Annotated in this window: 65 protein-coding genes, 1 tRNA gene and 1 pseudogene (1 of these 67 running past the window's edge); 16 read left to right on the forward strand and 51 right to left on the reverse strand. The window is 35.2% G+C overall.

Going from position 1 to position 57,135, the window contains the following annotated elements:
- Window positions 1-116: 116 nt before the first annotated feature.
- Together DD829_RS21360 and DD829_RS21370 are read left to right on the forward strand one after the other, a co-directional pair.
- A complete protein-coding gene (locus DD829_RS21360; protein WP_123906955.1) occupies window positions 117-701 on the forward strand; it encodes a T6SS effector amidase Tae4 family protein in 585 nt (194 codons plus the stop codon).
- Window positions 702-1,209: 508 nt separating this feature from the next.
- Window positions 1,210-1,650: a DUF6705 family protein gene (locus DD829_RS21370; protein WP_108411027.1), complete on the forward strand. Its 441-nt coding sequence runs from the start codon at window positions 1,210-1,212 to the stop codon at window positions 1,648-1,650.
- A gap of 66 nt (window positions 1,651-1,716) precedes the next feature.
- Here DD829_RS21370 and DD829_RS21375 read toward each other — a convergent pair.
- The 16 genes and pseudogenes from DD829_RS21375 to DD829_RS21445 all read right to left on the reverse strand — a co-directional run.
- A pseudogene (locus tag DD829_RS21375) lies at window positions 1,717-2,310 on the reverse strand (IS630 family transposase); the annotation flags it as partial.
- Window positions 2,311-2,326: 16 nt separating this feature from the next.
- A complete protein-coding gene (locus DD829_RS21380; protein ID WP_123906956.1) occupies window positions 2,327-2,722 on the reverse strand; it encodes a hypothetical protein in 396 nt (131 codons plus the stop codon).
- Window positions 2,723-2,790: 68 nt separating this feature from the next.
- Window positions 2,791-3,945 (reverse strand): amidase domain-containing protein, encoded by a 1,155-nt coding sequence (locus DD829_RS21385; protein WP_108410415.1) that lies wholly within the window; start codon window positions 3,943-3,945, stop codon window positions 2,791-2,793.
- Between the two features lie 99 nt (window positions 3,946-4,044).
- On the reverse strand, window positions 4,045-4,491 hold the full coding sequence (locus DD829_RS21390) for an NUDIX hydrolase (protein WP_116548130.1): 447 nt from the start codon (window positions 4,489-4,491) through the stop codon (window positions 4,045-4,047).
- A gap of 4 nt (window positions 4,492-4,495) precedes the next feature.
- Window positions 4,496-5,746, reverse strand: a complete 1,251-nt coding sequence (locus DD829_RS21395; protein ID WP_108409863.1) for a DegT/DnrJ/EryC1/StrS family aminotransferase — start codon at window positions 5,744-5,746, stop codon at window positions 4,496-4,498.
- A complete protein-coding gene (locus DD829_RS21400) occupies window positions 5,734-6,783 on the reverse strand; it encodes a Gfo/Idh/MocA family protein (RefSeq protein WP_108409864.1) in 1,050 nt (349 codons plus the stop codon). The genes DD829_RS21395 and DD829_RS21400 overlap by 13 nt, the downstream gene beginning before the upstream one ends.
- Before the next feature lie 14 nt (window positions 6,784-6,797).
- On the reverse strand, window positions 6,798-8,117 hold the full coding sequence (locus DD829_RS21405; RefSeq protein WP_108409865.1) for a response regulator: 1,320 nt from the start codon (window positions 8,115-8,117) through the stop codon (window positions 6,798-6,800).
- A 124-nt stretch (window positions 8,118-8,241) separates the two neighbouring features.
- Window positions 8,242-9,783: a hypothetical protein gene (locus DD829_RS21410; RefSeq protein WP_108409866.1), complete on the reverse strand. Its 1,542-nt coding sequence runs from the start codon at window positions 9,781-9,783 to the stop codon at window positions 8,242-8,244.
- Between the two features lie 258 nt (window positions 9,784-10,041).
- The gene (locus DD829_RS21415; protein WP_108409867.1) at window positions 10,042-10,755 is read right to left on the reverse strand and encodes a LytR/AlgR family response regulator transcription factor; all 714 of its coding nucleotides are present in this window, start codon (window positions 10,753-10,755) and stop codon (window positions 10,042-10,044) included.
- Window positions 10,756-10,757: 2 nt separating this feature from the next.
- Window positions 10,758-12,737 carry an ATP-binding protein gene (locus tag DD829_RS21420; protein WP_108409868.1) on the reverse strand — a complete coding sequence of 660 codons (1,980 nt, stop codon included), beginning with the start codon at window positions 12,735-12,737 and terminating at the stop codon, window positions 10,758-10,760.
- 138 nt (window positions 12,738-12,875) lie between these two features.
- Window positions 12,876-13,091, reverse strand: a complete 216-nt coding sequence (locus tag DD829_RS21425; RefSeq protein ID WP_123906957.1) for a hotdog fold domain-containing protein — start codon at window positions 13,089-13,091, stop codon at window positions 12,876-12,878.
- Between the two features lie 21 nt (window positions 13,092-13,112).
- On the reverse strand, window positions 13,113-13,427 hold the full coding sequence (locus DD829_RS21430) for a hypothetical protein (RefSeq protein WP_108409870.1): 315 nt from the start codon (window positions 13,425-13,427) through the stop codon (window positions 13,113-13,115).
- 225 nt (window positions 13,428-13,652) lie between these two features.
- Window positions 13,653-13,865, reverse strand: coding sequence for a hypothetical protein (locus tag DD829_RS21435; protein WP_108409871.1), 213 nt, complete (start codon window positions 13,863-13,865; stop codon window positions 13,653-13,655).
- 329 nt (window positions 13,866-14,194) lie between these two features.
- On the reverse strand, window positions 14,195-14,332 hold the full coding sequence (locus DD829_RS23875) for a hypothetical protein (protein ID WP_165796622.1): 138 nt from the start codon (window positions 14,330-14,332) through the stop codon (window positions 14,195-14,197).
- Window positions 14,333-14,587: 255 nt separating this feature from the next.
- Window positions 14,588-14,995 carry an acyl-CoA thioesterase gene (locus DD829_RS21440; RefSeq protein ID WP_108409872.1) on the reverse strand — a complete coding sequence of 136 codons (408 nt, stop codon included), beginning with the start codon at window positions 14,993-14,995 and terminating at the stop codon, window positions 14,588-14,590.
- Between the two features lie 99 nt (window positions 14,996-15,094).
- Complete coding sequence (locus DD829_RS21445) at window positions 15,095-16,336, reverse strand: MFS transporter (protein WP_108409873.1); 1,242 nt, start codon at window positions 16,334-16,336, stop codon at window positions 15,095-15,097.
- A 262-nt stretch (window positions 16,337-16,598) separates the two neighbouring features.
- Between DD829_RS21445 and DD829_RS21450 the strand changes: the two genes are divergently transcribed.
- The 6 genes from DD829_RS21450 to DD829_RS21475 all read left to right on the forward strand — a co-directional run bounded on the left by DD829_RS21450 (window position 16,599) and on the right by DD829_RS21475 (window position 22,315).
- The gene (locus tag DD829_RS21450) at window positions 16,599-16,994 is read left to right on the forward strand and encodes a hypothetical protein (RefSeq protein ID WP_108409874.1); all 396 of its coding nucleotides are present in this window, start codon (window positions 16,599-16,601) and stop codon (window positions 16,992-16,994) included.
- Window positions 16,995-17,240: 246 nt separating this feature from the next.
- Window positions 17,241-18,017, forward strand: a complete 777-nt coding sequence (locus DD829_RS21455) for a hypothetical protein (protein WP_108409875.1) — start codon at window positions 17,241-17,243, stop codon at window positions 18,015-18,017.
- 105 nt (window positions 18,018-18,122) lie between these two features.
- Window positions 18,123-20,099: a hypothetical protein gene (locus DD829_RS21460; protein ID WP_123906958.1), complete on the forward strand. Its 1,977-nt coding sequence runs from the start codon at window positions 18,123-18,125 to the stop codon at window positions 20,097-20,099.
- 140 nt (window positions 20,100-20,239) lie between these two features.
- Complete coding sequence (locus DD829_RS21465) at window positions 20,240-21,106, forward strand: hypothetical protein (RefSeq protein WP_108409877.1); 867 nt, start codon at window positions 20,240-20,242, stop codon at window positions 21,104-21,106.
- A gap of 111 nt (window positions 21,107-21,217) precedes the next feature.
- Window positions 21,218-21,523 carry a helix-turn-helix domain-containing protein gene (locus tag DD829_RS21470; protein ID WP_108409878.1) on the forward strand — a complete coding sequence of 102 codons (306 nt, stop codon included), beginning with the start codon at window positions 21,218-21,220 and terminating at the stop codon, window positions 21,521-21,523.
- A 147-nt stretch (window positions 21,524-21,670) separates the two neighbouring features.
- A complete protein-coding gene (locus DD829_RS21475; protein ID WP_108409879.1) occupies window positions 21,671-22,315 on the forward strand; it encodes a hypothetical protein in 645 nt (214 codons plus the stop codon).
- An 813-nt stretch (window positions 22,316-23,128) separates the two neighbouring features.
- On the opposite strand, the gene DD829_RS21480 is transcribed toward DD829_RS21475, so the two are convergent.
- The 8 genes from DD829_RS21480 to DD829_RS21515 form a co-directional block, all read right to left on the reverse strand.
- A complete protein-coding gene (locus tag DD829_RS21480) occupies window positions 23,129-23,365 on the reverse strand; it encodes a hypothetical protein (RefSeq protein WP_108410589.1) in 237 nt (78 codons plus the stop codon).
- A gap of 210 nt (window positions 23,366-23,575) precedes the next feature.
- Window positions 23,576-23,809, reverse strand: a complete 234-nt coding sequence (locus tag DD829_RS21485; protein ID WP_108410588.1) for a hypothetical protein — start codon at window positions 23,807-23,809, stop codon at window positions 23,576-23,578.
- 224 nt (window positions 23,810-24,033) lie between these two features.
- Window positions 24,034-24,321, reverse strand: coding sequence for a hypothetical protein (locus DD829_RS21490; protein ID WP_123906959.1), 288 nt, complete (start codon window positions 24,319-24,321; stop codon window positions 24,034-24,036).
- Window positions 24,322-25,739: 1,418 nt separating this feature from the next.
- Complete coding sequence (locus DD829_RS21495; RefSeq protein ID WP_108410368.1) at window positions 25,740-26,333, reverse strand: DUF6037 family protein; 594 nt, start codon at window positions 26,331-26,333, stop codon at window positions 25,740-25,742.
- 16 nt (window positions 26,334-26,349) lie between these two features.
- On the reverse strand, window positions 26,350-26,931 hold the full coding sequence (locus tag DD829_RS21500; protein ID WP_108410369.1) for a toll/interleukin-1 receptor domain-containing protein: 582 nt from the start codon (window positions 26,929-26,931) through the stop codon (window positions 26,350-26,352).
- Entirely contained in the window at window positions 26,931-27,602 is a 672-nt protein-coding gene (locus DD829_RS21505) for a TIR domain-containing protein (RefSeq protein WP_108410370.1), read from the reverse strand. The genes DD829_RS21500 and DD829_RS21505 overlap by 1 nt, the downstream gene beginning before the upstream one ends.
- Before the next feature lies 1 nt (window position 27,603).
- On the reverse strand, window positions 27,604-28,200 hold the full coding sequence (locus DD829_RS21510; RefSeq protein ID WP_108410371.1) for a hypothetical protein: 597 nt from the start codon (window positions 28,198-28,200) through the stop codon (window positions 27,604-27,606).
- On the reverse strand, window positions 28,182-29,363 hold the full coding sequence (locus tag DD829_RS21515; RefSeq protein ID WP_116548131.1) for a toll/interleukin-1 receptor domain-containing protein: 1,182 nt from the start codon (window positions 29,361-29,363) through the stop codon (window positions 28,182-28,184). Before DD829_RS21515 ends, DD829_RS21510 begins: the two co-directional genes overlap by 19 nt.
- A gap of 182 nt (window positions 29,364-29,545) precedes the next feature.
- Here DD829_RS21515 and DD829_RS21520 point away from each other — a divergent pair, with 182 nt between their 5' ends.
- The gene (locus DD829_RS21520; protein ID WP_116548132.1) at window positions 29,546-30,349 is read left to right on the forward strand and encodes a hypothetical protein; all 804 of its coding nucleotides are present in this window, start codon (window positions 29,546-29,548) and stop codon (window positions 30,347-30,349) included.
- A gap of 34 nt (window positions 30,350-30,383) precedes the next feature.
- Here the strand turns inward: DD829_RS21520 and DD829_RS21525 are convergent, their stop codons facing one another.
- From DD829_RS21525 to greA, 9 genes are all read right to left on the reverse strand, one after another.
- Window positions 30,384-31,226, reverse strand: coding sequence for an HNH endonuclease (locus DD829_RS21525; RefSeq protein WP_116548133.1), 843 nt, complete (start codon window positions 31,224-31,226; stop codon window positions 30,384-30,386).
- Window positions 31,213-32,661 (reverse strand): AAA family ATPase, encoded by a 1,449-nt coding sequence (locus DD829_RS21530; RefSeq protein WP_108409780.1) that lies wholly within the window; start codon window positions 32,659-32,661, stop codon window positions 31,213-31,215. Before DD829_RS21530 ends, DD829_RS21525 begins: the two co-directional genes overlap by 14 nt.
- 1,157 nt (window positions 32,662-33,818) lie before the next feature.
- A tRNA-Met gene (locus DD829_RS21535) sits at window positions 33,819-33,892 on the reverse strand.
- Window positions 33,893-33,936: 44 nt separating this feature from the next.
- Window positions 33,937-35,223 carry a peroxiredoxin family protein gene (locus tag DD829_RS21540; protein WP_108409781.1) on the reverse strand — a complete coding sequence of 429 codons (1,287 nt, stop codon included), beginning with the start codon at window positions 35,221-35,223 and terminating at the stop codon, window positions 33,937-33,939.
- A 61-nt stretch (window positions 35,224-35,284) separates the two neighbouring features.
- Entirely contained in the window at window positions 35,285-35,506 is a 222-nt protein-coding gene (locus DD829_RS21545; protein WP_108409782.1) for a signal peptidase, read from the reverse strand.
- Window positions 35,507-35,512: 6 nt separating this feature from the next.
- Complete coding sequence (locus DD829_RS21550; protein WP_108409783.1) at window positions 35,513-37,540, reverse strand: T9SS type A sorting domain-containing protein; 2,028 nt, start codon at window positions 37,538-37,540, stop codon at window positions 35,513-35,515.
- A gap of 77 nt (window positions 37,541-37,617) precedes the next feature.
- Entirely contained in the window at window positions 37,618-38,805 is a 1,188-nt protein-coding gene (gene clpX, locus DD829_RS21555; protein ID WP_076395211.1) for an ATP-dependent Clp protease ATP-binding subunit ClpX, read from the reverse strand.
- A 76-nt stretch (window positions 38,806-38,881) separates the two neighbouring features.
- Window positions 38,882-39,271: an HIT family protein gene (locus DD829_RS21560; protein ID WP_108409784.1), complete on the reverse strand. Its 390-nt coding sequence runs from the start codon at window positions 39,269-39,271 to the stop codon at window positions 38,882-38,884.
- 54 nt (window positions 39,272-39,325) lie between these two features.
- Entirely contained in the window at window positions 39,326-39,796 is a 471-nt protein-coding gene (gene greA / locus DD829_RS21565) for a transcription elongation factor GreA (protein ID WP_076395207.1), read from the reverse strand.
- 109 nt (window positions 39,797-39,905) lie between these two features.
- Here greA and DD829_RS21570 point away from each other — a divergent pair, with 109 nt between their 5' ends.
- Window positions 39,906-40,358 carry a hypothetical protein gene (locus DD829_RS21570; protein WP_076395205.1) on the forward strand — a complete coding sequence of 151 codons (453 nt, stop codon included), beginning with the start codon at window positions 39,906-39,908 and terminating at the stop codon, window positions 40,356-40,358.
- A 36-nt stretch (window positions 40,359-40,394) separates the two neighbouring features.
- On the opposite strand, the gene DD829_RS21575 is transcribed toward DD829_RS21570, so the two are convergent.
- The 3 genes from DD829_RS21575 to DD829_RS21585 all read right to left on the reverse strand — a co-directional run bounded on the left by DD829_RS21575 (window position 40,395) and on the right by DD829_RS21585 (window position 43,720).
- Window positions 40,395-41,018, reverse strand: coding sequence for a hypothetical protein (locus DD829_RS21575; RefSeq protein WP_116548134.1), 624 nt, complete (start codon window positions 41,016-41,018; stop codon window positions 40,395-40,397).
- 201 nt (window positions 41,019-41,219) lie between these two features.
- Window positions 41,220-41,933 (reverse strand): hypothetical protein, encoded by a 714-nt coding sequence (locus tag DD829_RS21580; RefSeq protein ID WP_116548135.1) that lies wholly within the window; start codon window positions 41,931-41,933, stop codon window positions 41,220-41,222.
- 2 nt (window positions 41,934-41,935) lie between these two features.
- Entirely contained in the window at window positions 41,936-43,720 is a 1,785-nt protein-coding gene (locus DD829_RS21585; protein ID WP_108410161.1) for a hypothetical protein, read from the reverse strand.
- A gap of 161 nt (window positions 43,721-43,881) precedes the next feature.
- On the opposite strand from DD829_RS21585, the gene DD829_RS21590 reads away from it, so the two are divergent.
- Genes DD829_RS21590 through DD829_RS21600 form a run of 3 tightly spaced genes read left to right on the forward strand, consistent with a single transcriptional unit; the run spans window position 43,882 to window position 45,425 of the window.
- The gene (locus tag DD829_RS21590; protein ID WP_108410162.1) at window positions 43,882-44,253 is read left to right on the forward strand and encodes a helix-turn-helix domain-containing protein; all 372 of its coding nucleotides are present in this window, start codon (window positions 43,882-43,884) and stop codon (window positions 44,251-44,253) included.
- 9 nt (window positions 44,254-44,262) lie between these two features.
- A complete protein-coding gene (dtd, locus tag DD829_RS21595) occupies window positions 44,263-44,712 on the forward strand; it encodes a D-aminoacyl-tRNA deacylase (RefSeq protein WP_108410163.1) in 450 nt (149 codons plus the stop codon).
- A 29-nt stretch (window positions 44,713-44,741) separates the two neighbouring features.
- A complete protein-coding gene (locus DD829_RS21600; protein WP_108410164.1) occupies window positions 44,742-45,425 on the forward strand; it encodes an FKBP-type peptidyl-prolyl cis-trans isomerase in 684 nt (227 codons plus the stop codon).
- Window positions 45,426-45,504: 79 nt separating this feature from the next.
- Here DD829_RS21600 and DD829_RS21605 read toward each other — a convergent pair whose 3' ends face one another.
- From DD829_RS21605 to DD829_RS21665, 13 genes are all read right to left on the reverse strand, one after another.
- Window positions 45,505-46,017, reverse strand: a complete 513-nt coding sequence (locus tag DD829_RS21605) for a hypothetical protein (protein WP_076395272.1) — start codon at window positions 46,015-46,017, stop codon at window positions 45,505-45,507.
- A 52-nt stretch (window positions 46,018-46,069) separates the two neighbouring features.
- Window positions 46,070-46,609, reverse strand: a complete 540-nt coding sequence (locus DD829_RS21610; protein WP_108410165.1) for a hypothetical protein — start codon at window positions 46,607-46,609, stop codon at window positions 46,070-46,072.
- A gap of 169 nt (window positions 46,610-46,778) precedes the next feature.
- Window positions 46,779-48,155: a DUF4153 domain-containing protein gene (locus DD829_RS21615; protein WP_108410166.1), complete on the reverse strand. Its 1,377-nt coding sequence runs from the start codon at window positions 48,153-48,155 to the stop codon at window positions 46,779-46,781.
- Window positions 48,156-48,163: 8 nt separating this feature from the next.
- The gene (locus DD829_RS21620; RefSeq protein ID WP_108410167.1) at window positions 48,164-48,454 is read right to left on the reverse strand and encodes a hypothetical protein; all 291 of its coding nucleotides are present in this window, start codon (window positions 48,452-48,454) and stop codon (window positions 48,164-48,166) included.
- Window positions 48,455-48,456: 2 nt separating this feature from the next.
- Entirely contained in the window at window positions 48,457-48,942 is a 486-nt protein-coding gene (locus DD829_RS21625) for a Coq4 family protein (RefSeq protein ID WP_108410168.1), read from the reverse strand.
- Between the two features lie 10 nt (window positions 48,943-48,952).
- Window positions 48,953-49,252, reverse strand: a complete 300-nt coding sequence (locus tag DD829_RS21630) for a hypothetical protein (RefSeq protein ID WP_108410169.1) — start codon at window positions 49,250-49,252, stop codon at window positions 48,953-48,955.
- Window positions 49,253-49,263: 11 nt separating this feature from the next.
- Window positions 49,264-49,554: a hypothetical protein gene (locus tag DD829_RS21635; RefSeq protein WP_123906960.1), complete on the reverse strand. Its 291-nt coding sequence runs from the start codon at window positions 49,552-49,554 to the stop codon at window positions 49,264-49,266.
- Window positions 49,541-50,386, reverse strand: coding sequence for a metallophosphoesterase (locus tag DD829_RS21640; protein WP_108411176.1), 846 nt, complete (start codon window positions 50,384-50,386; stop codon window positions 49,541-49,543). Before DD829_RS21640 ends, DD829_RS21635 begins: the two co-directional genes overlap by 14 nt.
- 24 nt (window positions 50,387-50,410) lie before the next feature.
- Entirely contained in the window at window positions 50,411-50,701 is a 291-nt protein-coding gene (locus tag DD829_RS21645; RefSeq protein ID WP_116548144.1) for a hypothetical protein, read from the reverse strand.
- A gap of 66 nt (window positions 50,702-50,767) precedes the next feature.
- Window positions 50,768-51,058, reverse strand: a complete 291-nt coding sequence (locus tag DD829_RS21650; RefSeq protein ID WP_076395182.1) for a winged helix-turn-helix domain-containing protein — start codon at window positions 51,056-51,058, stop codon at window positions 50,768-50,770.
- Window positions 51,055-51,552 (reverse strand): hypothetical protein, encoded by a 498-nt coding sequence (locus DD829_RS21655; RefSeq protein ID WP_108411090.1) that lies wholly within the window; start codon window positions 51,550-51,552, stop codon window positions 51,055-51,057. Before DD829_RS21655 ends, DD829_RS21650 begins: the two co-directional genes overlap by 4 nt.
- A gap of 43 nt (window positions 51,553-51,595) precedes the next feature.
- A complete protein-coding gene (locus tag DD829_RS21660; RefSeq protein ID WP_108411091.1) occupies window positions 51,596-52,213 on the reverse strand; it encodes a hypothetical protein in 618 nt (205 codons plus the stop codon).
- Window positions 52,214-52,332: 119 nt separating this feature from the next.
- A complete protein-coding gene (locus tag DD829_RS21665) occupies window positions 52,333-53,097 on the reverse strand; it encodes an enoyl-CoA hydratase/isomerase family protein (RefSeq protein ID WP_108411092.1) in 765 nt (254 codons plus the stop codon).
- A 413-nt stretch (window positions 53,098-53,510) separates the two neighbouring features.
- On the opposite strand from DD829_RS21665, the gene DD829_RS21670 reads away from it, so the two are divergent.
- From DD829_RS21670 to DD829_RS21680, 3 genes are read left to right on the forward strand one after another with little or no spacing between them, the layout of a single operon-like run.
- Window positions 53,511-54,056, forward strand: coding sequence for a phage tail protein (locus tag DD829_RS21670; protein WP_108411093.1), 546 nt, complete (start codon window positions 53,511-53,513; stop codon window positions 54,054-54,056).
- Window positions 54,057-54,089: 33 nt separating this feature from the next.
- Window positions 54,090-54,635 carry a phage tail protein gene (locus DD829_RS21675; RefSeq protein ID WP_108411094.1) on the forward strand — a complete coding sequence of 182 codons (546 nt, stop codon included), beginning with the start codon at window positions 54,090-54,092 and terminating at the stop codon, window positions 54,633-54,635.
- Between the two features lie 24 nt (window positions 54,636-54,659).
- Window positions 54,660-55,487 carry a T9SS type A sorting domain-containing protein gene (locus DD829_RS21680; protein ID WP_108411095.1) on the forward strand — a complete coding sequence of 276 codons (828 nt, stop codon included), beginning with the start codon at window positions 54,660-54,662 and terminating at the stop codon, window positions 55,485-55,487.
- Between the two features lie 197 nt (window positions 55,488-55,684).
- Here the strand turns inward: DD829_RS21680 and DD829_RS21685 are convergent, their stop codons facing one another.
- Both DD829_RS21685 and DD829_RS21690 read right to left on the reverse strand, forming a co-directional pair.
- Window positions 55,685-56,371: an SMUG2 DNA glycosylase family protein gene (locus tag DD829_RS21685; RefSeq protein WP_108411096.1), complete on the reverse strand. Its 687-nt coding sequence runs from the start codon at window positions 56,369-56,371 to the stop codon at window positions 55,685-55,687.
- Between the two features lie 38 nt (window positions 56,372-56,409).
- Window positions 56,410-57,135, reverse strand: the 3' portion of a protein-coding gene (locus DD829_RS21690) for a DUF4241 domain-containing protein (RefSeq protein ID WP_185140327.1). The gene runs 9 nt beyond the window's last position; 726 of the gene's 735 nt are visible here — the last part of the coding sequence; its start codon lies beyond the right edge, outside the window; the stop codon is at window positions 56,410-56,412.

The following is a 57,135-nucleotide window of genomic DNA, read 5'->3' on the forward strand; positions in this document are numbered from 1 at the left end:
CAATCTCTTCAAAATGGTATATTTCAGATTAGGAAGTGCAGAATTTTGTGAAGTTTACATTGCATTTTTTCGCACAAAATCCTACAACAAATTGGGAACAGTTTCAGAACTGGTTTATGGGACAAAATGAAGGACAAGATTTCTTTTATGATGAAAATTATTGGGAAGATCCGAATTTATCTTTTCCTGCTCAAGCATTGCCAAGTTGGAACGCCTTTTACGCAGCATATCCGCATGAAAATTCAGCTCAATTGTATGGAGTTGTTGGAGGAGCAGTTGCTCAAGCCCAAATAGATTATCCTGCTCAAACAGTTAATGGATGCGCTTTAAAAGTTTCAAGAGCATTAAATTATTCAGGTGTTATAATACCTAATATTCCGGGTAAAACCCTAAAAGGAGCAGATGGAAAATATTATTTTTTAAATGCCAAGGCATTAAATGCATGGATGAGAAAAACCTTTGGAGTTTCACCTAACAACCCTAAACATATTAATTTAACAAAATTAGATGGTGGAAATAATGGAAAAAATTTCCCTAACTTAATCAAAAATAAAAAAGGTATATTTTCTATGGTTTCCCCACAAAATAGCACTTGGGCTTCTGGTCACGCAGATATTCTTTATCCAAATGGAACCTGCAAAGCTAATTGTCATTTCTTTGACGGGGATATTTCGTATATTGATATATGGATTTTAAATTAACAAATATGAGAAAACATCTTATTCTAATTTTTTTATTTCTTTCAATATATATTTTTTCACAGAATATAAAATGTGAAACTACTGATTATGTAAAGAATATTGATAATAGAGAATACTCTACTTACCAATATATTAATTCAAGTTATAGTCAGTCAAGACCACTAATAATATTCATTACAAGTAGTGACATTTTTATGAAAGTACATGAAAAAGTTCCAATCATTTTTTCAACCAAACAAGAATATACAGATGTATATTTATTGGGTATAAAAAATTTTAATAAAAATAACATTGATCAAATCGACGATAAGATTATTAAAAACTTTATTAATGATATTATAAAATATAGAAATTTTCATAATTTACAACAGAATAATATTGAATTTATTTCATCAAGGGTTAGTTATCTTGAAGATAACAATCTATGTAAATTTCTAAATTGTAAGAGGGCGAGATAGCTTTTATTTTTTAAATCCCAGAAAATTTCTTCGGTTTTATAAGCATTACAATGATGAAAACATTTTATTTAATAGGAATTTTATCTATAGTTTCGTGCAAAGACTACAATGAAATTGTCATTAAAGATGCTTCCAAAGATACTTTAATTGAAATTCAAAGTAAGAGCGTTACACCGACAAACCTAATTTTTAAAATAGATGGTACTATTGATGAAAGTTTTCATATGATTTCAGGAGCTACTTTTCTTACTAGCTTACAACTTCCCAAATGTAATAATTGTGGCCCTGGAGAATTTAGAATCAAAAGTTCTTTTGACGATCCAGATATAAGTGGTTTAATAAATAGCCGCGTAGTTTTTCGATATATAAATCCAACAACTATAAAAGTAAAAGTATTGGGATCTAATGGGAGAGTAACCAATAATCCTAATGATAATTTGCCAGACCAGCCACGAGTACCCGCTATGGAATATACGATGATAAAGCAATAATAAATACGTTCTCTCTAAAAAAATTAGGGAGAATTTTTATTCTAAATATGGGTAATTAAGTACTTGCTAAAAATTAATAATACATTTCTTTCCGAAATTATCTAATACGTCCTTTAAGCTGGCTTTTAGATTTTCAAAAGAAGCATAAGCATCAAATTTCAGCCACTTATATTTTACAAATCTCCATAAGATTTCAATTTTATTGAGTTCTGGTGAATAAGGCGGAATAAAATAAATCAGCAAATCCAATTCTTTCCACTCTTTGATTTTTTCTTTGAATTTTTTGCTCGTATGTAAAGAAGAATTGTCTAAAACAACCACTGTTTTTTTGACTATTGTCTGCGCAAATCTGTCAAAAAAAACAATCAGCATTTCTGAGTTGATGGTCTTGTCAAAAAAATCATAAACCAAATCTCCCAAAGTATTCATCAAACCAAAAACACTGGTGCTTTTCCCCCGGATTGAAGGTAATAAAACAGGATCATCTTTGCTTTGCCATGCATAGGGAACATTGGGAACTAATCCGAAATGACTTGCATCACCATAATACATATCAATGTATTGATCAGCATTGAGTTTTGATAATTCCTCTATTTCCTTTTGGGCTTTTGAAAAAGTAAGCTGACAGCGTTTTTTCTTCAAGGATTTCCTACATCTTTTCCATTTATAGCCGCGACTATTTTAAAAAATTTCTCAAGGTAGGCTTTGTTATTTTTATTTCATGCTCTCTTTCCAAAATATTCAAAACCACATTCAGATTACGGCTGTTTTCCTTTACCAAATCAGGTAAAATATCTTTGACGGGATCTAATTTCAATTTAGCACCTCTTCCTGTTTTTATGCTTAATGTTTTCTGTTTTTCGGATAAGTTTTCTGCTTGTTCCCATGCATTAAAAAATAAGGTCACACGCAATCTTCCTACCTCCATAATTCTGGAAATCTCCATCATTGACTTTTTTTGTGCAGAAAGCCTCAAAAACATACACCGTTCTCTGACCACTGAGCTATCTGAATTTTTATATAGATTTTCAACCAATATACTCTCTTCTTCTGTTAATTCTATAAATCGCATACTTCAATTATTAACAAGAGAAATATACAAGTTTTTAGAAAAATGTATTATTATTTATTTTTAGATACTTAGCTATTAGCGATTTTATATTTTATCATGTTTGATTCAGGATATCCCGTTAATAGGGCATCCTTAGCAGGACTATACGAAGTGGCATTTCTATAGGTTACATAGACTTTGGCTGAATTGCCACTACCCGTTTTTTTTGTCACTAACATAGAATGATAGGCTTTCCCTTCGGATAATAAATGTACCACATCTCCAATCTCCATAGAAGAAAGAGGATAAGAAGCTAGAACTATTCTGCCTGAATTGGCTATATAATTTTTTAAATAGTCTGCACCCGTCCAACTTGGGCTTCTGTGAGTTCCTGATGCAGGAGGGGAAGTATAGCCTGACAGATGAAACCATTTATTAGTTCCTGAAGATACTTGAGTCCATCCTCCCGATTGTAAGCATTGTGACACAAAATTGGTACAATCTCCACCATGGCCAGTATAATCCGGATAGTTTGAACTGGGAGAAAAAACATATGTATATGCATAATCTTTTGCTGCCGTCCGATTGTATGTTGTTAAGACTTTAGCACTCGTATTGCTTTCTATAACAGGCAGTACATCCTGAATAATTGGTTGTTCCACATACCAACGAGAGTATGTGCCAAAATTACCTTTTTCTATCCATGATTCAATTTTCCAAACCCCATTGGTAAACTTTAAAGTTATTTCATTGTAAGGTATTCCTCCGCTACTTTCAGTATCATCAATAACTCCGTTTTCTGTAGAATGATAATTCATTGTATAAGAATCAAGAATATTATAGATGATAAGAATATCACCAGACTGTTTGAAAGAACCTATTCTTCCCGGAATAATTTCTCCGGATTGCCATTGTACCTTACTGGTATAGGATGTAATGGTAGTGTAATCTTTTTGTAAAAAGGACATATAATTATCAATGTCTTTTTTCAAAATATCACCTCCACCGAGTGTATTCCACTGAGGATAATTGTCTTTACCAATCAAATAGTCATACTGAGCATTCAGAAAATTTTGTACAATAGGTACAATTTCTTTTTGAATATACTTTTCTGTTACTATTTTAGAAGAGGTTTGATTGTTTTGATCAGCTATAGGATCAATACTATCATCCGGCTGACATCCTGTCATTAAGAATCCTAAAATTAAGCTCGTCAGGAGTGTAAAAAGTGTTGTTTTTTTCATAAGTAATTTTATTTTAAGGTTGGTAAATTATTTTTTTCTCATATGACATGAGAAGATATTTCCCCCATTGTCTGTACCGATTGACGGCACACGATTTATTTATGCCGGCATCGATTGTAGAATTATTTTTTTTGTGAATTCTGAAATATTTAATGATGAACCGTTTATTTCATTCACAGAATAAAAGCCATATTCGTCATGTTCCTCAGGGTTGATTTTTATATTGCCGTCAGTCTTGATTTTAAAATTGAACTGACGGGATTTTTTTCCGGAACCTGAATGATAATCAAAACTTCCTATATACGACTCCACAGCAATGAGTTCAAGATTGGTTTCTTCCTTAATTTCTCTTGCCAATGCCTGAAGCAGTTCTTCTCCCTGATCAACTTTCCCACTTGGAAGCTCAACTAAGCCTGAAAGGTATTCATCAGGACATCTCCTAAGAAGCAAAACTTTATTTTCCATACAGATCACACCCCCGACAACTAATTTTTCAACTCCGTCGTGCTGTGCCTTAACCAAAAGGGTTTTTATTAATTCTTCCATTGTATTATGCTTTAAAATCTAAAATATATTGTGATACCTTTTTTATCCCCTTCACGTATTTTTCAACTACAATGTTATCTTCTTCTCTTGCCCAAACCGGTATTTTTATTGCCTGGGAATAAAATAAAGCGGAATTTACAAATGACTGTTTTGATTGATTATTTCTACTGATTTCCCAGGGCAGGTCAAGCCGATCGTCAGTATTAAAAAGGGGAAGATCAGCTAAAGGACATGTAGAATTCGGAATTTCTACTTCTTTTAATCCTTCAGAATGCAGCAACTCAATAAACTGCTGCCGTGTGAACCCATTTGATTTTTGCGGGTCAAAGCGCATCACAAACGCATACCAGCTGGGATCTCCATCATTGCATTGTGGCAGTTGCAGAAAAGGAAAACCTGCCAATTCTTTGATTAAGAACCGGGCATATTTTCTTTTTACCATTAAAAAGCAGTCCAATTTACTTAATTGATTCATGGCCAAAGATACTGCCAGCGGATGCGCCCGGAATTTATGCCCAAAACCTGTTGATGCATACGCGTATAAGGGATGATCCTGAGGAATTTCCTGTCTGCATCTTTTATTGTAATGCCCCAATAAAAGGGCGCGGTAATATACTTCTTCTGAACTGGTAGTTAAAATTCCTCCTTCACCTCCGGTGATGATTTTCTGTCCCTGCAGGCTCCATGCAGCCCCAATACCAAAGGTTCCAACCAATTGTCCCTTATATTTTGCACCATGAGCATGTGAGCAGTCCTCAATTAAATGAAGATGGTATTGTTTACAGATGGCAACTATTTTATCCATCTGACAGGGAACACCCCATATATGAGTAATAACTACAGCTTTTGTTTTCCGGGTTATTAAACCTTCAATGTATTCCGGATTGATATTTCCATTTTCATCACAGTCACAAAATACAGGAACAGCTCCTAAAGTAAGGGCTGTGGTAATGGTCGCAAAAAAAGTATAGTTCGGACAGATAATTTCATCGGATTCTTTCAGTCCTACTCCTACAAATAATGAGAATAATGCGGATGTCCCGGAATTGGTAAGTAAAGCGAAATCAGCACCGTGAAGGTCTTTCCATTTCTTTTCAAATTCTTTGAACACTCCGGAATTATCATAGATGGATACTGTTTCCTGTAGCTGGTTTGTTACAGCAACGATATCGGATTTATCTATTATCGGCCATATATAATGAGGCATTTTTAAATCAATGGCAGATTTTCCACCATGAATAGCTAATTTTTCCATAATTCTTCAGGGATTAGTTCTTTAGGATTGATACTTTGTTGTAATTCGGAAGATTGATAGGCTGCTTCCATAAAAGCCATATGCTGAAAATGCTGAGTATGGGGAGATGGTTTTACAGGGTCTTCCAATAATTGTATAAAATCCTCCAATTGCTCATTGGGGGCGAGATGCCATTTACCTGCTTTTAAAAATTCATCCTGCACTTCTCCCTGTTTGTTTATTATTTTTATAACCCCATTTTTTAAATGAATACTTCCTTTTGTCCCTATAATATTGATGGTTTCTTCTTTTTCAGGATATACTCTTGAAAGAATCAGAGACCCCAGTATTTTCTTTTTGGAAGTAGTATGATAGGTGAAATTAATAAATGCAGTATCTTCCACATCGTAGGTTTGCCCCTCTTTATTGCTGTAAGAAATTCTTGTAAATATTTCATCCGGCAACCCGAAAAACCATATCAGTACGTCTATAAAATGGTATCCCATATCAATGATTGCCCCCCCGCCGGACAAAGATTTCTTAGCTCTCCAATCGAAAGATAAATTTTCGATATTCATCGTATATCTTGCTTCAATGGAATATATGCGTCCTATTCTGCGTGACAGCTGTAAAAATGTAGAATAAACAGGATTAAATCTTCTTTGTACCGAAATTTGCATTTTAACGCCATTACCGATTATGCTGTTATCTATTTGCTGTGCTTCTGTAATAGATGATGCAAAAGGCTTTTCCTTAAGAATATGAACTTTGGCCTGAGCAAGCTGTTGTATGATCCCTAAATATTCAGAATGAGGAACAGCAACAATAGCAAAATCAGGCTTTCTGAGCTGTAATAGCTCTTTAATGTTAGTAAATCCAGAGACCTTGTAAGTAGAGGATATAACTTTCAGCTTATCTTCATTAATATCGCATAGAGAATCCAGAATACAGTTTTCATTATCCAGTATAGAAGGAATATGGTCAGATAGATTCTGATTGCCAAGTCCTATCACTGCAACTTTAAATTGACGCATGTTTTTATGATTTAATAAGTCCATAGGAAAGTGTATTGTTATTGGTTGTAATCAGGAGGTGCCTGTATTTTATTTCTGAGTAAAGTATAGAGTTCCTGATGTCGGGAAGAGCAGAGCCATTGCCGTTCAAAATCATGGATCACATAATTGCCGATATCGGCAGACTGTCTTATATCTTCATTTCCGGAGATTTTAAAACCCATGTTCAGACTGGCTCCTTCTGTGGTAAATCCGCCATCTGTGTTGTCAATATCATTGGCGATCTGTTTGGCAGACTGCATAATTTCATTGGGCATTTTATTGATAAAACCAGCCATGCTGCCTCTCGGGCTGAGCAGAAACGTGTCGATATTTTCCCGCATAAAAGATTCAAAAAATATGATGCTTCTTCTTACCGCCAAAGCATTAAGGAACTTTTTTAAAAACCGTTCATTCGTATGATCCTGCTTTCTTTTGATATAATCCAACAGCCGGTATTCCATCCTTTCCTTCAGACGGTCTTTGGGAGCTTTTTCGGTATATTCGATATGTGCTTTAATGATATTCTCGGTAAGTGTATTCAGGATCGGAAAATATTTTTCCTTATGTTCATAGAGATGATCCACCATATTACATATAACCGGACTGTCCCATTCCGCCCTGTTTTTCCCTGAAGACTTACCGTCTTTATGCAGTACCAATAAACGCTCGAGTTCTTCAAAAGGATTTTCAAACTGAAGAACTGCTTTGTGATTACTATAGACGGGATAAGAGGCAAAAAGTACAAGGTGTCTGCTTCTGAGCATTCGGGGCTGCTTTTGAATAATTGAATATTCAATTCCTTCCCAATCATTATTTTCAAGAGTTTTGAAAAAGGTATTTTTGACATCCGGCTGTAATCCGGAAATAAGTCTGATGGATATTCTTTTGAGATACTCCCCAATACGGCTGGCTAAAATTATATATCCGGATTCTTTGGCTTTAGAGACAAAATTCATCCGCTCATCTATGCTTAAGCCGGTCATATAGGCGGGAACATCTCCGTAATTTGAGAATAAAATCTTTTCTGTTTCATTATATTTCCTGTCTATAAAACGGTACAGATCGATCCCGTTTTCGATAATGTAGCCGTCCGGCTTTGATTTTCTGCCGCTTTTGATCTCAATGTCAATAATGACCAGATCAGGGGTAAACTCATCCATGATCTCCAAAGCCTTTGAGATGCTTTCGGCTTTTCTGATCTCAAATATTTCATGAGCCAAGATGACCCTGCTTTCAATATCAGGGTCGCCATATTGTTTCGGAGGAAGGGGAAGAAGCCCTGCCATTGCAGATTGTAAGCCTTCCGGCTCGTCGTCGATAATTAAAACTTTGATCATATTTTTAGTTTAAGGTTTAAAGTTGTTGGTTGTCAGAGTTTAGTTTTTAGATTTAGCTTTGGATTTTTATTTCCCCCTTTGGGGGTTAGGGGGCTTGCGTCTTGCATCTTGTATTGGTAAATTGCTACTTTGTTCCATTATTTATGGGAATACTGAGATAAATATCGGTATGTTCATCTTTAGAAAGGTTTCTTGCATGAATATCCCAAGGCTGGTGGGGAGCAAAGAGACGGCACTCCAATATGCGTTTAATGGTTCTTATGCCACCTTTTCTCCGGAATTTGCTCTTTGAGAATGGTTCATCATTATTAATATAACCCAATACTTTTTTGGGCAGCTTCCCTGAGTTGATCACATGAAAGAATGCCGTTGTATGTTCAACCTGAAAACTGATTTCAACAGCATAATTCGGGTTGTCGAAATCCGTATGGTACAGGGCATTTTTGAGCAGATCCAAAATAATAATATACACCCCGATGGGGATTGCCAATAATGGGAGATCAGGAAATTTTTCGGCTTCCTTTTCGAGCTTTTCGATGATTCTGTATTTTTTTTCATAATGATCATCCACCAGACGATGGCTGTTGGTAACGGATTTTAGGGTTTGCAGCGCCTCTTTTACAATATACTTGATCGATATAACTTCGGGAGCATGGGCATCAATAAGCATTTGATTTTGGGAAGAAAGCTTGTCAGATTCTGTTTCATCATGAGGTTCGGCTTCCGGAGAATGTTGTGTTGTATCCCGGCTTGGATACTTCTGTACTTTCATTAAAAACAGGTTAAAATGAATAATTTTTCTCAAAACACCGGCTTTTTCCAATGCATAATCAATATGGGAGCGAATTCCCGAAGTGTCATCAGTGCCTGATTTGGGGATAAAGCGTTTGTCGATAACGTCCAGATGTTGATATAGGGAGGTAAGATCTGCGTTCCAGGTATGCGTATGTTCTTCAAAAATGGCATTCTGCTCTTCTATCTTGGCTTTTTTTTCTACTTCTATGATCACGGTATCAGATAAAATCTTTGTCCACATCGCACCCAGCTCTATGGTTTCATCTTCAGAAAGCCTGCGTCGTGTGATGATGCTGAACACGCCGTTGTAATGCTCAAAATGAGTAAAAGGACGGATAAAGTAGATGTAGCAGCCGGTGCTTACGCTATCGGCAATTTCCTGATAGCAGCCCACCAGATAATCTATAGTCAGCCTCTTGCCGGAAAAGAAAGCTGAAATTCCCAATACGGCTTCTTCCATTCCGGAAGCTAAATCCTGAAAGAGCAGCAGATTACCGACAGGAGTATCGGGCGAATTTCCCTTGAACAGGCACAATACCTGCTTTCGGGTCTGGCACATCAGCTCTGTAAAGGTGACAACCTGTTCTCCGTGCTTGATGCTCTCAATACCCTTATGGATGCTCTTAATGATTACCTGTACATTTTTTATGTGTTTCGGAATTGCAAAATCAACGATATCATGAAAAGTATGGTCTTGATCCAGATAATAGGCTGCATGAAACAGATAATCGTCTTTAAAATAGGAAAAAAGGCTGTGGTTAAGAACATCGTTGTAGCAGCTTTTAATATAGGCTACCTTATCATAATGAGAAGCGAGCTGCTTTTCATGTTCCATCACGGAATGGATGTCCTGTAGGCTGAAAATTGACATGATCAATGGATTTGAATTGTATTTTTTCAAAAATACAACATCAAACCACTGTTTTTCAGTATATTAAAGTCAAATGAGTAGAGCGAAGGATATTTCGGGTATATCGGTGAATCTGATGGGTAAACAGTAATTTTTGAATGTGAATCTTTTATTTTTTCCCTTTATTTATTCTTTGCTTTTGGTTCTTGATTGGTTTCATCGAGCTGGTGTTTCTTGACTCTTGGCTCTTTTGTTCTTGATTCTTTTGGTTCTTCTACTCTATTGTAAAAGAATGGTTTTGACTTTCTCAAAATACTGTTCTCCTACAGGAAGTTCAATATCGTTATCTCCTTGTGAATTGTTCCTGTATATTTTGACTTTCCGTTTGGAGGTGCTGAACATCTGTACGAGGGCTGTATTGATAATATAGCTTCTGTGAATTCGGATAAATGCTGCCGGAAGGATTTTTTCGATGTCTTTGAGTGTTTTTGACATAACGATCATCTTTCCGTCTTTTTTGTGGATTTCACAATAGTTGTCATCGGATTGGATGTAGCAGATTTCTTCAGTATTCATAAAAAAATGTCCGTCGGCATTCTTTAGAGTAACATGTCCACGGATTTCTGAATAACGCTGCCGGCATTTTGCCAAAGCCAACGCCAGCTCATCAGGATCAATGGGTTTGTCCAGAAAATAAAATACGCCGCTGTTTACTGCTTTCTTGGCATACTGTTCATAGTCTGTCGTCATAATGATAAAAGGAAGCTCCGAGCCTGCTGTATATACTTCCGGGATCAGGTCAAAACCTTTTTCATCTCCCAGCCGCACGTCTAGGAAAATAATATGGGGACGAACCTCCAACGCAAGGGCAATTCCTTTGGATAAGGTGTGGGCGATTCCTTTTTCTTCTATTTCCGGATGCTGCCTGAGGGAGGCTTGTAAATTTCTTAGACTGCCCAGATCATCTTCGACAATAATATACTTGAAGGCCATGTTTAGCTGTATTGGTAATTTTTCGGAATAGTAATGGTCACTTTAACCCCCTGTTTCTTATCGGTCATCTCAAATACGGCATTTTCTTTATTCTTTTGGTTGAGTGTCGCAAATAGATTTTGGTAGGTAGAAATGCCTATTCCTTTATTTGATAACGTTTTTAATGTTCTGCCTTTACCGGTATCATCTACAATGATGGTCAGGAAATGTCCGTCTTCTGTAAGCGAAACCGTAATATTTCCTCCACCTTCTTTTCCCTTTATTCCATGCTTGACTGCATTTTCCACCAGATTTTTGAGCATCAGCCTCGGAATTTCTATTTGGTTGTCTTTAAGGGTATTCTCAATATGGTAATGTAATGGTTCTGCAAGGCTGCTTTGCTGAAGGCTTAAAAAATCTTCTGCCTGTTGCAGCTGTTTTTCTACGGGATCGGTAAAAGAGTCTTGATAGAGGCTGGCTTTGGTGATATTAAGAAATTTGATCATCTTTTTGTAGGAATCAGGGGCTTTTTCCTGAATTTCAGAGGACATGTCACCTAACAGGTTCTTAACATCATGGGAATCAAGCTGCTGGTTCAGGTTCTGAAGCTCCATGATTCTCATATTTTGCTGTAGCGAAAACAGGGTGTTTTGTGTTGCAAGCTTTGTGGTTTTCTGGCGGTTTTTGAAAAACCAGAAAGACCCACCCAGTAGCATGGCTAAAAAAGCAATTCCTCCCAATGCATAATTTTTGTTGGTTTGTGCTTTTTGGATTTCAAGCTGCTGAGTTTTGATCTTAGATTCCTTCTCGAGGGTCTTATATCTTTTATCTAAATCGTGTAATGCCAAAATATTGGCTCTGTTATCTATTTTTGTTGCCAGCTGTATATGATCCTGATAATATTGGAGGTATTCTTTTATATTTTCTTTTTGAAAATAATTCTTAAGAATCAAATCATAACTGATCTTTAGGTTTTCCTCTTCATTGTTTTTTTTGAAAATGGAAATGGCGCGATGCAGATAAGCATCAGCATCGGTATAGCTGCCTGAAGCATTTAAAATTTCAGCCATCAGAATATAATCCTCTCCTAAATTGGAAGCATTGAGTTTTTCATCTGTTGCGATAGATTGTTGCAAATAATGTTTTGCCTTGCTATAGTCTCGAAACTGATAATACAGCCGGGCATAAATATAGTTTATATGGGTCATATATGCTTCACCGGGTGAGTATTGGGCTGCTTTTGCCAGATAGTATTCGGCTTTGCTTTTATTGTTAAGTCCTACGTAGGCCTCACTAAAATTCTCATAACATTTGTAGTAAAAAGATTCGGCTTTGGTTAAGAGCAGCAATTGTTCGCTTTTTTCTAAATAGGGCAGTGCATTTTGATATTCTTTCTTTACAACGAAAGTACTTCCTAAATTCATCAATAAGATTCCCTGCTCATATTCACTTCCTTTATAAAAGTATTGTTCGCCCAGCTTATAGTATTTAATTCCTTCCTCATATTTATTATTTTGAATGAGGGTTGATCCGTAATTGATGATGGCTTTCAAAATAGCCGGATTATTTTTTGTTTTCAGTATATTGTCCAATGCAATTTTGGATAATCTCTCACTTTCTTCAAAATTGCCTTCCATATTCTTAATTTTTGACAAAATAGCATATCCCGAAGAAATTGTTTTATAATCTTTGGTCTTTACAGCCAACTGCATGGATTGATACACCAATTGAGATGCCTTGTCAAAGTCTCCCTGTATGAATTGATCCACACCGGTCAGTACGATATATTTTCCTTTCTGCTCTTCATTCTCTATATATTTTTTGGAGAGCTCATTAAAGTAATATAAAGAATCCGGATCTTTGTTGACATATTTCCATGCCAGCTCATTATATTTTTCAAATGCTCCTTTTTGCTTCGACTTGTTTTTTAATGCATCATCTGAAGGCTTTTGAGCAAATGCGTGAACAACGGAAAAAAGAAAAATCAATAAAAATCTATTCATGGTATTATATTGTTATTAAAAATACTATTTTTTCGGTTAATTAAAAAACACACTGTATTTCCATAAAAAATACAGTACGTCATTAGGATAAAAACGAATCAGGTTCTATCCTTTTTTCTGATAATAGGACTGGAATGTTCAGCGTCCCTTTTCCTGATCTCCTACAAGGAGCTTAACTTCCCGTTCCACCATTCCACGTTTGACAGAAGCTACCTTAAGCCTGTAGCAGATACGATCTCCTTCCAATACCGGTTTTCTGAACGTAAAATGACTTCCCACTACAATATGGTTGCTTCCTTCGACTCTTAACGCATGATGGATCACCGCTTCATTAGTGATCAGGGACTGTTGCAAGGCTCAGGGTACAGGAACCGCTCACAGTTGGGTCTGCTGTGCAAAATCTTCATGATAGTGCGGATTATGATCTCCCACCAAAGCCGTAAAAAAATCCACTAACTCAGAAGAAATATACAATTTCGGGCTTTCATATTCATATCCTACAAGAGATTCGTTGATTTCATGTAAGGCGATTTCTTTTCCGCCCGTCTCCGGATCAATCTTCCAAACTTTACCGTTTTTAATGGCTGTAAATGATAAATCCGGAGCGATACTGTGTTGATTTTCAGGTGTACTTTCCAAATGATCCATGAGCTTGTCATGACTATGTTCTTCATCTGTTGCTTTTTTCAATACCACCCCTCCATATTCGAGATTGGCTCAGAATGCTCCCAGAATAATACTGTCCGGATGTTCATCTTTGTTAAGCACTCCTTCTAATCCATGGATTACCGATGCTCCACCCAGATTTCCCTCCTTAATGCTTTCTTTCCATACTATAGCCTGATCTCAGACGTGCTTTTCGATAGAATTGGCAATTCTGATATTGGCGTTGTGCGGAATATAATAGACCACGCCTCATGCTGTTTTTACAAGCTCGTCGAAGATTTCTTTTCCGGCATTAACGGCAAATTTATAAACCGAAGATCCATCAGGCATGGTCAATCTTTCATGATGTTTCTGTTCTATGGCACGAAGCCTGCTTTCATCAGCCTGCGTATTTTTGATCGTAATATCTCCTATTTCGTAGGCCGGTTTTTCTGAGGACAGCTTCTTGGTGGAAATAAGCATCACTCAGGTGCTGTCGCTGAACATGGGCATAGTGTCAGGATCTTTGATTTTGGACCGCAAATCACTGGCAATAATCAAAAAATGCTGGTCTTTTCCACTTTGTGCTTTTCTTTTTTTCATTTCTTCGTTGGCATAATAGAGGGCATGAATGGCTCAGGAACAGGCAGAACCTATATTGACTCTGAGCTTATCTTTTTCCAGTCCCATTCTCGCTCCAAGCACATGGGCTAATCAGGGCAATACGTCATAAGTTCCGGTGCTGCTACAAAATATTCAGTCAATATCCTGATAGGTTAATCCGTACTGCTTAATCAGCTCACCGGCTGCTTTTACCACCGGGCTATATTCATCGGCTTCATTAAAGCTGCTAATGATCTCAACGCCTGTTTTAATGGTAAGGTCAGCATTTCAGAGGGGGATTTCTTTTCCGTTGGCTTTTTCTTCTCATAGCCGGGTCTTGGCTCCAATGACATAGGATTTTGTAGGATTCATTATTTAATCTGTATCAATAAATATAAAGAGTATATCCAAAACACCCGCTATTGTCAAATAAATGAGGACTTTTTTAACAGAATAAAGAGAAAGGAACAAAGATGAAAGACTTACAATCAGGTATTTCATTTTCACAAGTATCGTATTCCATATTTCTTTATACTTATTTCTCAAAAGCTGTTTTCTTCGATAATCTCTAATTCTAAACCCAATGGACGATTGCTGAAAGGTTACTCCTGTTGAAACTGCTTCAAAGCTTCTTTTACTTTATGGCTGAGTGCTTCCGGCCTTTTAAATTCAAAATTGACTCCCACCAAAACCCGTTGTGCCGTTACATAGAGTTTCCCGGTAACGGTATCCATAACTTTTACCGCTAAGGTAAAGCTTGCCCCTCCGATGTTTAGAACGCTGACAGTACATTCGGGCTTTGAACCGGAGTGGATCGGAAGCAGAAACTCGGTGGTTTCCTTTCTGAGCACCAGGGGCATACCATCATAATTCCAGTCCGTATTGATCTTTTTGGAAAGGAACTCTACATATGCCATTTCTATATAGGTGCATATTTTACTGTGGTTAACAATTTTCTGAGCATCAAAATCGGAATATCGAAGCTGAACTTGCAGGGTGTATGTTTTCATAATATTAATGTAACAATGTAATAATATATCAATTTACCGGTGTAGCCATCTAAACACCATCCACTATCCATCATCTAGTTTTTTAATCTTTTAATAAATTTATTCTTCCTTAAAGGAAAGGTCATTTTCAAAGGTTTCTTTTAAAAAATACACACAAATAAAGGCAGTTATAATGGCAATACCCGCTACGATTGCTCCGCTTGTTGTCAGATCAACATAAGCCCTGAACTGAGCGAACAGCCATGTCAGCGGGATCAAAGCTCCACGGATCATATTGGGAACACTGGTAGCTACCGTAGAACGCAGATTGGTGCCAAACTGTTCCAAACCATTAAGGATCAAAACGCCCCAATATCCGGCACTTATCCCCAAAAGAGCTGTTTTAATGTAAAAAACAGTAGCATTGAAGGATGGAAAATACAGATACAGGGTGATGGATATAATCTGGAATCCTAAGAAATAATAAAGGATCTTTTTCCTGCTTTTTATTTGTTTGCTACACCAGTTCGCCAGAAAATCAGCTCCGCAAACACCTAAATAGCAGAAAACCACACTTAAGGCGGGATTGATATTTTCAAGCCCCTGTATCTTTCCGTATTCGGGAGAAAGGGTGATAAAGTTTCCTATAATAAAGAATACGGGAAACCCGGCTAGTACGCAGCATATATATTTGAAAGATACTTTTGGCGTAAACAAAGGACGGAGATTATTTCTCAGGGAACTTTCATACTGCAAAAACAGACGGGATTCCTGTTTATTGATCAGTCGCATCAATAAGAGCAAGAGCCCCATAATGCCTCCCATGAGAAAGAGAAATCTCCAGCCGGATAGGCCTATAATGATTTCATCCTTAAACCAATAAGCTAAACTTCCTGCCAATACGGCTCCTATCATTCCAAAGCCGGTAATCCACATTCCTGCTTTGGTTCTTTTATCGCGGGGTAACAACTCACTCACCAGCGTAATGCCTACACCCAATTCTCCGGCAAGACCAAGCCCCGAAAAAAATCTGAGCCAGTGGTAATGATCAATATCATAGACAAAGGCATTAAGGATATTAGCTATGGAATAGGTAAGAATGGAGAAAAACAGGACATTAAGCCTTCCGAGCCTGTCGGCCAGTATTCCCCATAAAAATCCTCCGAAGACCATTCCATAGACGGTCCAGTTCAACAGGCTTGTGGTATAGGCGGTTGCCAGATCTCCTGTAATATGGAGCTCTTTGAGGCTTACGGTTCTTACGCTGCTGAAGAGTAAAAGGTCATAAAGGTCCACAAGGTAGCCAAGGGACACGGCAAGGATCAACTGTCCTACTTTGGGTTGATGATGGTTGGTATGCATATTTATTTTTTTCCAAAGCTATTCTTATGAAGCGATCCTTTAATGGTAAGTGATAGTAAGTGAATGAAAAATAGTAAGTAAATGAATGTTTTTCTCATAACCGGACAACATCGTAAAGGTAAGTGATAGTAAGAAAAAGTTACCATATTGAATACCATCACTACTTAGTGTACAGGATTTTGAATTCACCCAATTTTGTCATGTCACTACAAGCAGAGGTTTTTAAAAACCCGAAAAAGTAGCTCATTAAAATCAAAATAACATGAAACTAAATCTACCTGCATTTTTATCCGAAAGGTTTTCCAAAACTTCCGTTTCCTTTCCATTATCCTTAAGCATTTATCTCTATACCCGTAACAGATATGGCGAGACCATACACCATACCCTGTATGAAAAATGGTTTTCGAAGTTCACAAGCTGCTTTACGGCAACTTTCGGAAGCTACTTAACAGAAACCATAAAACAATATTGCTTTACGGAACATCAGCAAATGATTGAAATTTCAGTAGATATTATTACCATTTTAGATACAAACTCCTACATAACCACCGAAGAAATAGAACATATTCTTTTATGTCTGTTAGATTTCGGGTGGGAAACCGATCAAGCCAACATCTGTTATGAACTTAACGGCATCATGTACCATCTGCCGGTATAAAAAATATAACACTGCCATTTTCTATCAGGATCCGGTAATTTCTACCATTATTATTACCGTCCCTCTTACGCCTCCTTTCGTAGAATCCTTTTCCATAAGTGAAAGGAGGCATCTGTAAGATGAATGAAGTACCAATTAAAAATTATTAATTACGAATTACGCTTAAAATCAACCGTTTACAAGTTAAAAATTGAGCATTAAATAATACTAACTGATTACGAATTAACAATTTAAATATTAAAAATTATGGACAATTCACCAGTTTACAACAAACAAAACGAGATCGTTTCCTACATTACCGGCTATGAAAATATCAATTTTGGCGGAATGGCACAGGAACGTAAAATGGTCGCCCTGGCTGTCTTTTCAACGCTGGTCGCCGTTCAGAATGGCTTATCGCTTTCTTTCTACATCGGACTGCACACCGAAAATTCTATGCTTTCAGTTGTAGTATTCTTTTTCGGGGTATTGGTGTTTCTGATGATCAACAGAATGTACTTCATTTCCTCTTCTAAAACAGGAAACGGATTTAAAGCCATTTTTGCCTATATGGGAATTTATGCCCTGGTCAGTTTCCTAATAACCAGTTCCGTATTATGCTATTACTTTATGGAACCTGAAATCTTAGAGATTATTTCCTACAAGACGGCACTCAATCGATATGGCGGAATGATACAGCTCTTAGAGCATTTATCTCCTGAGCAGCAGCGAAGCTACAACGAATTTAAGTACACTACGTTCTTTATCTCGGTGATTATCGCATCACTGCCTGTTGCAACCCAAAAACTGCTGATCAACCACAAGGAACTCTTTGCCATTGAAAGCCGAAACAATGAGCTGAGAACTTCTTTATACAAGAAGCTTCAGCAGAAAAAAACGGAGTTTGCCAATCTTTATGAACAGCCCGCTGAAGGCCCTTTATTTGGAGAAAATGCTGCTTCAGGTGACGACATCAGAAATAAGAAAGATTTGATTATGACAGAAATTGCTCATTTGGAAGAAGCCATCCACCAAATTCTGTAGAAATAATGTAACAGTGTAGAAATATAACAAAATAACAATTGGATGATGAACTTAATATCTAATTTCTATTTATCAAAAAAAGGATAATCCCTAAAAATGAAATATATGAAACCTAATTTTTTCACCAGGCTTTGGTCCAGCTTCTCTAAAAAATCAGCTATACAGCCTCTCGACCGACAGATCGATGACATGGAACGGACCATTAATTCCGAGACCTCAGATCTCAAAAAAATGCTCCCCAAAGGCTATACTTTTCGTTCCAATGCTTCTGTTTTTGATATCTACGAAAGTGCCACCGGTGGAATGCTTAACAGCCTTTATCATCAAAAAGGAGAATACGATTCCAAAACGGTAGAACTCAGCCAAAACTACGCAAGATATCTGGAATTGGTCGTTCCTAATGCCCAGTCTTCTTATATAGAGCTGGAGCAGGAACGTAAGCTGCAGGAAACAAGGCTTAAAAACCAGCAGTTCTACAACGACCATGCTGCCGATTTTGAAAGGGGAACTCTGGCTGAAGAAACAGTGACAAACAACCAGATCCGAAGCAATGAACTGAAAGGTAATGTATTGCAATCAGAAAATACGCTGAAGCAGCTACAAAATGAGAGCTTATCCGTGAGATTGCAAAATGATTTGGTAAAACAAACCTTAGAAAAATCTCAAAGCGATGCTGCGCAAACCCTTAAGTATGTGCAGAAACATCCGGGACTGTATGGAGATAAGGTTAAGGTTGAGAATGAGGTTAAGATGGAGGATGGAGATGGGATTGAAGATACCACCACTGCTACCGCTGCCAATACAGATTCCGGAAACAGCATTGATAATGAGATTGAGACTGAGGTTAAGATTGAAGATCATTACCATCAACATATAAAAGCTACCGGCTCCGAAAGCAAAGCTATTGAATCTAAAAACGCAGACTTTCCTTTTTCCACTCCTTATTCAGTACCGGAAGCCATCTATCCGAAAACACAGACCTATACCACAGAAAGGCCTTCTTTTACGGATTATTACGGAATATATTACGATTACGCCTTAATTGCCATTCAAAATGAAAAGGAAAGAAACTTTACGGAAAAATGGACTGAAAACAATAAGATTCCGCCTTATCCCAACACCGATATAGAATTGGATATGCCGGAAGATATAGCTTCTAAGCTCACACCGGTGAAAGAAAACTTCTTCCTCGCCAATGTAAAACCCTTTGAAATCGCCCTCGTATTTATTTTATTGGCTTGTGGGCTTGCTGTAGAGTTCAGTTCAATGGGGACGACATTAAACACGATCTACAGCTTTGTTTCTTTTAAAGGGATGATCTCCGGTTCTACCGCACTCATTTTATCCAAGTTGATTTCATACCTTATGGCAGGTCCCACGAAAGAATTTTTAGCCAGAGAAGGTAAAATTTTACAGTGGAGGGGAGCCCGTGTACACAAAATGATGATTTGGATTTTAGCGGCAATCTTCTGTTATAGCGTGGCGGTAGGCTACCTGTTCGCCAGAAATACTGAAAGAAACCGTAATCTTGAGACGATTTCTGTTCTCCAGAAAGACATCCGCAAGGCTAAAGATCAGGCTGAATTTGCGGATACAGTTAATCCGAAAACTCAACAATCTATTGCAAAACAGGAGGCAGAACTTGAAAAAAAGAAAGCGGAACTTCAAAATTACTCCATGGATATGATGACAGTGATCAGTATTTCGTTATCGAATTTCATTATTCTCCTGGCAAGTGCCATTTTGTTCGCCATCGGAAAGTTGCTTCTTTCCAGTTATTCTCTTCGGAAAAAAATCGAACGGCTTTCAGGGGAGCTTCATGCGATCTATGGGGAGTTTTATGCGCAGAAATCTTCCATTCATCATATCTATTTAAAATCGGTTCGTATTATAAGACTATATGGTATTTTGGAATTTTTAAGAAAACAAAAAGATTTTAATGTTGACCAAACGGAAGTGAAATTTCTGCATGAAAAAAATGAAAAACTTCACCCAAAAGCGAAAGAAATGCAGGAAAAAAATCCATTGCCTTTTCCTTTACGTTCCGCCAACCATAACCATTCTCAAAACGGAGTGCATTAAGCAGGTAAAAGGTAGTAGGCAACAGGTAGTAGGTAGAAGGTGACAGGTAGCGGTTACAATTGAACCGGTTATTTCTGAAAATCTGATGCCATAAGTGTGAATCTCAAATCTTGAATCTAATCATAAAAACAATTTTAAAAATGAAAAATGTATCTTTTTTAACGAATGTAACCCATCTGACAAAATTGGTGTTATTTGTGTGTGCTTCACTGCTGTTTTTGACAGGTTGTGACGAAATCAAAAAGGGGGCAGCCTCTTTAACTTCAGCAGATGCATCTGCTGATGAAACTAAAACTTCCGGTGCTGAAAATGTACTGGTGGTGGCGTTGGATCAGTCGGCAAGTGTGGCTTATACGGATGCGGATAAAGCTGCTAATGAGAAATGGCTTAAAAAATTCTTATATCATGAGCTAGAGCCTTCAACAGATATTGTGGTGATGTATATCGGGGATTATTCGCAATCGGCTTCTGTGGTCAACCATCGCAAGATAGAGTGGAAAGTCCCTGATGTGTCTGAAAGTTCAACTTTTAAAACTGATGCTGAGCGTAAACTGGAGGAATCTGACCGTGAGGAACGGGAGGAAGTGCAGATGAAGGAGCAGCAAAAAAAGCTGCTTACTTTATTATCTGAATCTTCTTCGGGAACTAAATCCAATTCAAGTGCGGTGTTGGAAGTGCTTCCGCAGATTGCGGAGCAGATCAAAACGTATAAGCACTGTAAAATTTTGTTCTTATCGGACTTATGTCAGTTTTCTAGCCTACGCGATTTTGAGAAATCACCACCTGTTAATTGGGAACAGGCTAATGAAATGGCAAATACGGATCATCTGAAACTGGTGAAGGAATATCCGGTGATGAAAGGTGCCTTTACAAAGGTGCAGCGGATTGAGGTACTGATCCCGAAAAATACACCAAAAGATAGAACTGTAATGATTCCGAAGTATTGGAATGCTTTATTTCAAAGGCATTTGGGCTATCAGTATGAAGTGTTATGGTCGATGCCTTAAGTCAATTAGTAACTAGTAATTAAATTTTCAAATTACGAATTACGTGTTTAACCGGAGGCAGTGTAGATTGCCTGCCTCCTTTTTTCTAAAAATTTCTATTACCACTTTATCATGAATTATTTTAACTCTCATCCTGAAAAAGAGCTGTTCCTGATACAAACGGATTCGGAGACCTTCTATAAACTCACCAAATATGTCCTTGAACGCCTTAGAAGTGAGCAGAAAAAAGAGAAAGATTCTGATTTTATTGCGGAAAAGCAGGCAATGGAACTGCTGGGGATTTCTTCTAAAACGACCTTGCAAAAATACCGTGATCTTAGCTTAATTACTTTTTACAAGCTCTCCGGACGCAAAATTTTATATTCAAAGTCTTCTATTGAAGCCTTTATCTTAAGTAACAAGGAGTCTTTCGACTGAACTTGTGGTCTTTTGGCATTCTTGTATTCTACTCTTTCTACCTTCACTTCTTTGGTAGTTCGGTGCTGCTTTTCAAAGCGGTATCTCTTTCACGTGTTTCTCTACACGAAACCATCACAAACTATTTCACCTTAAAATTTTCACCCAATGAAAACAAATTTTCAAAAAGAATTTCTGAATTCTTTAGCAGACAGTTACGATTTTGCTCTTAACAACAAGATAAAAAGAGAGGAGCTGATCGAAAACTTTTCCGTACTCAATAACTCAACTCCATTCAGTGAACGTTTGAACGATTGGATCTCAGATTTTTACAATCGGCATAAAGATATTTTTATGCTTACTGATACTGATGATTTCGATTCCAAGGATCTTAAAGGAACTTTGCAACGTTACACAGAACGATTTAAAACTACCGGTAAGATCCATATATGGACTGAATGCAGCGAGAATACAATCTTTGGCTCCCCACAGATAAACCATTTTTACAGAGCATGGCATGATCATACGCACATTTCTTGTCAATGTGGATTTACATTTGCCGGCGAATCAATGACAGCCGCCATTCAAAACTCAATGATTCCTGCTGATTGGACTTTGGAAAAAGAACTGATTATGATTGATATTGTGGGATTGAACCAATATTATAGTATCCATAAAGAATATGTAAAGGATCAACGTAGGTTTGTTATTGATTATATGAGAAATGCATATAGAGCAATTTTTACAAGGCAATGCGATGATCTGAAATCTGAGATCAATACAAATCTCGGAAAGTCATTTATAGCTAGATGATAAGTGATTTAGCTATTGTGCATCCGTAGTTATTGGAACTTATTGCTTCTGAAACTGTATTCTGAGAATATGGACATGATCTACACCTCAAACTAATTTTGTAAACTGATATGGATTTCCGTATCAGTTTTTTAGAATTTCAGAGATATTTTTATGAAGTTCTAATGTAATAAAGGTTTGTTAGGGTACGGGAATGGTAGATTTTAGGATTTTACTTCTTCTAAAGTTATGGCTGGGTCATTACCTCTATCAATGGTAAGAAACACATCAAAGAACTCTTCCAAAGAAGCACCATCAAAATCATCGATTGTTTTTGCTTTTTTTGTAAAATCATCCTGGCTTATTTTTCATTCGGAAAAATGCTTCTCAAGGCTTTTGTGAAGGAGGAGTTTTAGCTCTGAAGCATTGAAGTGGGGAGTTTGTTGCATAGAGGTATTTTTAAATTATATTGTAAAAATCTTTTGATGATCTGCTATAAAACACTCATTATAAGTAATTTGATAAGAAATACATAAAAAGACTTGCATTTTTATTTTTTTTCTGTAGAATGAAACTGTTCACGATGGGTGCAGAGAGCAATGGTCTTTCTCCCCTACGAAAAGTCCTGCTTATACAGTAGGATTTTTCTTTTCTATAAAATATTTCAAATCTTCCAGTACCTGAACATCGGGTCAGGCAGATTTTTTTTAAAAGTTTTGAAGCTTTTTCTCTGTGTGGAATCAAAACCCTACCCAATACATTTCTTTCACGCCAAAAATCTACCAGTGTATTATAATCTCCATCACCACTTACCAGATAGGCTTTGGAAAGTCATCATTCTACCACATCCAATACTCCCTGTATGGCAATATCAATATCTACATTACCTTTAATATCTCCATTAGGAAGAACCATCGTTTCTTTGAAAATTACCTCATAGCCGTGAGAGCGGAGCTGTTTATACAATGTTTCATATTGGGAGACATAACCAAAAAATATTTTAGCTTTATGAATGTTAAATTTTTTCTGTGTGTAGAGAAAAAATGACTTTCGATCTATGACCCAACCCATTTATTTTGTCGACTGATGTATATTTTGTGCGTCTATATAAAGAATATTCATCATGTCTCTATCAATAAAGAAAAAATATCCAGGAGCAATATAATTTGCTATCTTCCTGATTTGCAAATATTAATTCTGTATCAGGTGTCACATTACCAGACTAAAGAAAAAACTACGAGAATCAATAGAAGTCTGAGATTGTTGTTTCAATGTTGAAATTTATTCACCTTTTGTTCTTTCTTTATCTTTGTAACCAAGTTGTTTTTTTACAGTTTCTAAATATTCGCCTCTTTCAAATTCTTCCATTGCTTCTTTGATATCTTCTGCCTCTTGAGTAGTGACGAGACAATCTAAATCTATCTCTTTTTCCTTTTTATTAAAAGCAGTAGGTACAACTATGGATTCTTCTTCTCCTTTCAGGTTTTTATAATGGAAATAGTCTTCTGGAGACATGATGACCCCAACAATTCTATTACGATTGATAATGTAGCATGGTCATTCCTTGTGTATAAGGTTGAGTATTTCTTTTGTTTGAGTTCTTAGACTGGTTACTGAAATAGCGTGTTCTTTGGACATTGATATCTGAAAATCATAAAAAGGAATACATAGGGGATAATTTTAGTAATCCCAAGCATTGGGATTGAGTTGTCTCAGCCTATAGTATCTGGAATTTTCTTTTAAATAATTAAAGAAGAGCGACCTGATGAAACAGAACGTACTCCGTATTTTTTAAGAGGTTCTGCATTAGCATACATCTCTTGGTTTTCCAAAAAATCTTCATCAAGTTTTAATGTTATTTCTTTGGTATGATCCAAATTCTTAGCAGTATAGCTTTGCAGTCTCGTTTTTTCTGCTTGTAACTGTTGTACTGTAAGTCCTTGACTTTCGGGAGATGTTAAGGATTCTTCCAAAAGGAGTTCCTCTTTATCTAAAGTTTGAGCAGTATAACTGAGCATAACAATCATGGGTTAAAATACAAAAGAAAAACGAATTTTCTACGAATAGGCAAGCTCCCTGACTCTTGTTCTTATCATTTCTTTTTGCTTGATTTCTTCTTTGTTTTTATCGATCATATAGAGATCATAGATATTTTGGAGATTGAGCCAAACTGTGCCTGAAGTATCAAGAGCTTCGCTAACACGGGAGGCAATTCTTGGTGTAATATTTCTTCTTCATTTGATCAGGTCATTAATTTCATGTCTGCTGATATCAATTAATCCTGCAAACTGGGCTTGAGACCATCCTCTCATTCCAAGGGCATCTGCAAGATATTCTCAAGGGTGGAATGCTATTCAAGGTTTAACAATCATTTTGTATTCTTAATCAAATAAATCTGTATGACTACCAATTTTAGACAGTACACAATAATTACCTTCAATTTTATAAATCAATAAAATATCATTTTAAAATTAGCCTTTATAGATTCAGCCTCTGCTATCAGCTTTGAAGAAGAATACAATAGTTTTATCAGGTAAAATCGTATAGACAAACCTATACTTTCCAATCCTTAACCTAAAGTTGTTTTTTGTTCAGGACATGGCTGTACTATCAATAAAATTTCTTGATTGGTAGGGATTTTCAGCAATAATTTTTGACTTTTTATGAAAATCAATTGCAATACGCTTGTCACAATGGTCTAAAAATTTTGTTACCTCTTTATTCAATTCTATGCTATAATTCATCTTCTTTTCATAACAGTATCTAAACTGGTGGTTTCTCAACGGTAGTATTCTTCAAGTGCCTCTTGGCGTGCTTGTTCCAGTTCAGGCGTTCGCCTATTATCATCATCATGAAAAAGTTGAGGCTTTAACTTTTCATTGATAATCATCTCCATAAACATTACAAAAAGTCAATTCATAGACAAGCCATAGCCTTTTGCCTTCTGTTCAAACATCTTTTTCAGTTCTGGTTTAACTCTTGCTGATATTTGTACTTCTCCCATCATATTAGTTGTTAAAATATAAATGCTAACTTTAGTATAGCATTTTGTTCACAAATTGCAAGAAGAAGTTATCTGTTTTTATTGGTAATCAAAATATGATGATTTTTTCAATTTTTCCAGCAATTTTAACTTCGCATTTTTATTAAAAATTACGAGATAACCCAATTGAAAACTTGTATTTCTCATCTTCGCACAATGCTAGTTGTGCAAAGATGAAGAGATTTTTATCCGAAAATTATATTTTGTAGACTACTTTGTCTAGCTTATTTCTTTTGTATTACATTAATCCATAGCTACAGAGTGCCATATGTTTTAAATAAGTTGCATTGTGTAAAGATGGGAAATGTGGCTCTACAATTATGTTTAAGACAATTTCTAAGAATTTTTGTAAGGTAAATTTCCTAACAATCTTTAAATTGGAAGATTCAAGTCATAAGATTATCACGAATCAGATTTCATATTTTTATTAATTAAGTCGTTTTCATTTTTTTTCTTATTGCGGACATATATAATACTGACATTCTCTCGTTTGCACCACTCATAAAGTTCAGGATACAAGATGCGTGTTTTTTCTAAATTCTTTGATGTTAAGTTTTTACCATTACCAATATTATTCCATGGAATCGTTCCGCCATAAAATAGGTTTTGAGAATCTTCAATCTGATTCTTATAATACGGTAACAGTTCCCGCTCTTTCTTTTCTCTATGTTTAAAAACTGGAATTTTATCATTGAATTCTTCAAAAAAAGATTTCGGACTGAAGCGGTTGTTGGGATCGTATTTTAAATTTAAAATATTGCAAAGTTTACTATATAATTCTCTCTTTAATATAGGATTTACAACAAATCCTTGCTCTACATTTATGTTAAATGAAAAATTGCTATCTTTCTGTAAAAAGTGCAGAACAAAAGGAGAGTAATAGATATCAAATAGAACTTCAAACACTACTTTGTTTTTGACAAATTCAAAAATATAATACGATTCACCATTATTCTTCATTCCTGCATAAATACTGCGGAGATTACTCAAGGTCATATTTATACCATATTAATTAACGCCTAAGCCAAACCTTTAAAGGAACAACGTTTTCTAAATTAGGATTCAAAGGAACCTTCACATAATATCCTTTTGGAATATATAATCCTGATGTATATGTGTTTGTTCCGTCTTCATATTCTATATAGGGGTAAATTCTTAAATACTCTGCACCTTTGAAACCTTGAGAATTTTTGTTAATAGGTAATAATGCAATGTGGTCTTTGTATTTTGCTGCATCTCCCAATCCTAACTCCCAATTGCACCATTTTGAATTGATAGCATCGGGAGTAGCCAATAGAATAAATTTATCTGCTGCTTTTATTTTTTCCTTTAAACGTAATGCAGTTTCTGCACTGGTATATGCCGGCATATCTTCATCCATCCAATCAACATAAATATCAACTCCTTCTTCCTTTAGAAAGGCAATTGATGACTGCAAGATTGTTCCTTCCTCATGTTTATGGGAAAGAAAGATCATAGGCCGTGTTTTATCTCTGAAAGAATTTTTACTGAGATTGACAATATTATCTTTGGAAAAGGTTCTTTTACTTCTGTAACTATAATTTGATAATTGTGATTCGGTTATATAGCTCATTATTTCTTAATGTTTTTTATGATTTCATATTCATGTTTTTTATCTCTTAATTCTATTGCTTTATCTATGTAATGCGTAGGGTTTTTGATAAAATTTTCCCATTTTACAGATTGTATATAGGAACAATCTCCTGAATACACCCAACCTCCATTACAGAGTCTTTTATCCTGTTCTTTCTTGTTGAACATATTGTCTTTTAAAATATGAAACAAAAATGATGTGTTAAGTGAACGGCAATCACATAAACTATCGTAGGTAATATAATAGCTGTAACTACCTAATTCATCAGGTAAAATAACCGCAATAACACCGTTGGTCTTACTGCTTTGATATTGCCTGCTTTGTTCTTTCAATGAATATGAAACTTCCCAAGGAATCCATTGATCTTTTTCTGGCAAATATGCTTCTTTCATTCCTTTCGAAACTAAGACAATAGTAACACTGCTGTCAAAGATCTTATCTCCCAATTTTGAACCAATGGCCGCATCAGATAATGTGGCCATGCTTTCGCCGTCATCTTCTCCTTTATATATGTGATCATCCCCTTCAAGTGTTTCTGATAATACATCCACATAATCTCTTACGGTTGTATTTTTCCAAAAAGGTGTCCCGCTTAATCGCTGAACTAGAACATCAGAATATTTATACGAAACAAATACTTTTCTTCCCATATTATATTTTATCCATTAAAAGCTCTTGAAATAAAGACATATATCCGTAATCCTTTATCAATTTTTTATTTTTATCATTCTCATGCAGAAATTGATCATATATAATCTTAGTTGCTGCTCCCGTACTGGCAATTGGTAATATGATAGCATCAGGAAACCTTTCCTTGAACATTTCGTGTTCGGCTAGAATACCTTCCATGCCACCAATAAAAATCCCGGCAACAAAATTATTTTCATCTAACATTCTTTCACGTAACCTTTTTTTACTCAATTCCGAATCTTTAAGATTTTCAGTAAAAACAATATCTGTAAAACTCTCATTATCTTCTGGGAAATCTTCTTCAAAAAATCTTGATTGATACAACCTTACATGTTCCTGGGTATTAAGATTCAGTTTTGTCATAACGTAATAGATTAGTGGCGTTATGGAAGGATGCCCACCCCATATTATTCGATGATGTGGTAAAACAACCGTTGTTAATGCGATAATTGCATCTCTGATTGCAATAATATCGGCTGTTTCAAAATACTGTGAATCTCTATCTGGAAGAGGAATACTTGCTGATAGGAATATATTTTTTAATTCTGTTGCAGCCATGATTCAAAATCTTGTTTTTTTAATGTTTTAATATCTTTTTTAAAATTCTCATTCAGCCACTCCAGATGCTTTAGCCATTTATCTCGGATTCTCAAATCGTCATAGATCAAGCGGACTGTTACATCTTTATATCCAAGTAGTTCTTTTTTGATTTCCGCGGACTGACAACTCATTGATTGTGGAATTCCAATTGTCGGAATATAAACAACTCTCTTACCTCCTTTTAAATCTTCTGTTAAAAATTTCTCTGGTTGTACCGTAATTGTTCTTCCATGTCTGTCGGCTATATTTCTAAATTCAGTAATGAGATTATCTTGTCTTGCAGCCAAATTCCTTGCTCTTACTGATTCTACCTCTTGAATAATTTTTTCAACAGTCTCTTTCTTTAACTTTGAATAGTCTGGGTCATTATAAATATCATCTATAAAATCAGATTCAAACATTTGCTGAGGATAGCTCAAATGTGAAGTTACATCCGCCTTGACATTATGATTCGGCCAAACTAACTGAACAATTCCAATTTGCTTAGCTCCTGCTTCAGCAAATTCTTCTTTGCACCAATGACTCTCCAAAAACTGGGGTGTATTGAGAAGTACAATTGCATCGCAATCGGTCATTCTATGCCACAGTTCATCCTGAAAAGGCTCTCCTTTTCCAATGGAATGGGTATCAAGAAAAACGTCAAAATTATGGGCTTCCAAGGCCTCATATAGTTGAATAGCTACAGATGAGGATTCATTTCTTTTATAGCTTATAAATACCTTTCTAGTTATTCTCAATAACTCAAATGATTCCAGTATAATATTTACAATCCGATTAAGTTCTGTTACTTTATATTGAATACCATTTTGATTATATAATATTTTCGGTATCTCTTTACTGAAAGAACTATCATTGAAAAACACAGGAAGAATCATTGTCCCGTCTTTGATCAATCTTTCTGCTACATTAACATCCTTAAAATTTCCATCTACATCTCCAAAGTAGACAGCGAAAGACGGTTGGTTTCCCGCATATTCATTATTAACATCTTTTGAGGTAATAATTTTGATGATCTCTTTTGGCAGTCCTAAATTCTCTATCTCCTGAATAAGCCGATCAAGTATGTCTTGTTTAACGGAAACATCCGACCCCAATAAAATCAGCTGGTATTTGTATTTCATCTTTTATATTTGGTTTTTATAGCAGTGATTAACAAAAATATTGAAAAAATCTCATTAAGTTTAAATTTTTCAATAGTATTTTACAAAAATGAAACATTATATCTCATGGGTGATTTTGTTAATATTTCTTGTTTTTTTATAACTCGCAATGTTTATTTTTGTAAAACATTCATATTGTAACAATGGTAGATTTCAATCCCTATAATAAATATTCAAAATCATATCCTCCAAACTCGATTCATAATTTTTTAGGACATCCTTCAGGAATTAACCGTGCGATACAAATTGCACTTTTTAATCACCACCGTTTTGCCTTTTATTATTGGAATCTGTGGAAAAATGAGTCATTAAAAGAGAGAAAGAATTTTAACATTGACCTGATTTCTTACGATTGGCATCAGGACCTTGTATATCCACAAGAAAGGTGCAAAGAAGAACTAAAAAAACTTGATATACAGAACAGCTTTGAAGTTTCTTATTTCAGCTCTTACAGATTAAATTCTTTAAATGACTCTCACATCATGTCAGCAGTATATCTGGATATCATTAATGATGTATGGGTTTTGTGCAGACAAGGGAAATTTGAAAGGGATTGGGAAGATGAGTATCTTGAGGATTATAATGGTAAAAAACACACCATCAGAAAATTTAAAACTGAAGAAGCTCTTCAAAAAGCCTTATTCCTTTCCGAAATACAGAATGTTTTCTTTGACATTGATCTGGATTACTTTACGCTCAACAATAATATTGAGCCTACGGATAAATTCAAGTACATGAAAGAGTCTGAAATAAAAAATATGCTTTCTTGTGATAATATATTGATGCAATGGATTTTTGAAAGAATGGAAGGAATTACAATTGCTCTCGAACCTGAATACACAGGAGGAATATCCAAGTCCTTAAAATATCTGTCGTTAATCGAAAAATTATGGTTTGATAAGCCGTTAGGAAATTTTAGTGTTCAATGGAAACATTTAAAAGAATAACATTAAAATCTTAAAAAGTCTAATTTTAAGATTTTTAAAACTGTCTAATAAAATCATCATTATTGGCAAGAGCATCAGTGATTACTGTTTTATAATAATTAACACCAAAATCTCTTTTCAATCCATTAGTTTCATCTAGTAGGAATTGTTTGATTATTTTAGAATTTCCTTGGAAAATTTTAGACCCTGTAAAAGAAGAATATATTTTTTGATATACATGGTTGAATCTATCTTCATATTTTTTCAATAGATGAAGCTTTGTATAATGTCTTTCTATGATGGAAAAAAAATCTGCATCAATATTTGAAGTATTATCCAAATAAAAACTTACTCCGAAAACACGTAATATCGGATTATAATGTAAATCAAGAAACAAATACTGCTCTGTGGGCAAAGAATCTAAATATAGATTAATGATTCCTCGTTTATTATCATTTTTATCCTTCCAATATTCTCCTTTCAATTGATTGCATCTTGGGCAACACGGAATTAAGTTAAGCGACTTAACACAAAATTCGGGATATCTTTCTTTAGGCAAATAATGATCCATGGTGTCATCTGAATTAATTCCACAATACTGGCATACTCTTTTTATATGATCTTCCTGATTTTCCCTGATGAGAGTAATCAGTTGCTCTAAAGGCTTTGTCGAAACTTTATAGCAATGCAACAAATCTGCTTTGCTTTCTGAGGAATAGGTATTTTCGGAAATAGATTCTAATTGGTTACTTTTGAACTTTTTATCGTACTCATCATATCTTTGTTGTACTGAAGGTTTCAATATTAATAATCTTCCTTTGGTTGGAGATTCTTTAGCTAAACGAATTTTTTCAAACTCGTCGATGCATTTAATAGGCAGTGGACTAAGATTCTTCATTATTGTACAAATTATACAGATAGGTCTTTGAATGCAGGCTTAATTTGTTTTCAAACAAATTTAAAACTTCTTCATAGGAAAACTGTTTGCAAAGCTTTTCAAATACTTCCTTATAGGTCCCCTTTACATCTTTCGTCTGAAAAACCTCTTCTGTGAGTTCATCTAAGTTTTCTCCAAAACTTTCCAATCCAAGATTTCTGATAAATGGCACATCCCCTTCTCTATCAAACACTTTGATATATCTTGAGGGAATCTCCTGTATGATAATTGGCGAATGAGTCGCAACTACAGCATATGAATCAAATTCTCCAAGCAAGATATCCAGCATTCTGATAAAGTTGGCAATAGCATTGGGGTGGAGATGCATTTCGGGTTCATCAAACAACAATAAAGAGTTCTCCCTTATGCTTGCTAAGATTTCGGTGATAACATACATTAGAAAGCTTTGTCCAGAACTTAAAAGCTTTGAAGTTGTATTATCTACAATTTCAAAATTTTCATTTTCAAATATTTCTTCGTAAAATATATCGGCTAAATGAGTTCCTATTATGGTATTCATAATTTTATACCACTTGTTATGTCTGTTCGTATCCCAAATTGCCTTTACAGCATTTTCATAGTTTTTTATAAGTTTCGTACTGGTAAGTAGTTTATCATTCTCGTCTCTAAGTCCGCAGTATTTGTAGCTGAAAGATTTGTCTTTTTGTGGTCTTGAAAATTTGTCAAAAGCACTATAAGACACCGTAATCACTTTACTGAAAAGTGGTCGACTTGGATAAAAAGTTTCTGTATCTATTAATTCTTTCTCTGCTTGACCGCTAAGATCAATCGCCAACTGAGCCAAGAACTGAGTTTTCCCTGTGCCGTTTTTCCCGATTAAACCAATTATTCTATTAGGTAGGTATTCATTGTCACCAAAATTAAAATCCACTTTATGAATTCCATTAGCGTTTGGCAAATGACATTGATAAGTAAAAATAAAATCTTGTTCTATTGGTAAATTTTCTAAGACTCTTTTCGCTTCATGAAAAGCTTTCTCTGCCTCACTAAAACGCAGCAGGGATGTTTTGAAATTACGGTTATTTTCAAATCTGTCTCTCACTGCCGGTAGAAAAGCCATATCATTTAAAGCATCTAATACTGTATAAAATAATTGACTATCTACCAAAGAACTTTTTAAATCCTTATAAAAATGTATAGATTGACCCAATGAGCAGAACTCGTCCGGTAATTCTTCAAATTCTCGAGGAATAAATTCAATAGTTTCATATTCCTCCTCATGCATGATTTTTATTTTACCAATATTCTCATATCGTCTTTCAGAATCATAAAAACTGAGATTGAAACTTGTTTTTCGGTTAAAATCATCCCAAGAATTATGCTCCAAAACGAAGCAAGGATATTGATCTGCTTTTTTATCAACGTAAAATTTCATTTATCAGTTTTTATAAAGAAATATTTATTCTAAACTTTAATATTTTTTTATCTCTTTGTTTGGAAGTTAAAAATAATTAAATTTTTGTCTAATTAAGAAAAGATTTTGTCTAAGAAGTTTTTTGTTCCAAAAACAGTTAAATTTCTCTTGCATTTACATAAAAGTTATCTACTATAGACAATAAAAAAGTATTTACCTTTTCTGAAGCGATGCTCCAAATCAAATTTATAGGGAAAAATCTTATTGATATGTACCAAAACCCTAATAAATGGAAAGGAAGTTATCCTCCTTGAATCATAAAAAGCTACATCAAACTCGTTACATTGATGCAAGCAGAGGGAATAAACGATGTGATAGAAATCAATAAATTCTGAAACTACCAAATCTGACCCAAACAAGGAGATATGAAATGAATTTGGGCAGGTCGCTTGAATGACGGACGAAGGCTGGAGTTTACAAAAGATGGCTCCTGAATAATCCAAGTCATTAACATTACCAAAATAAGCAATCATTACAAAAAATAACTTTTATCACTTACTCTCTTACTAATATGATCAAATCCGGAATAGCATTTCATCCATGAGAATATCTTGCGGATGCTCTTGAAGTCAAAGGACGGTCTCAAACACAGCTTGCAGAATTAATCAATATCAGCAGATATGAGGTTAATGATCTCGTAAAGTGAAGAAGAAACATTACGCCGAGAATAGCAGGGCGTATTGGTGAGGCTCTTGATACGCCAAGTACTGTTTGGCTCAATCTCCAAAACATATATGATCTTTACAAGATAGACCTGAATAATGAAGAATTCAAACAAAAGGAAGCAATAAGGAAAAGATTACAGGAGTTTGTTGTTGCATAATGATTTCACGCTTAATAAATAGAACAATAACCCTGCGTTAAAAGATTATTAGAAATTGCAAAAAATTGATTTCAAAATCCTTTGTTAATGATGGTATTGATTACATCTTATTCTCAAAAACAACTTTATAAAACTTTACGGCTTCGGGTACAGCATTTATTCTTCGTACCAAAATAATCTGTTCTAAACCATTTAAAACCGCAAAATGTTGTACCTATGTTGTACCCAAGTTCAAGGTACAAAAAAACTCTCTTGAAAAAGAGAGTTAAATCACTGAAAATCAGCATATTATATGTAGCGAAGACGGGAATTGAACCCGTGACCTCAGGGTTATGAATCCTGCGCTCTAACCAACTGAGCTACCTCGCCGTTTTGGTGGTGCAAATATACAAAAATATTTACTCTCTCCAAATTTATTTTAACTTAAAATATTCCAAAACATCACCTACATGCTCTGGTTTGCTGATTATCTTATTGTTAGCATCCAAAATAAAATACGTAGGAGTTGCATGAACATTGTATGTATCTACGTAAGTACTGTTCCAACCTTTCAGTTCAGAATCATTTACCCATGGAAATGCTGCAATCTTTTTAGAATAAGAATCTTTATCCACATCTAAAGATAAACCAACAACCTGAACATTTTTAGCCTTCAAATCGCTATATTTAGCCAATAATTGAGGAAGCTCACTTTCACAGTGAGAACACGTGGAAGACCAGAAAATAACTACCTTTTTATCAGCCTTAATATCCTGTAAAGATTTAGCAGTAGTATTAACCGGTGAATTAAACTTATAATTAGGAAAAACTGCTCCCATTTCAACGTTGGCGTTAGATTTCAACGTGGAAGCAAGCCTATCGGTAATTGTGCATTTTAGATTTTTAGCCAGATTAAGATATTTATCCTTGAAATCCTGCATATCATATACATCAAAAATATCAATTAACTCAGAAAGTACGGTCTGCCCGCGAGGAGTTTCTACTTTTAATATGTCTAAAAGTTTATCCACAGAGGCTGTAACATTAGTATTGCCACCCGAATTCAGATAACTTACTAAAATTGGTCTCAACAGTGATGATGTTTCTAACATATCGTTAGACTTATCAATAAAATTAATGATTTCGTCCTGAGTTACTTTTTTAGAAGCATCACCAGACAAAAATTTACTGTAATTGGTATTGTAATAATAGATAAAAGGATGCTGCGTCTGATCTATTCCGGAAGAGCTTCCTGAAAGTCTGTTGATTTCAGTCTTTAAAGCTTTTCCAAACTCCGTATTGTCTTTATAATATTCTTTGATCTGTGCTAAAGCAGGAAGAATAAGTTCTTTCTTCTGCGAGCCTTCCTGAAGCTTACTCATCACATCATTGGCTTCATCAAGATAAACGATATCCTTTATTTTATTAGCCTGCGTTTCAAGCTTAACACTTACATTTTTATTTTCTGAAATGAAATTGAAAGTATTATTGGAGTTGGGAAAATAGACTTTCATCATTCCCATATAATTTTTGGGATATTTAAAAGTCCATACATTATTTTTACTTTGTTCTTTGGTTACAATAATATCCTTAGAACCATTTAAAGTATATAAAATTGCGTCTTGATCTTTAAAATCGGCAGGAGCCTGAATGGAGACTGTAAACTGAGCCTGTAATGAAAATGCAGCTGCTAAAGCTGATATTGTAAAAATTTTTTTCATAACGTAAAAATAAAAAAACTCTCCGAGTAATCAGAGAGTTTAATAGTATTTTAATAAAATTTTATGCTTTCTTAGCTGTATACTTTTTAGTAAAAAATGCGATAAATAAAACAGCAATAATTCCTAATGCATACACATACATATCTATCGGTGAGGAAACTACAGTTCCTCCTGAACCGGATCCTCCGGTTCCCCCGTCACCAGGGTTTGGTGGTGCCTGTGCGCTCACCCATGATAGTGCAAAAAGAAAAAAAGTAAAGACCAGTTTATTAATAGTTTTCATATTCAATTATTTTAAGATTTTCGTGTTAACAATATCTCCTTTGTCTGAAACAACTTTTACTACGTAAGAATTCTTGATATTTTTATCTAATTCAATTACGAAGTCTCTAGAAGTCTCAACAGCTTTTTTAGAGATTACTAATTTACCACTCATATCATAAACTTCGATGTCTGCTTTTTTCCAATTAGGATCAAATCTAACGATATAGTTATCAATTGCAGGGTTGTAAACAACCAATGTTCTTGATGGAGATTTGGTATCATTTGTTGCTAATACTACACCAGCCGGCTCTCCATAATATAGATCTGCTTCAGTAGTAATAGCCGAAGTAGTTCCACCCTGAACAGCTTGTTGTAAATTACCGTTAGCAGCCTTATAATAGAATCCGATTCCTGAAGATAACTGATGTACTCCGTTATTTACCAATTCACCGTTTTCTTTAACTTCAAATTTATATGACTTAACTACATTGGTATTATAATTAACCAGTTTAATGTTCTTACCTAAGAAATTAACTTCGTTAGCTTCATTAATATACAACCAATAGTTAAGATTATTGTTATCATACCCACCATTCGGAGCTTCTTCAAAAGTACCGATAACATCTCCTCCTGTAGCAGAAGCCTGAACTGTTGTTGCAGATGATGTCTGGTGTCCTGTTGTAAAATTAGGATTTACCACGTAATATGTTCTTCCAACTTCATTACCATTAGCATCCAGAGCAATTACACCAAGTTGTTTTACAGTATTGGTAGTTCCTTTTTGTCCGAAGGTTGTATTCGCAGAAGATTTAGCAGCATTTACATTGTAGTCTACATTTGCAGCTCTAACAGTGCTGTTAAATCTTCTTAGGGTAGAGAAATTCAATGTCTGTGCTGTATTATCTCTAAGCTTTAATACAAAAGTCTGCATCGGCTTTATGATAAGTCCTGTATCTCCTACAGGTACTCCTAATGTAGTATACGTCTGAACCTGAGCTCCGGTAGTATAGGTTCCCCCTCCTCCATTGCTTCCTCCTGCGTAACTAACTACTGTACCGGTAGTATATTTTACTCCCCATATATTAGATACAGCGTTTCCGTCTGTAACGCCGCCACTTTCAACATATCCTATTCTGGATAAATCAAGGTTGGTGAAGTATGGATTACCAAACTGATAAATATTTTTACCGAAATTTCCTACGAATTTTCCAGTAGTATTAGAGAACTGATCCTGAAGATAAGTTGCATATTGCTCACCATAAGTATTGTATCCAAGCCCATTTGGTCCAAAAGAAACATTACCTGCATTCTGCAGACTCACTGCTGTAAGATCTTCAGAACGTACAGGAGCTCCGTTTAAGGTATAAACAGTACCTGTAGGGGTAGGTGCAATAGTTGGTAAAGTTGATGGTGGAGTACTTAAATCAAGATTGTTTGATCTTGATCCTAACATATAATATGCCGGGGAATTAGGAGTTGTGTTGGCAAGATTTGTAACATGATCAGAAACCGCACTTGCGTTATTCCATGATAAAATCAAATCATTGTTAACAAATCCCGGATTGTTAAGGGTTCTTGTAGTCCCGAAAGTCTTGTTCAACTCTGTTGATAAAGTACTGTACGCTTTTCCGGCAAAAGGCAATGCCATTTGTTGGAAATAGTTTCCATTACCATTCTTAGCGGTTCTGTATTCCTTACTTACCACACCGGTAAGATTGCCTGCAGAAATACCATTAATATAAAGCTGACCGTAAGTGGAAGAATCATAACTTCCCGGTGTATTAAGTCTTAAGACGATGTTTCCACCATCTGTTTTGTTGGCACCACCGGTGGTAATTGTTTTGAAAGCATCTGTCGAGGTGGCATCTACCATAACGTTCCCATGAACGTCTACGATACCAGCTCCTCTGGTCTGGATTCCTCCTCCACTATATACCAAAGTACCTTCACTCACATACGTAGTAGCAGCGTCATCTACGTGTACTAGAACATTCTGCGCCTGAACAGAATAAGTAGCTGCCAATAAACCAATAGCAAATAAACTTTTTCTCATTGTATATAAATATTTGTGTGTTAATACAATATCTCAAATGCAAAGTTATGTTTTTTTTACTAAAAAACAAAAATATTTTATTTATTAACAAAAATATTATCCTCAGTTAATACTATTTCCTGTTGTTCACCTATGGAGAACATATAATCCTCAAGCACCTTTTCGGTGGTTCCTCTCAAGCCTCTTGCACCTAATCCTTTTTCAATAGTTTCTTCTACAATTTTTTCAATAGCCCCGTCTGTAAATTTCAGATCGGCTCCATCCATTTTAAAAAGTTCGATAAACTGATTGACAATTGAATTTTTAGGCTCCTTCATAATTCTTACCATTGTTTCTTTCGTAAGCTTATCAAGATAAGTAATGATCGGGAATCTTCCCAAAAGTTCAGGAATAAGACCGAAAGAACGAAGATCGATTGCATTAATATTGGTTAATATGTATTCGTCTTCATCCGTTTTGTTAATTTTTTCCGAACTGAAACCAATTGCCTGCTTATTCATTCTTCTTTCAATGATTTCTTTGATCCCGTCGAAAGCTCCTCCTGCAATGAACAGAATATTTTGTGTATTCACCTGAATATATTTCTGATCCGGATGCTTTCTTCCTCCCTGTGGCGGAACATTTACAATACTGCCTTCCAAAAGTTTCAGTAATCCCTGCTGAACTCCTTCTCCGGAAACGTCTCTTGTGATACTCGGATTATCTGATTTTCTGGCGATTTTATCAATTTCATCAATAAAAACGATTCCTTTTTCCGCTTTTTCCACATCATAATCGGCAACCATTAAAAGTCTTGAAAGAATACTTTCCACATCTTCACCTACATAACCAGCTTCCGTTAAAATCGTAGCATCCACGATACAGAAAGGAACATTCAGTTCTCTGGCAATGGTTTTTGCCAGCAACGTTTTCCCTGTTCCTGTTTCACCGATCATGATGATGTTTGACTTTTCAAGCTCTACCTCTCTGTTTTCGTCCTGAGCGTGAAGTAATCTCTTGTAGTGATTGTACACAGCAATCGACAATTGTTTTTTTGCCTGATCCTGCCCGATGACATACTGATCGAGAAATTCTTTAATCTCTTTCGGTTTCTTAAGTTCGTTTATATTTTCTGCCGGAGCATAACCTGATTTTGAACTGCTGTCTTTCACGATTGCATGAGCCTGCTCGATACAATTTTCGCAAATAAAGCCGTTTTGACCCGAAATCAGCATCTGCACTTCATTTCTCTTTCTTCCGCAGAAAGAACATTGGTTTGAATTCATTTTTTATACGTAATATATAATAAGGTATAGAGTAAAGAAACTCGTAAAAATCTGCTTTACGAGTTTCTGTTATTTTTTAAGAATTAATAATAGAGTTCTGAATCTCAGTGTATTCTTCACCCGTAAGTTTTAAACGCTCATTTTTAAAATTCATTTCTTCCACGGTATTTAACGGGATGAGATGAATATGTGCATGAGGAACTTCTAATCCTACAACCGCCACACCAACTCTTACACACGGAATTGCTTTTTTAATTTTTTTGGCAACTTCCTGAGAAAAACCCCAAAGATTTTTATATTCTTCGCTGTCCAGATCAAAAATTAAATCAACTTCTTTTTTGGGAACAACCAACGTGTGTCCTTTTACTAAAGGCATTGCATCTAGAAATGCAATAAAGTTTTCATCTTCGGCAATTTTATATGAGGGGATCTCGCCATTGATGATTTTTGTGAATATTGTGCTCATTTTTACTTAAAAATGTTTTTGATTAGAAATTAAACTTCAGTTCTTTTTCTTTCATTACAGGGTAATGTCCAATACTTCAAAAGACAGTTTGTTTCCGTTTGGTAAAGTAATATCTGCCGTTTCTCCTACCGCTTTTCCAAGCAGTCCTTTTGCAATCGGTGTGTTTACTGAGATCTTTCCGGATTTCAGGTCGCTCTCGTTATCCGGAACCAATGTAAACACCTGCTCCTGATTGGTTGCATTATTTTTAAGTCTTACTGTGGTAAGAATTGAAACTTTTGAAGTATCGAGCTGACTTTCGTCTATGATTTTTGAAGTGGAGATCACATCTTTCAGCTTAGAAATCCTCATTTCAAGCATTCCCTGAGCTTCTTTTGCCGCATCATATTCTGCATTTTCCGACAAATCTCCTTTGTCTCTTGCTTCTGCGATCTGCTGAGTAATTTTTGGTCTCTCTACAGTTTCCAACTGTTCCAGCTCAGCTTTCATTTTCTCTAATCCCTCCTTTGTAACATAGCTTGCCATAATTTTCAAAATTTAGTTTTAGTATAAAAAAATAATCCGACATTTGCCGGACAATGTTTTCGTGTAATAATCGTTTAATTTTTACAAATATATAAAAATTTAAATTGAAATGAAAAAAACTTTTTCAATATTATCTATCATCACATTATTGATTTTCAGTAATTTATCTATACATTCCTGCGGAAGCCGTGAAGACACCGTAAGTTGCTTTCCAAACAACCCGATCAACGTTACGCTAAATCTGAACCTCCCTGCTTACTATGCACTGAATCAGGTTGGTGGCTGGGTTTACATCAACGAACAGCAATCCGGAACGAAGGGACTAATTGTGGTAAGAGCATCGGACAATTCTTTTAAAGCCTACGACAGAAACGCCCCTCACATCTGCCCCGACAACAATACCACTCTGGAAGTTCAGGACAACATCAGAATTGTCTGCCCGAAAGACAATGCGCAATGGATTTTGTTAACCGGACAACCCACTGCTGTAGCCAATGTACAGCCGAAAACGTATCTTTACAATTATGATCCTTCAGGGAAAATTTTAAATATTTATTATTAGAAATAAAAACCGCAGAGATTTTCTGCGGTTTTCTTTTTATAAATTTATAATTTTCAGATTTATTTTTTCTACTTTATCTATTTTATATTGTCTTAGAAAACCATTTTTATAATCAACAATATAATTTTCAATCACATAATTATAATCTCCATTTAGCTTTTCTTTCAACTTACTAATAATTTTTTGATGTATGTTGTTACTAAGATCTAAGAAATAAAACCGAATTAAATCTACATTTTCTGGTTTTAATATGAGAGTCAGCTCTAAGTTTGGTTTTTCACTTTTCTCATTTTCAAAACATTTTATGATATATTTATTTTCATCTAATTTTTCCACGATAATTTTATTGATTATTTTTTCATCTTTAGTAATATATGTTTCTGAATTTGTGAATTTGTACTTAATTTTATCTTGATTATAAAACCTAAAAAAGTGCATATCACAGATTTTTTCTTTATAATCATGCAGAACCCCATTCTTATTATTAAACATTTGCATATGATAAAAAGGATTTTGCGTATTCAGAACATAAGACATATTTGTCTCATTTTTTTTATTTTTTTCATTATAACTACTAAAGACAATTTTATAGTCAAATGAATATGTTTGGGCATTTATATAAGAGACACTAAATATTAACAGTAATAATATTTTTTTCATATTTAAATTTTAGTTTGTGGTTTTTTTTGTGTATTGGGATAGAATATTATTTCCATGTCTGCATTGCAGAATTCCAGTTTGCAGATTCGCTATTCCAATCATAATTTATATAATATATTTTAAAAAGCAGAAAATTTTTGCTTTTTTATAATTACTTAAACAGTAGAATTTATTAGTATTTATAAATGATTTCAATATAAATTACATATCATCCATATAATATTCGTATTCTACTTTCTCAAAAATAATGTTATTAGCATCAATTCTTTCACTTTCAATATAAATAGCATTATACTTTTTTGCCAGTTCTATCAACCCATCATAATTGAAATAAAGAGTACTTTTGGTAAATTCAGAAAGATCTGTATAATTATATTTATTTTTAATAATATCTAAATTCATAATAATTTTACCGTAAGTGTTTCTTGGAGTTTTATGAGGGAGTAAAATTATCTCTCTTCGCTTCTCAATAGTATCTTTTATATCAAGATATGTATTATAATCCTTCAAAAACTCATTATCTATATCTCTATGGATAAAAGTGATTCCTTGACGTATAGCATTACACCCTGATTTCTGAAATTTTTTATCACTAAAACAAATATTTTTCTGAATACCAATAGGAAAGGTATTCAACTGTTTCTTTGACATTAAGTCATAAAGAATCTTGTTATTCGGAATAATTTTTATTGCGGGTATTTTTTCTTTGTAAGAAATCAAACCACTTGGTGAGACTCTAAGAATTTCTTTTTCCTCCCTTACTTCTATTTGTAAGGGCGAAATTTTGTTAAAATATAATTCTTTTTCTTTCGCAAAATCTGTTAAAATAAATAGAGTATCTGATTTCTTTTCCTGTGCAAAACAAAAGTTAATGTTCAATAGGAAAATAATTATTATAAAGCTATACATTTTCATAATTAATTGCAGTTTTTATTGGCTGGATAATTATTATTAGTATTGGGTAAATGACCATTATCTATTATACTTACTATTTCATTATGAAATTGAGTCGGAGTTTTATTAGACCAACTTGCAAAATGGCTTGTTTGCCTAATTCCATCCATTTGTAGATTTAAAGCTACTTCATATTTCCAATTATTTCCATAATATGTCTGCATTGCAGAAGTCCAGCTTGCAGATTCGCTATTCCAATCATGATTGTTTTTCACATAGTTTGTCAGTTTTTGTATATAAGAGTTTATATCAAAAGTTGGAGTTTCAAAAATTTCGTGTTGCCACTGGTTTAAACTACTAGGCGAGTTTGTCATATATAAGCACAATAAATTCGCGAAATAATGATCTGGATTATTACTGAAAAAATCATTCTGATTACAAGCATTTTGTGCATTTCCTACTGAAATATGTGCTGTTCCGTCGTTATGCCATTCAATCATATTTAGTTGGGTTAAATCATTTAGCATAAATGCATGGGTTAATTCATGGGCTAAAATAGTCATTATTCTTATATTAGAACTTTGTAGCATATCAGTTCCTAAAACAATTTCATAAGATACTCCGCCATCATAACTTTTTGTTGAAGCATATGCTCCTGTTGCTGGCAGATTATGATCATATTTAAAAGTGAGTTTTGGAGCATTATTGCCATTAAACATACGCAACATTTTCTGAAACAGATTGTCTGATGTTGGAGTAATGGGAAGCGTAATTTTATCATCTGAAATATTGGTGTCACCCGTCATTTTTTGCAGGATACATTTTACACGCGCATCCATATCTGTGGTAATGTGTATATCATACATAAACCAATTCTGAAACTGCTCCCAAGTCGTTGTAGGATTTTGCATAAGAAAATTAATTCCAAAATACATAAAATTAGCAGTATCCACATTTTGGTTCGCCAAAAAATATGCTCTTAAATTGTCTGCTTCCATTAAATGATTTTGCAGATAAGAAAACTGCTGTGTATTTAAGCTCTGCATACCGATCTGTGTAAGCATGTAATTAATAGCACTCGATGCGGGAAGACTATAAGCAGGATTGCTTCCTGCACCTCCATCCGGTCCATAGCTTCCTCCATTTCCTATTTCATTATAAAATTCATCCTGAAAACAACTGTTAATAATTTGTGTATCGTAATAAGCAGCATTAATTGTTCCTGCATAAGCACAGGGTTTTCCCGGAAAATGCAAACCTTCTATACAGGAGACTGGTGTAGTAATTACTGTATAACAGCCAATTGCTGTCTTATCAGCATTCTTAGCGGCTGTTTTTGCAATCCCGTTCTCGAAAGAAAGACTGGATATAAGTTCTCCGTTGTAAGACTTATAATGTACCGTACCAGAGAAGGTTGTAAGATCCAGATAAGGAATTGGCGTATTGGAAATATACTGTGCGATAAAGAATGATTCCTTTTCTCCTATAGTATAAACGAGTATCTCATAAACCGTATCATCTTTTTTAGTAAAAGTACTGTAAGATGTTTTGTTACCTTTCTTTACAACATCTACCGGCTGGTTATCAAAAAGCAATGCAGCGTAAGAATTGGATTTTGAAAAGTAATTGGACGAGTTTATTTTCGTTTCTAGAAAATTTTTAAAAGCAGGAACGTCCTTCATGAGGTAAACCTTCGCTTTTTCTTTTTGAGTTTCAGAAGAAAAACTGTCGGATGAGGTATCTTCTGTGCGGCAGCTAATCATAAATAAGACCAATGCCATAAGCATCAGGAAATAAGATTTTTTCATTTTGTGTTGAATTAAAAATTTGATACTTCAAATATATATTTTATTCCGATACCTTACTGTTCTATTTTCGGGAATCTATTCTCTTTTTTCGGGAGGAATAAATTTTATGAATTAGAAAGATAGTTTTTGTTACTTTTGTTATAATATTATATTAGATCACAATGAACATTCAGATAGGAAGCAAAATAAGAAGATTGAGAGAAACTAAAGGCTTTTCTCAGGAAGAAATGGCTGAAAGGCTGCAAATTTCCCGTTCAGCATACAGCCGTATAGAAACTGGTGAAACAAACTCCTGGGTTAATCATATTGAGAAGTTGTGCGAAAATTTAGATATTAAACCGGAAGATTTTTTTATTAATTCTGAGAACAACATAAATACAAATCAGGATAACGCTTCTGCGGTTCAGTCTAATCCACATCATGATACTCACATCACCATCAATCAATTATCTGAAAAAGTAATTGAAATGTATGAAGAACGCATCCGAGAGCTGAAAGAACAGGTAGAATTCTGGAAAACAAAGAACAGCTAAAAATTTGTAATGAAAGTTGTCATACAAAGAGTTTCAGAATCCAGCGTAAAAGTGGATGGGAAAATTGTCGGGGAAATCGGAAACGGACTAATGCTTCTGGTAGGAATTGATGAAAATGATGAAAAAAGCGATGCAGACTGGCTTGTACAGAAAATCTTAAACCTCAGGATTTTTGGGGATGAAGATGGCAAACTGAATCTTTCCGTTCAGGATATTCAGGGAGAGATATTATGCATCAGTCAGTTTACGTTGATTGCCGATTATAAAAAAGGAAACCGCCCTTCTTTTATTAAAGCAGCAAAGCCGGATAAAGCCATTCCTTTGTTTGATTATTTTAAAGAAGAAATTTCAAAATCAGGACTGAAAACCGAGAGCGGAATCTTCGGAGCAGACATGAAAGTTTCGTTAATTAATGACGGACCGGTAACAATTGTGATGGATTCCGTTACAAAAGCTTAAATTCGCAGAAAATATATTTACATTCAACAATGAAAAAAACGTTATTTACCTTAGTTCTTTTAACAGGAGTAAATCTTGCATTCGCTCAGAAATCTTATACAGACGAGCAGAAAGCTTCTTACTACATCGGTTTAGATATTGCTGAAAACATGAAGAAGCAGGGCTTTCCGGCAGATCCTGAATTACTGGCACAAGGTTTTAAAGATGCTTTCGGAGATAAGCCAAGTTTATTCCCGAAAGAAGAAATGGGAACTTTTTTACAGGGCTTTATGCAGAAGCAGAACGAAAAAAAACAGGCTGAAGCAAAAGTAAAAGCAGAGGAAAACAAAAAGAAAGGTGCTGAGTTTTTAGCTAAAAATAAACTAAACAAGAACATAAAAACCACAGCAAGCGGTTTACAATATGAAGTTCTTAAAGAAGGCGATGGTAAAGCAAAACCAACTGCTTCAAGTACTGCAAACGTAAAATACACCGGAAAATTAATGGACGGAACCGTTTTCGATTCTACGGATAAAAACGGAGGACAACCGATCGAATTAAATCTTTCAGGCGTTATCAAAGGTTGGACAGAAGGAATCCAACTGATGTCGAAGGGTGCAAAATACAGATTCTACATTCCGTCTGATCTTGCATACGGAGACAATGGAGCAGGTGGCGTAATTCCTCCGGGAGCCACTCTTATTTTTGATGTTGAACTGGTAGATTTTAAATAATCTTCCCTGTTAAAAAATAGCAAAAACGTCTTTCAGAAATCTGAAAGACGTTTTTTTTAAATAAACTTTTATAAAAAAACTAATTTGCAGGAACGCTGCTGAAATTTAGTGCGATTCTAAGGTTCATGTCAGAACTTGTCTGGTTCTTCAGTTCATAAACCGTTCTTACGGTAACCCCCGTACTTTTTACCACCTCATCCAAAAATCCTGAAGTTGCAAGATCAAGATTCAAACTTGAAGCATCTGTAGAAATATTGGACCTCGAAGCAACCAGTCTTTCGGCCGTTCCGCTGGATGAAATGTATACTTTTATGGATTTGAAAGCATTCAGGCTTCCTCCTGTAGGAGAAACAACAGAAACTTTTGCATCCGATATTCTTACGTCTTTAATTTTTGCATTGTTATTTCCTCCAAACCAAGTCTGAACGTTGGAAGCGGTAGAAGTAGAAGAAACTTCTTTATCTGCGGGAACTCCTGTGGAAACTAACACATTGGCTGTATAAGGAAATGTATTCTGAACCAACGACTGCACCGTTCCACAACTTACAAGAGCTACTGAAGCTACTGCCGCCGTCAAAAATATATTTTTCATAATGATAAATTTTAACATTGTCTTTGCAGAAACTGTACCAAAATGATGAAAATTATTCTATACTTACGGTAAAACTGCCTTTGGTATTTCCGGAAGCCATATTGCTTTTGCCGATCATAAGCCACACTTCTCCTTTACCTTTTACATCATATGTAATTTCTCTTCCGAAAGGTCCGTCATAATCTCCGTTGGGAAGTTTGATCTGGTTAAAGCGGATGTTGAAATCCTTTTCATTGGTCGAAATTTTTGCCTTTATTTTAGATTGATCGAAATTGATGATTTTAAGAATAAATTCCTGTCCGTCTTTTGTAAATTCTTCTCCTAAAGTTAACGGAAACTGTTCCGCATCTACCGTTCTGGTAATCTTTCCGTCCTTCACACTTCTCATGACTCCGGTTTTAAGAACTTCTTTGGTTTTCGGCGCGTTGTTGATCACAGAATCCTTCATTTTTACGGCTGCGGAATCCATTTTTGGAGCAGTATCAGATTGTTCGCTTACGATTACTGAATCATTTTTCTGAGTTTCTGCCGGAGCAGATTCTTTTTGACATGAAACAATAAGTAATGGGATGAGCAATAAGGATTTTTTCATAATAATAATTTTTAAGCACGATCTAAGCCGTCTTGATTTTTAAAGTTTATTCAGATGCCAAAATTGTTCCATTGATTATTTAAGATGTTTTTTTGATGACAATCTTTTCTGATTGACAATAAAAACCTCACAGGTTTTTGAAACCTGTGAGGTTTGAACAGCGATCAACTTATTTCAAATTCTGATAATACAGAACTTTAGAAAGAAATGTTTCATTTTGTTGGAATTTCACTCTTTCTAAATTTAAAATTTCGGATTTTAAAGCATTATCATGTTTCTCTTCCGCATATTTTAATAATTGTTTTTCGCTGAAATTAATTTGAGTTTTATGGTAGTTTAAAGCAAAATCTTTCCGCTTGCTATTTTCCGAAGTAATAATTCCGCCCCAATTGATGTAGCTGCAAACGAGGATTACTCCGTAAATATACCATGCCATGGTGTTGAAAAGGAAAGCATTTCTTTTTTGCTTCTGAATTTTAATAAAAGTGGTGAACAAACCAATTAAAGCCAATATCAAAAATGCATAAACACCCAGTCTTTTGTAGGTAAACCCATAATTGATGATGTATTCTGAGTTTTTCACCATGGCAGAAATAACGAGAACAGCATTCAGACAAATCCAGACTTTGGCTAACATTTTCATTAGTACGGCTTTCGGATCAAAATTGAAATTCGATTTAAAGTAAAACATGATCACCAGAATCGACATGATGATCGACAGAATGACTGCATTAACCCTTTCATGCGTTTCTTCGGAGAGTTTTACAGGACTTTTTACTGACTCGTAAAACTGTTCATAGTTGTAGGTGATGATGAAAAAGACGAGCAGAATATTCAGCGCAAATAAAGAAATTACGCCGCTCATTCTTTCTGCATCCAGATCAAGAAATGAATAGGTGGCTTTCTGAATTTTATCTTTCTCCCCGAAATGATCATCAAGCAATCGGTTGCTTTTGTAAATAAACCGTTCAACGGCGAAATTCCAGTAATTGAATGCGATAAAAAAGCCTAAAAAGATCATTGCCAACAATTGCCAGAAATTGACATCAAGCTCCACATTGGTGAATAAATTGGCAAAATGATCGCTTCCTGCAGAATAAATTCCGAAGAAAACGGAGATCAGAATTAAAGGAATTATGACAAAAGCCAGTGTTTTCTGCCACAAACCGGAAACGTTTCTTTTGGGAAGCCATGCATCGAAATTCAGGATTCTGAAAAACTCTGTAAAGCAGTTCGTCACAAAAACCGGAACCAACAAAAGGATTTTCATCCTGCGGTTTCGGGATCTGTATCCTAACAATAACAGTGAACTGACAACCGCCAGAAAGGACGGAAAATCTCCGTACCACGCAAACGCAGCACTCGAAATAATGCTCGTTGCAAAGAGAAAAATAAACGTTTTGGTTCGGTTTCTTTCAGGTGTTCTGAAGAAAGTAAGCACGGCATAAATAATTCCGATAATTCCGAGATTGAGACCTACATTCTGATCATAAAATACAATGACAAAAAGCAGGGTCGTAAGAAATATATAGTGATGTGTTTTCATAGGTTAGTTTAAATGTTGGTGAAAATCAAAAAGTAAAAGGCGGCAATCGGAATATTCAACAAAATCAGCAACGCTGAGTTTCCGTGAGATTTTTTATCTGAAACATCGGTTAAAAAAGTCAGCAATTCTGAGCAGAATACAATCATGTTGACAACAACGGCAATAATAACATAATAAAATCCGAGCCAGACAAAAAACCAAGATCCGGAGATCCAGAATGCCAATAAGATGATGGTTCCAAGCAGCCACGAAATCAGAAACAGACTTTTTCCGACGAGACTAAATTTTACCTTTTCCATAATTAATATAAAACAGCGGTATTCTTCTGTTGAATGAAATCTTTCAGATGCTCAAAATTCTGCCAAAGCAAAGCTTCAAAATCCCAATGGTAAAACGGACGCATATTTTGTCCTTTTTTGTAGGCTTTGATGTAGATTTTGTAATATTCCGGTAAAATAATGCTTCCCAAAACAATCGCTGCCAAAAGATGGGCGTTGAGTTTTCCGTTTCCTAACAGGAGAAACTGCATGGCGATTTCGTCCTCGAAATTGGTTCCGCATCCCGTAATAAGATGATGAACATCGTGATTTTCCATTTTGGGAATCATCGTGAAACCATGTTTTTTATAAAATTCTCCCAATTTTCTGCCCAGAGAATCTTCCTGAAACTCCAGCAGTTGTTTTTCGGTAAACTGCCACTGCCTTTTCTTTTTCTTGAAATAGGTTCTGTACAGTTTCTGGGTTTTATTGTAAACGAAAAGAAGAAATTTGACGCGTATTTTTTTCATAGTTTATATTTTAAATTGTTATTACACTCATTCCAATTACTATGTAAATCATTGCAAACGGTATATTGAGTAACATTATACCTGCCGATTTTAAGCAAACATTCAGCTTCGATTTATCAAAAATTCCATAAACAATTAGGATTAAAACTGCTATAAGATTAATATAGAATCCCCATCCTAATAACAGAAGTCCTCCTTCTATGAAACTGTTATTTTTTGTGAAAATATATCCGAAAAGACAAATATTTCCCAGTCCGAAAGAAAGCCAAAACAGAGTTTTTCCGATTGTTATGATTGTTTTTTCATTCATATTATGTTATTTTAAGTTAATGATATGGCTAAGTATAGAAAAAAGATAATTGGAAAATTAAACATCATCAATACCAAAGAATTTTTAAATTGACCGCGGTTTTCAGGAAAAATAAATATAAAAGCAAACAGCAAAATCATTGAAAATAGATTAATAATCAGATTCATTGCTGATAAAAAAATCAAAGTCACAACAAGATCATCACTAATTTTAAATATCATGCCTGCTATAATTAAAATTCCGATCAACCAACTTGCAGAGAAATAAATCAATGCAATGTTGTTATATTTACTTTTCATCATTTATGAGTGTAAAAACCGTAATTTCCGGACGCACCATAAAGCGAACCTGAAAAGAATGGCCCAAAGCACGATTGATATAAAGCATTCTTCCATCTTCAAGATCAACTTCTCCGGAAATATATTTTCTGTTTTTCACGGGAAGCAGAGGCGTAATGACTCCGGGAATTCTGCATTGTCCTCCATGCGTATGTCCGCTCAGAATCCAACCCTGATAACCATTCCAGATATCTTTATCACAGGCATCGGGATTATGGCAGAGAATAATATTTGCCTTAGAAGGATCATAATCTTTCATCACTTTCTGTGGTGCAAAATTAGGCGACCATAAATCTTCAAAACCGATAAAATTCAGTCCGTTACTTTCCTGTTGCGCATTATTCAGCATTGTGATTCCGAAGCTTTCCAGAATATTGCAGATATTGTCGGACGACTGAAGATCCTGCCAGTCTTTTCCGTAATCGTGATTTCCTAGGATACCGAATGTTGCCAGATTTCCCAACACAGCGTGTTGCATCACTTTTTTAAGGTCTTCCGTTTCTTTAGCTCCTCCCCGATTAACAAAATCTCCTGTATACACCACAAAGTCGGGATTGTACTTTTTAGCTTTCTGAAAAGAATCGATAATGAAATTCCAGTCGAAGCGGGTTCCGACGTGGAGATCAGAAATCTGCATCAGAATTTTTCCTTCAAGATTTTGGGGTAAATTTTTAATTGGAAGTTTCCGTTCTACAAACTCAAGCCAAAACGGTTCGATCTGCCATGAATAGAGAAGAGGAAATGCTCCTATTACAGAAAGCTGAAAGATCTTTTTTAAAAATGTTTTCCTGTTCATTTATGTTTTAGTTTTTTTACAACATTAGCTTCCCGCAAAAGGAGTTTCGAAAAGCCCGACTGCCAATTCGATCCACACTAAAGCCAGGACTAATAAAATCGCAAAGCAGATCATCAGTTTATAAGTCAAAGCTTTTTTCGATCGAATAACCAGATCAATAAAGAATGCGGTTCCGAAAAGTAAAGTTCCGGCAATAATAAAACCAGCAGGAGACCAGTTCCAGCCTTCTGCAAAAAGATTGGCAAAAAATGCCGTAAGCATCAATAATGCAGGAACAGCGAAAATGATGGTTGTTTTTTGTTTTTCTAAAGTCATAATTTTCATTTTAAATTATTAAAAGTACTTTGTATTTCAAAGTTTAAAAATAAAAAAATTTAATCTCTATTTTCCGAGTAATTTTTCCAAAGCATTAAGATGCTCTGTAAAGGCTTCTCTTCCACTTTGGGTTACCCGATACGATGTTTTGGGTTTCTTGCCTACAAATTCTTTCTTCACTTCTATATATGCTGCTTTTTCCAGCGCGTTGCTGTGACTGGCAAGATTTCCGTCCGTAATTTCCAGCAGGCTTTTCATTTCTGAGAAATCAACCCAGTCGTTTACCATGAGAACGGACATAATGCCCAATCTTACACGGCTTTCGAATTCTTTGTTGAGTTGATTTATATTTATCATTTTAATTTTATCCTGTCTATTCTGAAATAATCATACACTGTTGCATCAACACCGATTGTTTCCTTTGTCTTTACATTTTCAACGGTTACAAAATCATGATCTCTGAAAAATTCAGAATTAAAATGTCTGTTGATATTTTCATTCATTAAATAAATTTCTCCGACGTTATGATGAACCTTCCAATCATTTTGCAGTCCGCTCTGCTTCAATTTAAACTGAATAACAGAAGCTAAAAATGCTGAGTAACCGATACAGTTTGCTTTTTTGGTTTCTACTAATTTATCCGTTTCATGATCACATTTATCAAATGAAAAACTAAGGGTAGAAGCAGTTTCTTTCAAAGAATCCTGAATGAGATCTTCTACAGATGTATTACTTCCAGTTTCCTTTAACCGATTTTTCAGTTTCTCGTTGGCAATATCTAAAACCGTTCTTTCTTTAATTGTGTCGTAAGAGAAAAATATCCAAAATACATAAGTTCTGCAGATAACCATTGCAAAAATTATGATTAAAAATATCCCCCATTTTTTCACAATTCTATTTGTATTTCTTATGCATTATCAATCCATACACGATATGCAAAGCACCAAACCCAATCGTCCAGAAAACCAGTCCCCATCCTAAAAAGAACAAGGAAATTAATCCTAAAACAATCTGGCAATAACCTAAATATTTTATATCTGTTAATGTGTATCTTTCCGCACTTACCAAAGCCAGTCCGTAGAACAGCAGTGTTGCCGGAGCAATAAACACAAAAAGATGATGATAAAGAAGCGCCAGACAAAAGAAACCTCCCGTTACCAAAGGAACTGCAAAGGTAACCAAAAGTCTTTTAGTTGTCGCATCCCAGATCTTCAAACCTTTCTTTTTGCTTTTATTGGCTGTGAAAATATAACCACTGAGCAATGCAACCCCTAAAATAACAATGCCGATGATGACAAGTTCTTTCACCAAGGAAGGTCCGAAAATATTTCTTTCTCCATCAAAATAATCAATTCCCTCTCTCTGAAAAACAAAATAGACATACACTGCTCCGATAATTGCTGCTAATCCCGCAACAACTCCGGACAACCCGCTCAAAGAAATAAATCTGGAAGAACGCTCCATCATAGAGCGAATGTGTGATAAGTCTTCGTGATAGTTTTTTGATTCCATAAAAAGAACTTTGAATTACAAAGTTATTATTTATTTTGAATCTGCAAAATATTTTTTTGGGAAATTTAGAATTTATTTCAAAAAAAAGCCGCTGATTTCTCAACGGCTCAATGTATAAATTACTTTGCTCTTAATCGTTCTTTAATGGATTCAATATTCTTTTTTGCAGAATCTTCCAGAATCAGACTTGCACTCATATGAATTCTTGCAGGCATCAGTTCGTTAAAATGATCTGTTCCTTCCCATGAAACTTTTTTAATTAAAGCCAGAGCATCGCTGCTTCTTGAAGCCAGAGTCTGAAGGAATTTTTCCAGCTTTGCATCCATTTCTTCAATAGTTTCTGAAACCGAATGATAGATATTGTGCTGTTCTGCCCATTCTGCAGATCTGAAATCTGCATCAATCGCCATGGCTGAAAACTGAGACTTTCCGATTTTTCTTTCCACATAAGGTCCGATCACGAAAGGTCCGATTCCCAGATTGATTTCCGTTAAAGCTAATGCCGAATCTTTTGTAGCGAAACAATAATCTGCTCCACAGGCAATTCCTACTCCACCACCAGTTGTTTTCCCCTGAACTCTTACCACAACTATTTTACCACAGTTTCTCATAGCATTCAGAACTTTGGCGAAACCTCCGAAAAATTTTGTCGATTTTTCCAGTTCTTCAATTTCCAGAAGTTCATCAAAACTCGCTCCTGCACAGAAAGCTTTTTCACCTTCACTTTTTACAAGAATGGCTTTTACATTCTCTTTTGCTCCTTCATCTAAAATAGTCTGTGCTAATTTTTCAAGAATTGCTCCCGGAAGAGAATTGCTTTTGGGTGTTCCGAATGTAATTTCGGCAATATTGTTCTTTAGTTCTGATACTACAAATTCGCTCATTTTTAGTTTTAATTGGATTTTCACAAAAATACTAAATAGAACGCGTTCTGAGAGAATAAACTTCAATAAATAAAACGTTTGAATATTCGCATTATTTTCTTTCACACAAAAGAAATATGAAAATATATAAAATTACAACATACAATAATATAAATATATATTAAGATTAATAATTTAATCATAACCAAATTACGCAATTATATATTTGTTAAATAAAACAAATAATTATTATATTTACAATCAATCCGTAAAAATACGTAATCTGCAATTTGGTATTTTCTACTCTACTGTGAATTATTCTATTGTCGTTACTTTGACATGTCAATAAGACATAAGTTTTTAAAGATTTTTTGGCGGTATCCGAAAAGCCATGAACAGAGTAGGAATTTAAAAAAACTGAAAATTATATTATCATGGACGACGAATTAATGGGCGTAATCAAAGTATTCGCAGGCAATTTTGCACCTAGAGGCTACATGTTCTGCAACGGAGCCCTTCTAAGCATTTCGGAGTACACTGCTCTTTTTTCAATCTTAGGAACAACTTACGGCGGTGATGGTGTCAGAACTTTTGCCCTGCCCAATCTTAACGGACGATTCCCAATCGGTACAGGGAATTCTACTACAGGTCAATCTTATGAACTGGGTGAAGAGGACGGAACTCCAACAAACACCATCCTTTCTTCCAATATGCCAAGTTTTGCAAGCCAACTGAAAGTATCTTCAGCTAATGCGACAACGGCTATACCTTCAATTACAACATCGCTTGCCGTAAGCGGTACTCAGGCGGGAAGAGATTTTATAGCTGTCCCAAGTTTTGTAGATGCAGCTCCGGATACGGTAATATATCCACAGTCTGTTGTTTTTATAGGGCAGAATTTACCTGTTAACAATATGCCTCCTTATTTAGGAATCAACTACATTATCTGTGTAGAGGGAATTTACCCATCAAGACCATAATTTTAAAAATACTAACAACCAAATACAATCATCATGGACGAAGAATTAATAGGAACCATTAAGCTTTTTGCAGGAAATTTTGCACCAAGAGGATATATGTTCTGCAATGGCGCATTATTAAACATCAATCAAAATCAGGCGCTTTTTGCCATTCTGGGTACTACTTATGGAGGTGACGGAAGAACAACATTTGCCTTACCAAACCTTAATGGGCGCGCGCCAATTGGTGCAGGAGCATCCAATACAGGAAAAAGCGTTGCTTTAGGAGAAGCTGCAGGAAATCCTCAGACCACTCTTCTCAGCTCAAACCTGCCATCAATGATGAGCCAGCTAAGAGTTTCTAAATCGAATGCAACGAGTTCTACCCCATCTTCATCTTCTTCCATTGCTGTTTCCGGAACACAGGCAGGAAGAGATTTTATCACTGTCCCAAGCTTTGTAGAGGCAGCTCCGGATACGGTAATCAATTCGGCTTCAGTAAGTTTTACAGGCCAGAATTTGCCTATCAATAATATGCCTCCTTACTTAGGTCTGAATTATATCATCTGTGCAGTAGGCATTTTCCCATCCAGACAATAAATTATCAACCTTAAAATTTAAATCATGAAAAGTACTTTACTTTCTACCATCTGTGCTCTTTTTCTGTCAATATTAACATTTGGGCAGACCAGTACAGAACAGTATGAAACAGAATCTAACGGAAGCACAAGCTTTACGGATAATGGGGTGATGTTCAATATTATATCGAATGTAAATACTTATGACATTCAGGCTGCATATCCGGGAACAGGATGGAATGGAACTTCAGCTGACAACCGGTATATTGATAACTCAGGAGCGGGAAATCAATCTGCAGGGACATCGTTCAGTATTAAAACAACTTCTAATTTGTTTAAAGTAAATAGATTCTGGGTGTACGCTGCTGCTGCCAACACAACACTAGGAGTTGCAGGGACACTTACTATTACAGGAAAACTTTCCGGAGTAACAAAGTTTACACAAACTAAAACGACAGGTTTTACTGCAACAACCAGTACTGCCAACGGATATACTCTTATTGATATGACGAATCTGAACGGACAAAACTATAGCAACATCGTCATCGATCAGCTACAGATTACAGCCGGCGGAAATTTTCAATACCTAGCTCTGGATGCATTTACATGGGTAAAAGATCCGGGAATTGTATTAGCTGCCAATGAAGTAAGATCATCGAAAAAAGATTCAGGGATTTATCCTAACCCAACAAGCGGTCCATTGACAATTAAAACTGAGGAAAACAGTAAGTTTGAGGTGTACAGCCAAAACGGGCAATTAGTAAAAACAATTGAAACACAAAAAGGAACAAACGAATCAGACATTTCTGATCTTCCAAAAGGTGTTTACACGGTAAAATCTTCTAAAGAATCTTACAAAATTATTAGAAAGTAATACGCTTATTATTAAAGTAAGAAGTAAGAACTAATAACTATGAAATTCATTAGGACAAGCAATTGAACCGTGAAAGATTTTAAAGCATAATATTGTGATGATATCCCCTGAGAGATCGGGGGATTATCATATTTTCCCTCGTTCTGGCGATATTTAATATCACCGTTCTAAAAACTCTCTGAGAAATTCAGAGAGTTTTAATTTTTCAGTGTGAGAATATATTTATCGATATACAATTGTTTCTCTTTGGATTTATACTGCTGAATGTATCTCGGATGTTCCAAAACCGTCATTTTTTCAAATAAATTGGCTTCCTTATTTAATTTTGAAATAAAATCTGCATTTTTTTTACCCAAAATAAAAACTTCCGAAGTGTTGAGATTTAGCGTGATATGCTTTTTTAAAGAATCGATCATGAAGTCTTTTACATCTTTAAAAAGTTCTTTATCATCATAATAATTGGCATTGATCCAGCTGCATTTCGATTTTCTTACAATCGCCAAAGGAAATGGTGAGTTGATGTAAACATCTTTGTAAAACTCTTCTGCTCCACCATACTGCCCAATCATATCATACATAAAGACCGAAGAAACTTCGTGGGTATGAGCAGATTCCATTTTAATTCCGCAAACCGCATTCAGACGTTTGGTATCGGTAAACGGTACGCCTGTAACTCCGGCTCCGTGACGACTTGGGTTAATTCCGATTAAAAATTTCCTTTGATGGCTGTCATTGTAATATTTCAGATAAAACTTTTCCATGACAATCATGGTTTCAGGATTATCAAGATATGGGTTTAAAACCTGAAAATCTTCGGGAAGATTTCCGGAGTAATGTAACTTTCGATTAAATTCTACTACTTCCTCAGCAAAATTTTTCGTCATATTTGGTTTTTAAGAAAAAAATTATCTGGCTGATCTTTTTAATCTACATCATCCTCATCTCCATCTTCGCTTAAGGCCAATTCAACATCAATGAACTGAATGTACAATCCACAAATATTTCCATTTGCATCATAGGCAAAATAAACAGGATAAATACCATCGCCAAAACCACTTGCAAACATAGGAATCCGGTATTCTGTATTCGGAACCTTCCAGTTGATCCAATCTCCTTCATCTCTCTGGTTTTTAGGATTTTCCTGATAGCTTTGCTCAAATAAATCGGCAAAATAATCGTCGTAAACATTATCAATATCTGCTTCATCAAAAAATTTATCCACAAAAGGAAGCACTTCCGCATCAGCAATACAGCCTAGTCCCGCATCTACCTCAAAACCAAAGAAATCATCTTCACTTACATCCTCCAATTCCTCAATTCCTACTAAAGCCTCCCTGTAAATAATAGGCTTTTCTTTTGCAAATTCAACTTTTACAACAGCATATCTATCTCCCCAATCTTCAGATTTTACCACGGCAACCGTTACCGGAAAATTTCCTTGCGGAGCCTGAATAAAATAAGGTGATTGATTGGCATTCAGATTCACAAGCGGATCCCTCACCACTATTTTTCCGGAAGGAAGGGAAACATTTCCGATTTCCATCGTTTCCAATGGCTGCCCTGCAATTTCATCAGACGTAAAATAAGTTTCCAAATCCGTCGGACATATGAGAACATTTTTTACTTCTTCATATTTCTGTAGCCAGTT

It is taken from the genome of Chryseobacterium sp. HMWF035 (genome assembly GCF_003094695.1).
GTDB classification, from domain to species: Bacteria; Bacteroidota; Bacteroidia; order Flavobacteriales; family Weeksellaceae; genus Chryseobacterium; species Chryseobacterium gambrini.

Coding starts and splice junctions, on each gene's coding strand:
- DD829_RS21360 (WP_123906955.1), top strand. CDS start 117: ATGGGACAAAATGAAGGACAAGATTTCTTTTATGATGAAAATTATTGG.
- DD829_RS21370 (WP_108411027.1), top strand. CDS start 1,210: ATGATGAAAACATTTTATTTAATAGGAATTTTATCTATAGTTTCGTGC.
- DD829_RS21380 (WP_123906956.1), bottom strand. CDS start 2,722: ATGCGATTTATAGAATTAACAGAAGAAGAGAGTATATTGGTTGAAAAT.
- DD829_RS21385 (WP_108410415.1), bottom strand. CDS start 3,945: ATGAAAAAAACAACACTTTTTACACTCCTGACGAGCTTAATTTTAGGA.
- DD829_RS21390 (WP_116548130.1), bottom strand. CDS start 4,491: ATGGAAGAATTAATAAAAACCCTTTTGGTTAAGGCACAGCACGACGGA.
- DD829_RS21395 (WP_108409863.1), bottom strand. CDS start 5,746: ATGGAAAAATTAGCTATTCATGGTGGAAAATCTGCCATTGATTTAAAA.
- DD829_RS21400 (WP_108409864.1), bottom strand. CDS start 6,783: ATGGACTTATTAAATCATAAAAACATGCGTCAATTTAAAGTTGCAGTG.
- DD829_RS21405 (WP_108409865.1), bottom strand. CDS start 8,117: ATGATCAAAGTTTTAATTATCGACGACGAGCCGGAAGGCTTACAATCT.
- DD829_RS21410 (WP_108409866.1), bottom strand. CDS start 9,783: ATGTCAATTTTCAGCCTACAGGACATCCATTCCGTGATGGAACATGAA.
- DD829_RS21415 (WP_108409867.1), bottom strand. CDS start 10,755: ATGGCCTTCAAGTATATTATTGTCGAAGATGATCTGGGCAGTCTAAGA.
- DD829_RS21420 (WP_108409868.1), bottom strand. CDS start 12,737: ATGAATAGATTTTTATTGATTTTTCTTTTTTCCGTTGTTCACGCATTT.
- DD829_RS21435 (WP_108409871.1), bottom strand. CDS start 13,865: ATGCTTATTTCCACCAAGAAGCTGTCCTCAGAAAAACCGGCCTACGAA.
- DD829_RS21440 (WP_108409872.1), bottom strand. CDS start 14,995: ATGAAAACATACACCCTGCAAGTTCAGCTTCGATATTCCGATTTTGAT.
- DD829_RS21445 (WP_108409873.1), bottom strand. CDS start 16,336: ATGCATACCAACCATCATCAACCCAAAGTAGGACAGTTGATCCTTGCC.
- DD829_RS21450 (WP_108409874.1), top strand. CDS start 16,599: ATGAAACTAAATCTACCTGCATTTTTATCCGAAAGGTTTTCCAAAACT.
- DD829_RS21455 (WP_108409875.1), top strand. CDS start 17,241: ATGGACAATTCACCAGTTTACAACAAACAAAACGAGATCGTTTCCTAC.
- DD829_RS21460 (WP_123906958.1), top strand. CDS start 18,123: ATGAAACCTAATTTTTTCACCAGGCTTTGGTCCAGCTTCTCTAAAAAA.
- DD829_RS21465 (WP_108409877.1), top strand. CDS start 20,240: ATGAAAAATGTATCTTTTTTAACGAATGTAACCCATCTGACAAAATTG.
- DD829_RS21470 (WP_108409878.1), top strand. CDS start 21,218: ATGAATTATTTTAACTCTCATCCTGAAAAAGAGCTGTTCCTGATACAA.
- DD829_RS21475 (WP_108409879.1), top strand. CDS start 21,671: ATGAAAACAAATTTTCAAAAAGAATTTCTGAATTCTTTAGCAGACAGT.
- DD829_RS21480 (WP_108410589.1), bottom strand. CDS start 23,365: ATGGGTTGGGTCATAGATCGAAAGTCATTTTTTCTCTACACACAGAAA.
- DD829_RS21485 (WP_108410588.1), bottom strand. CDS start 23,809: ATGTCTCCAGAAGACTATTTCCATTATAAAAACCTGAAAGGAGAAGAA.
- DD829_RS21490 (WP_123906959.1), bottom strand. CDS start 24,321: ATGATTGTTATGCTCAGTTATACTGCTCAAACTTTAGATAAAGAGGAA.
- DD829_RS21495 (WP_108410368.1), bottom strand. CDS start 26,333: ATGACCTTGAGTAATCTCCGCAGTATTTATGCAGGAATGAAGAATAAT.
- DD829_RS21500 (WP_108410369.1), bottom strand. CDS start 26,931: ATGAGCTATATAACCGAATCACAATTATCAAATTATAGTTACAGAAGT.
- DD829_RS21505 (WP_108410370.1), bottom strand. CDS start 27,602: ATGGGAAGAAAAGTATTTGTTTCGTATAAATATTCTGATGTTCTAGTT.
- DD829_RS21510 (WP_108410371.1), bottom strand. CDS start 28,200: ATGGCTGCAACAGAATTAAAAAATATATTCCTATCAGCAAGTATTCCT.
- DD829_RS21515 (WP_116548131.1), bottom strand. CDS start 29,363: ATGAAATACAAATACCAGCTGATTTTATTGGGGTCGGATGTTTCCGTT.
- DD829_RS21520 (WP_116548132.1), top strand. CDS start 29,546: ATGGTAGATTTCAATCCCTATAATAAATATTCAAAATCATATCCTCCA.
- DD829_RS21525 (WP_116548133.1), bottom strand. CDS start 31,226: ATGAAGAATCTTAGTCCACTGCCTATTAAATGCATCGACGAGTTTGAA.
- DD829_RS21530 (WP_108409780.1), bottom strand. CDS start 32,661: ATGAAATTTTACGTTGATAAAAAAGCAGATCAATATCCTTGCTTCGTT.
- DD829_RS21540 (WP_108409781.1), bottom strand. CDS start 35,223: ATGAAAAAAATTTTTACAATATCAGCTTTAGCAGCTGCATTTTCATTA.
- DD829_RS21545 (WP_108409782.1), bottom strand. CDS start 35,506: ATGAAAACTATTAATAAACTGGTCTTTACTTTTTTTCTTTTTGCACTA.
- DD829_RS21550 (WP_108409783.1), bottom strand. CDS start 37,540: ATGAGAAAAAGTTTATTTGCTATTGGTTTATTGGCAGCTACTTATTCT.
- clpX (WP_076395211.1), bottom strand. CDS start 38,805: ATGAATTCAAACCAATGTTCTTTCTGCGGAAGAAAGAGAAATGAAGTG.
- DD829_RS21560 (WP_108409784.1), bottom strand. CDS start 39,271: ATGAGCACAATATTCACAAAAATCATCAATGGCGAGATCCCCTCATAT.
- greA (WP_076395207.1), bottom strand. CDS start 39,796: ATGGCAAGCTATGTTACAAAGGAGGGATTAGAGAAAATGAAAGCTGAG.
- DD829_RS21570 (WP_076395205.1), top strand. CDS start 39,906: ATGAAAAAAACTTTTTCAATATTATCTATCATCACATTATTGATTTTC.
- DD829_RS21575 (WP_116548134.1), bottom strand. CDS start 41,018: ATGAAAAAAATATTATTACTGTTAATATTTAGTGTCTCTTATATAAAT.
- DD829_RS21580 (WP_116548135.1), bottom strand. CDS start 41,933: ATGAAAATGTATAGCTTTATAATAATTATTTTCCTATTGAACATTAAC.
- DD829_RS21585 (WP_108410161.1), bottom strand. CDS start 43,720: ATGAAAAAATCTTATTTCCTGATGCTTATGGCATTGGTCTTATTTATG.
- DD829_RS21590 (WP_108410162.1), top strand. CDS start 43,882: ATGAACATTCAGATAGGAAGCAAAATAAGAAGATTGAGAGAAACTAAA.
- dtd (WP_108410163.1), top strand. CDS start 44,263: ATGAAAGTTGTCATACAAAGAGTTTCAGAATCCAGCGTAAAAGTGGAT.
- DD829_RS21600 (WP_108410164.1), top strand. CDS start 44,742: ATGAAAAAAACGTTATTTACCTTAGTTCTTTTAACAGGAGTAAATCTT.
- DD829_RS21605 (WP_076395272.1), bottom strand. CDS start 46,017: ATGAAAAATATATTTTTGACGGCGGCAGTAGCTTCAGTAGCTCTTGTA.
- DD829_RS21610 (WP_108410165.1), bottom strand. CDS start 46,609: ATGAAAAAATCCTTATTGCTCATCCCATTACTTATTGTTTCATGTCAA.
- DD829_RS21615 (WP_108410166.1), bottom strand. CDS start 48,155: ATGAAAACACATCACTATATATTTCTTACGACCCTGCTTTTTGTCATT.
- DD829_RS21620 (WP_108410167.1), bottom strand. CDS start 48,454: ATGGAAAAGGTAAAATTTAGTCTCGTCGGAAAAAGTCTGTTTCTGATT.
- DD829_RS21625 (WP_108410168.1), bottom strand. CDS start 48,942: ATGAAAAAAATACGCGTCAAATTTCTTCTTTTCGTTTACAATAAAACC.
- DD829_RS21630 (WP_108410169.1), bottom strand. CDS start 49,252: ATGAATGAAAAAACAATCATAACAATCGGAAAAACTCTGTTTTGGCTT.
- DD829_RS21635 (WP_123906960.1), bottom strand. CDS start 49,554: ATGATGAAAAGTAAATATAACAACATTGCATTGATTTATTTCTCTGCA.
- DD829_RS21640 (WP_108411176.1), bottom strand. CDS start 50,386: ATGAACAGGAAAACATTTTTAAAAAAGATCTTTCAGCTTTCTGTAATA.
- DD829_RS21645 (WP_116548144.1), bottom strand. CDS start 50,701: ATGACTTTAGAAAAACAAAAAACAACCATCATTTTCGCTGTTCCTGCA.
- DD829_RS21650 (WP_076395182.1), bottom strand. CDS start 51,058: ATGATAAATATAAATCAACTCAACAAAGAATTCGAAAGCCGTGTAAGA.
- DD829_RS21655 (WP_108411090.1), bottom strand. CDS start 51,552: ATGGTTATCTGCAGAACTTATGTATTTTGGATATTTTTCTCTTACGAC.
- DD829_RS21660 (WP_108411091.1), bottom strand. CDS start 52,213: ATGGAATCAAAAAACTATCACGAAGACTTATCACACATTCGCTCTATG.
- DD829_RS21665 (WP_108411092.1), bottom strand. CDS start 53,097: ATGAGCGAATTTGTAGTATCAGAACTAAAGAACAATATTGCCGAAATT.
- DD829_RS21670 (WP_108411093.1), top strand. CDS start 53,511: ATGGACGACGAATTAATGGGCGTAATCAAAGTATTCGCAGGCAATTTT.
- DD829_RS21675 (WP_108411094.1), top strand. CDS start 54,090: ATGGACGAAGAATTAATAGGAACCATTAAGCTTTTTGCAGGAAATTTT.
- DD829_RS21680 (WP_108411095.1), top strand. CDS start 54,660: ATGAAAAGTACTTTACTTTCTACCATCTGTGCTCTTTTTCTGTCAATA.
- DD829_RS21685 (WP_108411096.1), bottom strand. CDS start 56,371: ATGACGAAAAATTTTGCTGAGGAAGTAGTAGAATTTAATCGAAAGTTA.